The sequence below is a fragment of the Gemmatimonadota bacterium genome (assembly GCA_030747075.1).
GTDB lineage: Bacteria > ARS69 > ARS69 > ARS69 > ARS69 > ARS69.
Map to the genome: position 1 here is coordinate 1 of JASLLL010000019.1, position 48545 is coordinate 48545.

The 48545-nt window shown below is 65.9% G+C and carries 39 protein-coding genes and 3 tRNA genes; 14 read left to right on the forward strand and 28 right to left on the reverse strand.

Annotated elements, in window-relative coordinates:
• Positions 1 to 43: 43 nt before the first annotated feature.
• Both icd and hutH read right to left on the reverse strand, forming a co-directional pair.
• Positions 44 to 1300, reverse strand: coding sequence for an isocitrate dehydrogenase (NADP(+)) (icd, locus tag QF819_07280; GenBank protein MDP6802962.1), 1257 nt, complete (start codon positions 1298 to 1300; stop codon positions 44 to 46).
• Positions 1301 to 1361: 61 nt separating this feature from the next.
• Positions 1362 to 2867 (reverse strand): histidine ammonia-lyase, encoded by a 1506-nt coding sequence (gene hutH, locus QF819_07285; protein ID MDP6802963.1) that lies wholly within the window; start codon positions 2865 to 2867, stop codon positions 1362 to 1364.
• A 105-nt stretch (positions 2868 to 2972) separates the two neighbouring features.
• Between hutH and QF819_07290 the strand changes: the two genes are divergently transcribed.
• From QF819_07290 to QF819_07315, 6 genes are all read left to right on the forward strand, one after another.
• Entirely contained in the window at positions 2973 to 4592 is a 1620-nt protein-coding gene (locus QF819_07290; protein ID MDP6802964.1) for an amidohydrolase, read from the forward strand.
• Positions 4589 to 5065, forward strand: a complete 477-nt coding sequence (locus QF819_07295; GenBank protein ID MDP6802965.1) for a PTS sugar transporter subunit IIA — start codon at positions 4589 to 4591, stop codon at positions 5063 to 5065. The genes QF819_07290 and QF819_07295 overlap by 4 nt, the downstream gene beginning before the upstream one ends.
• The gene (gene rpiA / locus QF819_07300; GenBank protein ID MDP6802966.1) at positions 5062 to 5754 is read left to right on the forward strand and encodes a ribose-5-phosphate isomerase RpiA; all 693 of its coding nucleotides are present in this window, start codon (positions 5062 to 5064) and stop codon (positions 5752 to 5754) included. Before QF819_07295 ends, rpiA begins: the two co-directional genes overlap by 4 nt.
• 195 nt (positions 5755 to 5949) lie before the next feature.
• Positions 5950 to 6321, forward strand: a complete 372-nt coding sequence (locus tag QF819_07305) for a helix-turn-helix transcriptional regulator (GenBank protein ID MDP6802967.1) — start codon at positions 5950 to 5952, stop codon at positions 6319 to 6321.
• Positions 6322 to 6458: 137 nt separating this feature from the next.
• Complete coding sequence (locus tag QF819_07310) at positions 6459 to 7952, forward strand: HAD-IG family 5'-nucleotidase (GenBank protein MDP6802968.1); 1494 nt, start codon at positions 6459 to 6461, stop codon at positions 7950 to 7952.
• Between the two features lie 71 nt (positions 7953 to 8023).
• Positions 8024 to 9529, forward strand: coding sequence for an FAD-dependent thymidylate synthase (locus QF819_07315; protein ID MDP6802969.1), 1506 nt, complete (start codon positions 8024 to 8026; stop codon positions 9527 to 9529).
• Here the strand turns inward: QF819_07315 and QF819_07320 are convergent.
• From QF819_07320 to QF819_07365, 10 genes are all read right to left on the reverse strand, one after another.
• On the reverse strand, positions 9504 to 10532 hold the full coding sequence (locus QF819_07320; GenBank protein MDP6802970.1) for a hypothetical protein: 1029 nt from the start codon (positions 10530 to 10532) through the stop codon (positions 9504 to 9506). The two genes, QF819_07315 and QF819_07320, sit on opposite strands and share 26 nt — an antisense overlap.
• 2 nt (positions 10533 to 10534) lie before the next feature.
• Positions 10535 to 11812, reverse strand: coding sequence for a TRAP transporter large permease subunit (locus QF819_07325; protein ID MDP6802971.1), 1278 nt, complete (start codon positions 11810 to 11812; stop codon positions 10535 to 10537).
• Positions 11809 to 12459, reverse strand: a complete 651-nt coding sequence (locus tag QF819_07330; GenBank protein ID MDP6802972.1) for a TRAP transporter small permease subunit — start codon at positions 12457 to 12459, stop codon at positions 11809 to 11811. Before QF819_07330 ends, QF819_07325 begins: the two co-directional genes overlap by 4 nt.
• Positions 12459 to 13484, reverse strand: a complete 1026-nt coding sequence (gene dctP / locus QF819_07335) for a TRAP transporter substrate-binding protein DctP (protein ID MDP6802973.1) — start codon at positions 13482 to 13484, stop codon at positions 12459 to 12461. Before dctP ends, QF819_07330 begins: the two co-directional genes overlap by 1 nt.
• 12 nt (positions 13485 to 13496) lie before the next feature.
• A complete protein-coding gene (locus QF819_07340; GenBank protein ID MDP6802974.1) occupies positions 13497 to 14372 on the reverse strand; it encodes a TRAP transporter TatT component family protein in 876 nt (291 codons plus the stop codon).
• 98 nt (positions 14373 to 14470) lie between these two features.
• Complete coding sequence (locus QF819_07345; GenBank protein ID MDP6802975.1) at positions 14471 to 15904, reverse strand: FlgD immunoglobulin-like domain containing protein; 1434 nt, start codon at positions 15902 to 15904, stop codon at positions 14471 to 14473.
• 1044 nt (positions 15905 to 16948) lie between these two features.
• The gene (locus QF819_07350; GenBank protein MDP6802976.1) at positions 16949 to 18517 is read right to left on the reverse strand and encodes a FlgD immunoglobulin-like domain containing protein; all 1569 of its coding nucleotides are present in this window, start codon (positions 18515 to 18517) and stop codon (positions 16949 to 16951) included.
• Between the two features lie 288 nt (positions 18518 to 18805).
• Positions 18806 to 18883: transfer RNA gene (locus QF819_07355), tRNA-Glu, on the reverse strand.
• A gap of 135 nt (positions 18884 to 19018) precedes the next feature.
• Positions 19019 to 19633 carry a transcriptional repressor LexA gene (gene lexA / locus QF819_07360; protein MDP6802977.1) on the reverse strand — a complete coding sequence of 205 codons (615 nt, stop codon included), beginning with the start codon at positions 19631 to 19633 and terminating at the stop codon, positions 19019 to 19021.
• 25 nt (positions 19634 to 19658) lie between these two features.
• Positions 19659 to 20786 carry a hypothetical protein gene (locus QF819_07365; GenBank protein ID MDP6802978.1) on the reverse strand — a complete coding sequence of 376 codons (1128 nt, stop codon included), beginning with the start codon at positions 20784 to 20786 and terminating at the stop codon, positions 19659 to 19661.
• A 230-nt stretch (positions 20787 to 21016) separates the two neighbouring features.
• On the opposite strand from QF819_07365, the gene QF819_07370 reads away from it, so the two are divergent.
• Positions 21017 to 22747, forward strand: a complete 1731-nt coding sequence (locus tag QF819_07370) for a right-handed parallel beta-helix repeat-containing protein (protein MDP6802979.1) — start codon at positions 21017 to 21019, stop codon at positions 22745 to 22747.
• A gap of 129 nt (positions 22748 to 22876) precedes the next feature.
• The gene (locus QF819_07375; GenBank protein MDP6802980.1) at positions 22877 to 24016 is read left to right on the forward strand and encodes a carbohydrate porin; all 1140 of its coding nucleotides are present in this window, start codon (positions 22877 to 22879) and stop codon (positions 24014 to 24016) included.
• Positions 24017 to 24034: 18 nt separating this feature from the next.
• On the opposite strand, the gene QF819_07380 is transcribed toward QF819_07375, so the two are convergent.
• The 13 genes from QF819_07380 to QF819_07440 all read right to left on the reverse strand — a co-directional run bounded on the left by QF819_07380 (position 24035) and on the right by QF819_07440 (position 35961).
• Positions 24035 to 24110: transfer RNA gene (locus QF819_07380), tRNA-Lys, on the reverse strand.
• Positions 24111 to 24713: 603 nt separating this feature from the next.
• Positions 24714 to 25352: a transmembrane anchor protein gene (locus QF819_07385; protein MDP6802981.1), complete on the reverse strand. Its 639-nt coding sequence runs from the start codon at positions 25350 to 25352 to the stop codon at positions 24714 to 24716.
• Positions 25353 to 25365: 13 nt separating this feature from the next.
• On the reverse strand, positions 25366 to 26076 hold the full coding sequence (locus QF819_07390) for a HupE/UreJ family protein (protein ID MDP6802982.1): 711 nt from the start codon (positions 26074 to 26076) through the stop codon (positions 25366 to 25368).
• 169 nt (positions 26077 to 26245) lie between these two features.
• Positions 26246 to 27565: an adenylosuccinate synthase gene (locus QF819_07395; GenBank protein MDP6802983.1), complete on the reverse strand. Its 1320-nt coding sequence runs from the start codon at positions 27563 to 27565 to the stop codon at positions 26246 to 26248.
• A complete protein-coding gene (gene yihA, locus QF819_07400; GenBank protein ID MDP6802984.1) occupies positions 27565 to 28200 on the reverse strand; it encodes a ribosome biogenesis GTP-binding protein YihA/YsxC in 636 nt (211 codons plus the stop codon). The genes QF819_07395 and yihA overlap by 1 nt, the downstream gene beginning before the upstream one ends.
• 21 nt (positions 28201 to 28221) lie before the next feature.
• Positions 28222 to 28356 carry a hypothetical protein gene (locus QF819_07405; GenBank protein MDP6802985.1) on the reverse strand — a complete coding sequence of 45 codons (135 nt, stop codon included), beginning with the start codon at positions 28354 to 28356 and terminating at the stop codon, positions 28222 to 28224.
• Positions 28356 to 30977, reverse strand: coding sequence for an endopeptidase La (lon, locus tag QF819_07410; protein MDP6802986.1), 2622 nt, complete (start codon positions 30975 to 30977; stop codon positions 28356 to 28358). Before lon ends, QF819_07405 begins: the two co-directional genes overlap by 1 nt.
• Positions 30937 to 32190 (reverse strand): ATP-dependent Clp protease ATP-binding subunit ClpX, encoded by a 1254-nt coding sequence (clpX, locus tag QF819_07415; protein ID MDP6802987.1) that lies wholly within the window; start codon positions 32188 to 32190, stop codon positions 30937 to 30939. Before clpX ends, lon begins: the two co-directional genes overlap by 41 nt.
• A 32-nt stretch (positions 32191 to 32222) precedes the next feature.
• Positions 32223 to 32807: an ATP-dependent Clp endopeptidase proteolytic subunit ClpP gene (clpP, locus tag QF819_07420; protein ID MDP6802988.1), complete on the reverse strand. Its 585-nt coding sequence runs from the start codon at positions 32805 to 32807 to the stop codon at positions 32223 to 32225.
• Positions 32808 to 32854: 47 nt separating this feature from the next.
• Positions 32855 to 34165, reverse strand: a complete 1311-nt coding sequence (gene tig / locus QF819_07425) for a trigger factor (protein ID MDP6802989.1) — start codon at positions 34163 to 34165, stop codon at positions 32855 to 32857.
• Between the two features lie 18 nt (positions 34166 to 34183).
• Positions 34184 to 34265: transfer RNA gene (locus tag QF819_07430), tRNA-Leu, on the reverse strand.
• A 47-nt stretch (positions 34266 to 34312) separates the two neighbouring features.
• Positions 34313 to 35527, reverse strand: a complete 1215-nt coding sequence (locus QF819_07435) for an acetyl-CoA C-acetyltransferase (GenBank protein ID MDP6802990.1) — start codon at positions 35525 to 35527, stop codon at positions 34313 to 34315.
• A gap of 32 nt (positions 35528 to 35559) precedes the next feature.
• Positions 35560 to 35961, reverse strand: a complete 402-nt coding sequence (locus QF819_07440; GenBank protein ID MDP6802991.1) for a PaaI family thioesterase — start codon at positions 35959 to 35961, stop codon at positions 35560 to 35562.
• Positions 35962 to 36302: 341 nt separating this feature from the next.
• On the opposite strand from QF819_07440, the gene QF819_07445 reads away from it, so the two are divergent.
• From QF819_07445 to mce, 6 genes are read left to right on the forward strand one after another with little or no spacing between them, the layout of a single operon-like run.
• Positions 36303 to 37187, forward strand: a complete 885-nt coding sequence (locus tag QF819_07445; protein ID MDP6802992.1) for a fumarylacetoacetate hydrolase family protein — start codon at positions 36303 to 36305, stop codon at positions 37185 to 37187.
• Complete coding sequence (locus QF819_07450; GenBank protein MDP6802993.1) at positions 37184 to 38734, forward strand: acyl-CoA carboxylase subunit beta; 1551 nt, start codon at positions 37184 to 37186, stop codon at positions 38732 to 38734. Before QF819_07445 ends, QF819_07450 begins: the two co-directional genes overlap by 4 nt.
• Before the next feature lie 19 nt (positions 38735 to 38753).
• Positions 38754 to 40271, forward strand: coding sequence for an acetyl-CoA carboxylase biotin carboxylase subunit (locus tag QF819_07455; protein ID MDP6802994.1), 1518 nt, complete (start codon positions 38754 to 38756; stop codon positions 40269 to 40271).
• Positions 40268 to 40798 carry a biotin/lipoyl-containing protein gene (locus QF819_07460; protein ID MDP6802995.1) on the forward strand — a complete coding sequence of 177 codons (531 nt, stop codon included), beginning with the start codon at positions 40268 to 40270 and terminating at the stop codon, positions 40796 to 40798. Before QF819_07455 ends, QF819_07460 begins: the two co-directional genes overlap by 4 nt.
• A complete protein-coding gene (locus QF819_07465) occupies positions 40795 to 42390 on the forward strand; it encodes a methylmalonyl-CoA mutase family protein (protein MDP6802996.1) in 1596 nt (531 codons plus the stop codon). The genes QF819_07460 and QF819_07465 overlap by 4 nt, the downstream gene beginning before the upstream one ends.
• Positions 42387 to 42806 (forward strand): methylmalonyl-CoA epimerase, encoded by a 420-nt coding sequence (gene mce, locus QF819_07470; GenBank protein MDP6802997.1) that lies wholly within the window; start codon positions 42387 to 42389, stop codon positions 42804 to 42806. Before QF819_07465 ends, mce begins: the two co-directional genes overlap by 4 nt.
• A gap of 1 nt (position 42807) precedes the next feature.
• Here the strand turns inward: mce and QF819_07475 are convergent, their stop codons facing one another.
• The 3 genes from QF819_07475 to QF819_07485 all read right to left on the reverse strand — a co-directional run.
• A complete protein-coding gene (locus tag QF819_07475) occupies positions 42808 to 45933 on the reverse strand; it encodes an FG-GAP-like repeat-containing protein (protein ID MDP6802998.1) in 3126 nt (1041 codons plus the stop codon).
• A 255-nt stretch (positions 45934 to 46188) separates the two neighbouring features.
• Entirely contained in the window at positions 46189 to 47622 is a 1434-nt protein-coding gene (locus QF819_07480; GenBank protein ID MDP6802999.1) for a sigma-54 dependent transcriptional regulator, read from the reverse strand.
• Positions 47623 to 47785: 163 nt separating this feature from the next.
• Positions 47786 to 48545: hypothetical protein (locus QF819_07485; protein ID MDP6803000.1), on the reverse strand; the 760-nt coding region annotated here is incomplete at its 5' end.

Consider the following 48545-nt stretch of genomic DNA (forward strand, 5'->3'; position numbering starts at 1 on the left):
TTCAGGCAGACTCGCTCCGGCGCGAAGAGTTCCCCGTCCGTCGTCACGCGGGCAGGTTCTCCACAACGGCTTCCGCGAATCCGGAGGTGGACAACGGCTTCACATCGCCCATCAGCCTCGCCAGATCGTAAGTGACACGCTTCTGAAGAATGGTCTCCTCCAGCGCGGCCTCAATGGCGACCGACGCCTCTGACCATCCCAGGTAGTCGAGCATCATGACCCCCGAAAGCAGGAGCGAACCCGGGTTGACCTTGTCCTGATCCGCATACTTGGGTGCCGTTCCGTGCGTGGCCTCAAAGAGCCCGATGGAATCCCCGAGGTTGGCTCCGGGCGCCATCCCGAGTCCGCCCACCTGCGCGGCGCACGCATCAGAGAGGTAGTCCCCGTTCAGGTTCGGCATGGCCAGTACGGAATACTCGTCCGTGCGTGTCAGGATCTGCTGGAACATGCTGTCCGCAATCCGATCCTTCATGACGATACGACCGTCCGGCGCCGGGCCGTCCAGCGTGTCTTCGCGAACGGTCTCCCCGGCGAACTCCTCTTCCGCCAGTTCGTATCCCCAGTCGCGGAACGCGCCCTCGGTGAACTTCATGATGTTTCCCTTGTGGACGAGCGTCACGCTGGATCGGTCCCGGTCCAGCGCATGGCGAATGGCCTTCTTCACAAGACGCTTCGTTCCGAATGCGGAAATGGGCTTGATCCCGAGTCCTGATGCGTCTCGGATCTTCGCTCCCATTTCGTCCCGCAGGAAAGCCAGCACCTTCTCCGCTTCCGGCGTGCCGGATCGGTACTCGATGCCCGCGTACACATCCTCGGTGTTCTCCCGGAAGATCACGACATTCATCTTCTCCGGACTCACAACCGGACTCGGGACTCCCCGGAAGTAACGCACCGGACGAACGCACGCGTACAGATCGAGCACCTGACGCAGGGTCACATTCAAACTGCGAAACCCGCCGCCGACCGGCGTGGTCAGCGGTCCCTTGAGTGCGACGACGAAGTGCCGGATGGCCTCGAAGGTGTCCTCGGGAAGCCACTCGCCGTACTCCTCGTTGGCGCGCTCCCCGGCGTACACATCGAACCATGCAATCTTCCGGCGCCCCTCGTACGACTTTTCGACGGCCGCATCCAGGATGGTTCGCGTCGCACGCATGATGTCACGGCCGATTCCATCGCCTTCGATCACCGGGATCACGGGATGGTCCGGAACGATCAGCCCGTCCGGTCCAGCTGTGATGCGCTCTCCCTGCGGAGGGGTGATCCGGTCCAGCGCGGGGGCTCCCGCTTCGGTATTGTTCATCTCTTGATCCAGCCTTCCGGGGAGCCTCCTCCCCATGGTGGCGCCACCAGTGACGCCGATTTCACTCCAAAGTCCCCGTCACCGCCTCCACCGCGCCGAGGAGATCCCCGGCAAGGGCAAGGCGGGACGCGGCCCGCAGATCCGTCGCGGCGTGGCGATCTTCCTCCCAGAAGGGGACCGCCCCGCGCATGCACTTCCTCAAAGCTACTGTCGCGTCACCGAAGGACCCACCCCGGACGAGATCGACGGCCTGGCACGCGGCCATCGCCGCCGCACCCACGACGACGGCTGTGTTCTCCAGAATACCCCCGGCCTTGTGGACGGACACCCCGCCCATGCTGACATGATCCTCCTGGTCCGCGGACACCGGAATGGAATCCGCGCACGCAGGGTGGCACAGCACCTTGTTCTCGGAGACGAGAGAGGCCGCCGTGTAGTGAAGGATCATCAGCCCGGAATTCAGCCCTGTTGCCGGAGCGAGGAACGCGGGGAGCCCGGAGAGCGCCGGGTTCAACAGCCGGTTCATCTGCCGCTCTGCCAGGGAGGCGATCTCCGCGAGCGCAGTCCCGAAGTGGTCGAGCGCAAGCCCCAGACTCTCGCCATGGAAGTTCCCGGCGGCGATGATCTCCCGGGACTCCGCGAAGACGAGCGGGTTGTCGCTGGCGGCGTTCACCTCTACCGCCAGTCGTCGATCCAGGTCGTCGAATGCATCCGCCACGCCGCCCAGAATCTGCGGGACACAGCGGAGCGAATAGGCTTCCTGCACGCGCCCGCCGCTCTCGCCGCCGGTCCGGAGTGTCCGCAGATTGGCGGCCACGGCTCGCTGCCCCGGATACGGTCGCGCGTCGTGAACGCGTTCATCAAACGGCTCGGACGACGCGCCGAAGACCTCGAGAATCATGCCCGACACAGCCTGCGCCGTACGCAGGAGAATGCGCGCGTCGTGCAGGAGCAAGGTCCCGCGCCCCGCCATCACCTGGCAGCCATTGATGAGGCCCAGCCCCTCCTTGAAGGAGAGTGTCAGCGGCTCCAGCCCCGCCTCGCGGAGTCCCTCCACAGCCGGGAGGGTGCGCCCGTCGTGATCGACCTCCCCCTCGCCCTGAACCGCCAGCGCAACATGCGCCAGTGGCGCGAGATCTCCGCTGGCCCCCAGGGAACCCTTGGCCGGAACCACCGGGAGGACATCCTCGCGAAGCATTCCCTGAAGGAGCCGCACGAGTTCCGGACGCACGCCGGAGAGCCCCTTCGCAAAGAGGTTGATCTTCAGCAGAAGCACGGCGCGAACCTCGTCCGCCGCCAGCGCGGGACCGGTGCCCGCCGCATGGCTGCGAACGATATTCCGCTGAAGGTCTTCCAGCTTGTGTGCGTCGATCGCAACCTCGGCCAGGTGGCCGATTCCCGTGTTCACGCCGTAGATGATCTGACCGCTCGCGACACGCTCCTCCAGAAAAGCGCGCGCGCGCGCGACCGCGTCCATGGCGTCATCGGAAACGGAAGCGGGGGTGCGCTCCCGGGCGACGGACACGACATCCGCAAGCGTCAGATTCCTACCGTCGAGAGAAACCATCAATCGACCCCCCCCGGGGAGCGTTCAGGATGCGGCGAGCGATCTTCCCACAGCGGCCGGTCCGCGTCAACGCGCCCGCCGTTGCCCGGCGGAGGTCTCGCTGGTATGGTGCCGGGCATCCCCGATGAAGAGGAGTCGAGCATGAACCACACCGGTTTCGCGCTGTTGGGGGCGTGCATCATCCCGGACCCCGGCGACGGGAGCGACTCGGTGCTCATTCGCGGGGGGCGCATCGAAGCGGTGGGAAACGCCTGGGAGATCCGGCAGGCGGCGGGCGATCTCTTCACGCTGGAGGTCGGAGGGCGGCCGCTGTCCGCGGGCTTCCACGACGCCCACGCGCACTTCTTCCAGGCGGGGCTGGCGGGCGGGCGGCTGTCGCTGGAGTCCTGTCGAAGCCTCACCGAAACGCTGGACCTGCTTCAGGACGCGCTGGCTGCGGACAAGGGCCGCGGACCCTTTCTCGCCGAAGCGTGGGACTCCACCGATTGGCCGGATTCCCCCCCCGCCCGGAAGCACCTGGACGCCGTCACCAGCACCCGGCCTGTCATCCTGCGCCGAGTGTGCGGGCATATCGCGGTCGCCAACACGCCGGCTCTCGCGTTGCTTGCCCGGAAGTGGACCGGCGACGGAATCGACCCCGACAGCGGAATCTGCGTGGAAGGCCCGGCACTGGCGATGGACCAACTCTTCCCGCCCGGGAAAAGGGAACGACGACGCGCGTTCCAGGCCGCGGGAGACCAGTGTCTTCAGTGCGGCATCACGACCACGACCGACTTCCTGTCCCCCGACCTTCTGGAAATGTACCGACAGGAGATGGGCGAACGCCCGCTGCCGTTGCGAGTCCGCGCCTACCTCGTGGATCCGGATGCTCAGGCTCCGGACCCTCCGCATGAGAACGATCGCTTCCGTGTGGAGGGCATCAAGCTCTTCGCCGACGGCTCCATTGGTGGAGGAACGGCCGCGCTGGAGGCCGACTACGCCAATGCGAAGGGGGAACGAGGCGTCCTGCTGTTCACGGACGCGGAGCTTGCCGAAGCGGTTCGAGCCGGACACGATGCGGGTCGGCGCGTGGCCGTCCACGCCATCGGCGACCGCGCCATTCGACAGGTGCTCGACGCCTTCGCCGCGTTGAATCCGGAAGAGTCACGGGCGCTGGGGCATCGCATCGAGCATTTCGAGATGCCTTCGACCGAGGACATGAAGCGCCTGCGGGAGCTGGGCGTGCGCCCGTGCATGCAGCCGAACTTCGTCGGAGCGTGGGGCATGCCGGGCGGCCTCTACGAGCGCACCCTCGGATCGGCAAGATGGCGGCGCATGAATCCGCTCCGAAGTGTGGCCGACTCCGGCGCGGGGCTCTTCTTCGGGTCGGACGGCATGCCCACCTCCCCGCTTTTCGGGATCGCCTCCGCCGTCGGCCACCCGGTGGAATCGGAGCGTCTTTCTCCGGAGTCCGCCCTCCGCCACTACACGCTGGCTTGCGCGGAAGCCTCCGGCGATTCGATGCGCACCGGACAGATCCGCCCGGGCTTCGATGCGGATCTGGTGATTCCGGCTGTCTGGCCGGGAGACGAACCACCGGAAGAGAACGAATCACTTCTGACGATTCTCACGGGCCGGGTTGTCCACGCGGCCGGCCCCTTTCAACACTTGAGTACACAGGACTGCGACGGCAGCCTGCTGTCTTCGCCGGGCTGGCCCGGTCCCAACGGAGGAACCGCTTCGTGAAGCTCTCCGCATATCTCTCACCGGATGGCATGGCCATTCCGCTGACGAGCTCCGACAAGACTCGGGTGCTGGAGGAGCTGGTCTCGCTCCTGCCGTCCGCTCGCGACGACGCCACGCGCCGCGCACTTCTGGAGGCCGTCGTCGAGCGCGAGAACCGCATGTCCACCGGCATCGGCCAGGGCATTGCCATCCCCCACGGCAAGTCCGATCTCATCCCGACGATGGAGATCTCCTTCGGACTGGCTCCCGCCGGAGTCGCCTACGAAGCGCTGGACGGGGAACCGGTGCGCATCCTGTTCCTGCTCGTTTCCTCCCCCGGGCAAACCGGGCCACACATCCAGGCGCTGGCCCAGATTTCGCGCCTGCTCTCCTCCGATGTGCTGCGGGAGCGCCTCGCATCCGCCACGGAGCCCGCGGATGTCCTCGACATCCTTCGCATGGAAGAGGCCGTTCAGGAGGAGTCGGAATCATGACGCCGGATGCGCTCAAGCGGGCCGTGGGATACCGGGCCGCGGAACTCGTGGAGGACGGCATGGCCGTCGGCCTGGGGACCGGTTCCACCGCCCGCTATCTCGTAGAGCGACTCGGGGAACGCGTGGCAGGCGGGCTTTCGCTTCGGGCCGTCTCGACCTCGGACCGGACCTCCGCCCAGGCCGCCGAGGTGGGAGTCCCGCTGACCACGCTGGAGGAGTGCCCGGTTCTTGACCTGGCCATCGACGGCGCGGACGAGGTGGACCCCGACGGACAGCTCATCAAGGGACTCGGCGGGGCGCTCTATCGGGAGAAGCGCGTGGCGGTGGCCGCACGCCAGTTCGTGGTCATTGTGGACGAGTCCAAGCTGGTGCCCCGGCTGGGGGAAGCCTGCCCCGTCCCGGTCGAGACGCTTCCGGACGCCGTCCCTGCCGTGTCCGAGGCGCTCCGTCAGCTGGGAGCCAATCCGGTCCTCCGACCGGGAGCCGACGGCTCTGCGTGGATCACCGACAACGGCAACCCCATCCTCGACGCGCACTTCGCGGCGGTGGAGAATCCTGCCGGGATGGAGGCCGCGATCAACGCGCTGGATGGCGTTCTGGACAATGGCCTCTTCGCCGGTCTCACTTCCCGCGTCCTCGTGGGCTCCCCGAAGGGTGTCCGGGAATGGATTCCCCCGCTCGCACGCTGATCCCGCACAGGCGGCAAAAAGCGGATCCGGGAGTCCGAAAAGACGCGTGAAAGTCCGGGTTGATCGTTCCCGCACTAACTGCTTGCGATTCCGCCACTTGCACAGCGTTGGCAGGGTATTTAGACTTGAACTTCCCCTTCTCGACCCGTAGAATGGTGTCTGTGCGTTATCGTGTCTAGCCACCCGGAGTAACCCATGAGTGACATCGGGCAGAACATCCGGCTTCTCAGGCAACTCAAGGGCATCACGCAGACGGAGTTGGCCCACGGCGCGGGAGTCGCTCCGGCATACATCAGCCAGATTGAGTCGGACATTCGTGTTCCCAGTCTGAAGATTGCCCGCGGCATCGCCGAATCGCTGGGAACGACCGTGGGTGTCCTGCTGGGCGAGGATTCGGCCCACACGACGCTCCGGGGGCGCATCTCCAAGCTGGAGCAACTCCAGCTCCTCCAGCGCCTCGTTCTGGAACTGCAGGCGGAACTGGACGCTGAGGACGCTGTCGTGGAAGACGCCGGAGCTGCCGAAGACGCGGACGATTCCCCGGCACGCCGGGCTTCCGGCCCTTAGTCCGCGCGTCTCACCCGGCATCGGCGAACACCCCCATCGACCTCCCCGGCGTTTCGCGGTAGCCTCGGTCAATCAATCTGCACATCAAGCCGATGAGATGGAATAGCCACCCTCACTGCCCCTCACCCTCGAGCGACATGACTCAGAATCCAGGACCTCCCACGCCCGAACCACCTCCCCGCGCGAGGCCCGGCAGAGCCATCCCTTCCGGTGTCCCTCTCCGTCCCGTCCCCCGGGAGGCGAGGATCTTCGTCAACCGGAACCTCAAGATGGGGTCGCTCGGTGCCATCGGCTTCGATCTGGACCATACGCTCGCTCACTACCGGGTTCAGGAAGTGGACGAACTCGCGTTTCGCATCACCCAGAAGAAGCTGGTGGAGAAGCGTGGCTATCCGGAGGAAGTCCTGCGGATTCCCTACAACCCGCTCTTCGTCGTCCGGGGACTCGTGATCGATCGAAAGCGCGGCAACATCCTCAAGATGGACTATCACAACTATGTCACGCGCGCCTATCACGGCAGCCGCCTTCTCGACGAAGCCGATCGCAAACGAATCTACCGGATGCGGAGGCTTCGCCTGTCTTCGGATGCCTACATCTCGGTCGACACGCTGTTCCATATGCCCGAAGCCTATCTCTACCTGGCGCTCGTGGATCATTTCGAATCACGGGGAAGCACTCCGGACTTCGAAGCGATCTACGCCGATGTCCGCGCCATGATCGACGAAGCGCACGCCGACGGTTCCATCAAGCAGGAGATCCGCGCGGATCCCGCTCATTACATCGCGCCGGACCCGATGCTCGGGCGTGTTCTGGCCATGTTCCGCGACTCTTCACGGAAGGTGTTCCTTCTGACCAACTCCGAGGCCTACTACACCGATGTTCTGCTCTCGTTTCTGCTGGAATCAAACGGAGGCCCGTCCTGGAAGTCGTACTTTGATCTGGTCGTGGTCGATGCCTGCAAACCCGGCTACTTCCTGAATCGCGATACCCCCGGGCGTTTTCTGGAAGGCACCGGCGAACCGGGGAGCGTGTACTCGGGAGGAAATGTCGCCCACCTCGAGGAGCAACTCGGCTTCGCGGGAGACCGCATCCTCTACTGGGGGGACCACACCTACGGAGACATCCTGCGATCCAAGAAGAGTGTCGGCTGGCGCACGGCCATGATCATTCCCGAACTGGAGGCCGAGTTGGCCACCACCGACCGCATCTCCACCGATCTGCACCTTCTGAACGAAGCGCTGACCTCGCGCGACCGGCTGGACCGCGAAGAGAACCTGACGCTCCAGGCGTCCGAGCGGCTGGCCGCGATGGCGGAGCATTCGGCGGACAGCCCGGACGAGGTTCGCAAGGATCTCCTCTTGCGCCTCAAGCGAACCCGCGACCATCTGGCTGCCGTCCGCGCGGAGCGAGTGCGGCTCCATCGGGAGATCGCGCAGCGCGACGACGAGTGCCAGCGCGCCCACAACCCGTTCTGGGGAATGCTCTTCCGCGACGGAAACGAGATCACCCGATTCGGCCATCAGGTGCGGGACTTCGCCTGCATCTACACGAGCCGCGTCTCGAACCTCCTCAACTACCCGGCGGATTCCTACTTCCGCGCCCCGGTGAACCGCCTGCCGCACGAATGGTAACGCGCGGCCCGTTGACTTGACGCGCCTCTCCGCTCTACGCTGTCGCCTCACGCCAGCCTCGGGGACACGCTATGGAATCGATCGCAGGATCCGCTGAATCGTCCGCCCTCCGCGCCCATGTCAGTTCCACCACCGACGATGTCTACGCCATCACGAACCTCCCCGAGGAAGTGATCGCGGTGGTCTTCGCCTATGTCAGCCGCAGTCCGAAAAGTTTTCGGGACAACCTGCTCGCCGTCACCGAGGAGAAGGCGGGGCGTTTTCATGAGAAGTGGGTTCTGGACTACGGCCACGGATCGGTGGCCGAGCACGCCGCCGTGCATCTTGGGGTGGAGCGGATTTCGCGATACGCCAGTGCCGTGCTGGAAGCGTCGCGCCTGGTCTCCGTCACGGAGTACTCGCAGCGATATCAGCGACCCTCGCGCGGGGACTATGTCACGCCCCCCGGGCTGGAGGAAACCGGGCTGGCCAATCGCTTCCACCGGCTCCAGCACGACACCTTCGACTGCTATGAGCGACTCTTCGACGGTCTTCACGCGCACCTTCTTCGCAACGGGACGCGCCACGAGGGCGAAAGCGACGCGGCCTTTTCACGCCGGATGGAAAAGCTGGCCTTCGAGGACGCCCGGTACGCGCTGACGCTGGCGGTCCACACGAATCTCGGGCTGACGGCGAACGCGCGGACGCTGGAACAGATGGTGTCACGCCTCTTGTCGGAGGACAGTCCCGAATCGCGTGCGCTGGGTGAGTCGATGCGCGACGCGGCACGCACCGTCGCCCCCACGCTGTTGAAGTACGCCATGCCGAACGAGGCCCGGAAAGCGGCCGCCGCGCTGTGTCAGGATTTCGCTGCGCGCCTGGACTCTCCGGATGTCCCCGGGACGGACCCCGTGGCCGAACTGGCCGCATACACCGGAGAGAACACGCCGGACCCGGAAGGCTGGGCGCTGGAGCGTGTGCTCGAAGCCGCGCTGACGCCCTCGTGGCGCGGGACGCTCGGGGATCTCGCGGACGCGCTGACCACCCTTCCCCGCCGTGAAGCGTTCTCCGCTTACCGGGAACTCCTCACCTCAACGGGGCCGCATGATTCCACGCCGCGCGCGCTGGAGGAAGTCTCCTACGCGTTCCGGATCACGCTGTCGGAAGCGGCGTGGCACCAGTTCTTGCGTCACCGGATGATGTCGCTTCACGCGGCCGCCCCGGATACCACCGTCGGCATCACCGTCCCTCCCGCCGTTCAGGACGCCGGGCTCACCGACACGCTGCGCGCCGCCATCGAACCGGCGGAAGTGCTGCACCGCGAACTACAGGACCGCGACCCGCGTCTCGCGCCGTACGCGGTCACGAACGCCCATCACCGCCGCATTCGCGCGCGCCTGAACCTCCGGCAGTTCCACCACATCGCCAACCTGCGGCTGGACTCGTCCGCGCAGTGGGACATTCGGAATGTGGTCGTGAGAATGCGCGACTCCATTGCGGAAGTGCACCCGCGTCTCTGCGTCCATGCCCGTGCCCGGAAGGACGAGGCGCGCCGCGAGATGGAACCGGCCGCTACCAGTCCGGATAGCGCGAGATAATCGCGGCGGGGATGTCGCCTTCCCCGTCCCAGTTCGCAAACCGCATGGGGCCGGTGAACTCCAGCCAGTCGTAGGCGCGTTCGCGCAGATCATTCACGGCAGCCCGTGTCAACAGCGGGTCGGGGAAGTCGAACCTGCGGAGATCTCCGAAGCCGATGTCGGGGAGAAACCACGGAAGCTTCACTTTCAGTTCGGGGAAGTACATGGCCGAGCCGATGAGTCGACGGCCCTCCGGCGGCGGATCGATTCCGTTGGCAACGGAACTCCAGATCACCATGGCCGATGCCGTGTGAAGCCCGAACTTGCGGACATACTGCCCCCGGATGTCCTCCACCACTGACACCAGAACCGGGATGCCGTCCTCCATCACCTCGAACTGAAGGATGGAGCCGCCCGACACCTCTTCGTACACCACCACGACCTTCTCGTGCGAGAAGGTGTGCATCTCCACCATGGCCGCGCGAACATCGCGGCCATCGAGAAGAACATCCTCCGTCCAGCCACCCATGCGAAGTCCGCCGATGGTGATCTCCCGCACTTCGGGTCTGGAAAGATCGAATCGGAAGAGAAACGCGCCGGCCCCGGTCCGCGCTTCCTTCAGATTGAGAACGGGATAAGTGCCCGGGTTGCGGAACCGCGCGGAGAAGGCTTCGTGGAGATCGGCTTCGGAAGTGGTGTAGATGGCATCGGACTGGAGCGCCATCGCGCAGACCAGTGAGAAGGTCGACTCCGCATTGTAGAGGAGCGCGGCCAGCGCGTTCTTCCTCGACTTGCGGTGCCCCGGGGTTCCGTACCTTCCGCTCTGGTACGCTTCTTCGATCCGCCCCGCAAGGACCATGTTCCGATCCGAGATCCCGCTCCCGATCGAATCAATCGCCGCCGCGCCGAGATGCACGACCGGCAGGCCGTCGGGATTCGCCACGAGGTCATAAGGCGGCTCTCCCGCATCCGCGGGGAGTTGCATAGCCAGCGCGATCACGCATGCCCACTCGATGCGTCTCACCTTCATCCGCCTCCTCGAATCACGCTCAGAAGGAACAGGCTCAACTGAGGAACATAGGTGATCAGCGCCAGAGCGATCAACAGGATCCCGAGGAAGGGCAGGCTGGCGCGGTAGAGTTCCACGACGGACCTCCCGAAGCGATACGACGCGATGAAGAGGTTGAGTCCGATCGGCGGTGTGGAGTATCCGATCTCGAGGTTCGCCAGGAAGATGATCCCCAGATGCACAAGACTCACGCCATAGCCCTCCGCGACCGGAACGATGAGCGGCACGACGACGATGAGCGCGGAGAAGATGTCCATCAGGCTTCCGACGATCAGCAGGAAGAGATTGAGCGCGAGAAGGAACATGATGCGTGAGGTGAATGCGCCCTGCATCCACTCCAGAAGCCGCATGGGAACCTCGGCGTCGATCAGGTAGTTCGTCAGCCCGAAGGCCGCGGCCAGGATTGCGAGGATCCCGGCGACCAGCACCATGCTCTCGCCGGCCAGCGCGGGGAGGCGGCGCAGGGGGACATCGCGGTAGATGCCCGCCTCGACAACGATCGCATAGGCAGCGGTGAGGGTGGCGGCTTCGGTGACGGTGACGCGACCGGAGTAGATCCCGCCGAGCACCACAAACGGGAGCGGAATCTCCCACGCGGCTTCACGGAGAGCGCGGAGGGCGCGATCCCATCGGAAGGGGCTTCGCGTGACCTGTGCAACGCCCGCGCGGCGTGCGCCGTGGATCGCCAGCAGCGCGACAAGGAGCAACCCCGGCACCACTCCGGCGATGAACAGGTCATCGACCGCGACTCCCGCCACATACGCGTAGATGATCATCGGAAGGCTGGGAGGGAACAGGAGCCCCAGAGACCCCGAGGTCGTGAGCAGCCCGAGGGAGTAACGCTCCGGATAGCCGGACCTTGCCAGCGCCGGAAGAAGCAGCCCGCCGACCGCCACGATGGTGACTCCGCTGGCTCCCGTGAACGCGGTGAAGAGAGCGCAGGTCAGGAGAGCGACCACGGCCATGCCGCCGGGAAGCCAGCCCAGCCACTCCCGCGACAGCGCGACGAGCCGCCCGGACGCGCCTCCTTCGGCAAAGACCGCTCCCGCGAAGGTGAAGACGGGGATCGCGACGAGAAGCGGAGACCCCGCAAGCCGGAGCATCTCGATGACGACCGAGGAGAGTCCCACATCGATGGCGGTGAACGAGACCATCGCGATTCCGGACAGCACCAGAAAGAGCGGGAGTCCCAGCACCCCGGCGAGGAGAAGAAGCGCGACGAGAAGCCCGGTCACGAGCCCGCCTCCGCGTTCGCCTTCTCTCCCACCGATGGTGCCGTCGACGCTTCACCCGCCATCTCCTGAAACGCGAGGAAGAGGAACCGAAGCGCAAGCGGAAGGAAGGCCGCCGGGAAGAGCGCCACGACGACCCACGACGGAATGTCCAGGAAGAGGAGTTCGCTGAACAGGAGTTCATCGCCGAGGAGCGAGAGCGATGCGTGCGTGAGCGCGAGCGAGATCCACCCCGCGAGAAGCGCAATCCCCGTGCCGACTCCCCGGGCCGCGCGCGCGGAGAGGAGCCGGGTGGCGGCGTCGATCCGGATGTGACGCTTGCCTGCAACCGCGCGCACCATGCCGGAGAGCGCCATCAGAAGCAGAAGATGCCGCGTCAGCGGGTCGATCCAGAGAAACCCCGTCCCCAGAAGATTCCGCAGGACAATCTGAAGCGCGGAGAGCCCCAGGATGGCGAAGAGGGAACCCACGATCAGCCCCAGGAGCACATGATCGAGAAGTCGGCAGAGCACGGTGAACGGGCGGCCATGACGGACGAGAAACGCGAGGCCCGCCACGAGGAGCAGAACGGGGAACCCGCCGAGCAGGAAGGGCCCAATCTCGGGAAGATGGGACACCGCTTGCGCCAGAGCTTCCGCTGTGCCGCCCACTACTCTTCCGGCGCCGATGCGGCTTCGCGGTGAGCGAGAATCCGGGCGCGCACGCGTCCTAGAAGCTCCGCCGGGAAGAGGGAGGCGGTCCCGAGGTCGGCCGACCGGGCCCCGATGGCGAGGAACTCTTCCACGGCGTCTTCGTCCGCCTGGACCACGGTGATCCCCGCGGCACGGATGTCCTCGACCGCGCGACGGTTCTCGTCACGGGACGCGCTCTTCAGGCGAGTGAAAATGTCCGAGGCAATCCCTCGAATCTTCTCACGCGACTCCGCACTGATCTTCTCGAACTGTTTGCGCGTCACCACCACGGCGCCGATGGCGTGGCTGATCGGCGTGGCACTCATGGCCCCGACCCGCGTATGCCACTGCAGCACGACACACGCATACGGCGAGCAGTAGACGCCATCGATCAGACCCGTCTGGAGACTCGTGTAGACATCCGTGATCGGCAACGGCACCGGAGTGATCCCCGCCTCCCGGAAGAAAAGCTCGGGCAGCGGATCCCCCTCCCAGAGCCACATGCGCACATCGCGGAAGTCCGCGAGCCGCCGGACCGGTTCCCGGGTGAAGACATGGACGAAGCCCACCTCGGCCCACCCGAGAAGAACATAACCACGGCTCTCCACCAGGGCGGAGAACTCCTCGTCGAACGCGTCGTGCACGGCGTCCAGTTCCCCTTCGTCGGTGAAGAGGAACGGCGCTTCCAGCACGCGAAGCTCCGGCGCGATGACCCCCAGTCCGTTCCCGGTGAAGCCCCCGCCATGAAGCTGCCCGCTGCGCATCTTCCGCAGGACGAGCTTCTCGTCTCCCTGCACGCCGCCGGGGTAGAACCGGAATCCGGCCTCTTCGCCCGTGTCCTCGCGGACGCGGTCGTCGAGTTCGTGCATGAGGTTCATCCAGGTGGAACCCTCCGGCGCGAGCGTCGCGATCTTCATCGTGACGCGCGGCTTCGCGCTCGCGGGGCGCGGGGTTGCAAGAAGGCCCAGCGCGGCCAGAGTCATCAGCATGGTGCGGAGCCGCAAGCGGGCACCTCCCTAGTCGAAGATCTCGTCGGCAAGAGGGAGAAGGCGCGCGGCCTTTTCCCGGGCAACCGCATTCATCAGTTCCGCATCCGGAAGCTGCCCCGCGGGCGCATCCAGCACTTCGCGCAGGGACGACCGGTAGAGATCCCCGTCGAAGACCTGCATGCAGTAGGTTCGCGCATAGAACACCTGCGCCATGAGAAGGGTCCGGTCGCTTGCGGCGAATGCGAGTTCAAACTCCGCGAGCGAGGCTGCGGAATCTCCGCCGAGCATGGCGGGGCGCGCGCCGTGGAGGGAGCCCAGGAGAATGTGGGGCATCCCCCAGAACGCGTCGCCGTCGAGTTCGACCAGTCGCGTGACAAGCGGAAGCACCCGCGCAAGGTCGGCGGCGGCTCGCGGATCCGCCAGATTCAGCTGGATCCACGAACTCCAGTTGGCCGCGATCCACAGGAGCGCGGGGGCGTCCCCGGGATCGCAGGCGGCCAGCGCCTCCCGCAGCGACGGAAAGTCGCCGGACCGGATCGCCTGCTCACGATCCGGATCTCCGAACGCGCGCCACCCGAGTTCGATTCCCTGCCGGTAGAGAGTGGAGGCGCGGGCCGGGTCCTCGTCCTCGACGAATGCGTACGCATACGAAAAGGAGAGCATGGAAGCCAGTCGCGCCACTTCGCTCTGCTCGGGGTGGGATTCCAGAAGCCCTTGCAGAAGGAGAATGCTGGTGGGCAGGGCCTCGCGAACCAGCTGGGGATCCTGAGAGCGAAGCGCGGCCGTGGTGGTGTCGCGAAGGACGGGCGCCATGAGATCCACGGTGAGGCGCGTGGTGCTGCAACCCGTGACCGAAACCGCGACCCACGCGAGCGCGGCGATGGCCGCACGCTGCTTCTTCAAGACCGACTCCCCCCCCGCATTCGCGATTGCCGGAGTATCCGAACGGCCCGGCGGAACCGTCAAGCGGCGATCCGGCCCGGGGGAGGGCGAAAAGGGGTTCAGCGCACGCGCAGAACGGTCCGGGCCTCGCGGGTCCCGCCGGCTTCGATCCGCACGAGGTAGAGACCGGAAGCCGCACTCCGCCCCGATGGGTCCCTTCCATCCCAGTGAACAGTGGTCACTCCGGCGGGAAGGGTGCCGTTCACGAGACGCGCTACACGACGGCCGCTGACCGTGAGAATGTCCACGACGGCGACCGACGGGGCCGACAGATGCACGGGAATCGCGGTGGACCCGCGAAAAGGGTTCGGCCGCGCGGGAAGCAGAAGGACGGGGCCGGATGCGTTCGTTCCGGGCGGCGGGACGGCCGTCGCGCCGGTGAGAAGAGGTTTCAGGCCCATGAATCCCAGGTACGCGGTGACCCAGGCCTGATCGGACGAGTCGGGATCCGACGGCTGTCCCTGGATCCCGCCGTCGAGGTCGGTGGCGTCAAACGCGAGAAGGTAGTCCGTCAGACTCCGGTGGTTCATTCCGTGGGCGGGATCTCCGGTCGACTCCTCCAGGCGTTTCCACCCGAACGCGTACCAGCCCTGCCAGGCGTTCTCCCACGAACCCGGGTCCGCGAAGGTGTCCATGAACCCGGCGTTCGACGCCACCCAGGCCGCCTCTTCAGCGGGATACTCGTCGAAGTACGACTCGAGGAGCCCCCACATCACGGCGCCCCCGGACATGGCCCATTCCTCGCGCCCGAGAATGCCGGGGTCCGCGTCGACCCAGTTCTTCGCGCGCCGACCGCGCTTCCATCCGTTGGCCATCCAGAGTGAGTCGGACGCGGCCACCCCGTAGGCGCGCAGGTTCCCCGCACCCCAGGAGAGCACGGCCGGGTTCACGCGGTCGTGCATGTTCCCGGAACCGGTCACGCTCAGCGTGTTCGCCGACAGGTAGTTGGCGCAGCTGTCCACATACGCCTTGTGGGTGGTGTCCGCGAAGACGCGGGTGAACTCCATTCCCGCGCGGAGCGCCCAGCCGCAGTTGTAGTAGCGGTAGTAACCGTTCGCCGGAAGGGAGCTTCCCTCTTCCGAGTAGGCGGGGTGCCCGAGGACATAGGTCCATGACGCGTCGAGGTGCGGGAGGATGGACGCGTCTCCCGTCCGGTCGAAGTAGTGCGAGAACATCCAGATGGACTCGGAGGTGTTGTCGGTCTGGATGATGTGCAGGAGCGTCTCCCCTTCGCGGATCCCGCCGTACTCGGGGTCCAGGGGATCGGAGACCTGCATCGACGCGATGAACCAGACCGCGCGCGCGAAGGCATCGTCGTAGGAGGACGCGCGCGTCCCGGCGGGGGGCCGTGCGTCGGGGCGTTCCCCGGCGGGGAGACGGACCGCGCGCGCCACCGCGGCGTCGGTCTCCGTCCAGTAGGGCGTGGCCCACGCCCGGGCAGGCAGCAGGAGGGCGGGAAGGAGAAGGGCGGGAAGGAGGCGGCGCGTCAGCATGGCGAACTCCCGGTGGGGGTGCGACTGGGGCAGAACGAGATCATACCATGCGCGAGGCGTGGGGTTCACGCGCTGCGGGCGGGCGCGGCATACCGCGCCCCCGTTGAAACAGACCGGTGCTCACCCGGCACGCCGGGACCGCTGGCGGCTGGCTGCGCCGCCGCCCGTGCGCTCGGAACCGACGGTACCAGCCGGGTCTGTCCGTTGCTTGCAGGGGCAGGAGCGCGAGGAGGGAAGTTTGGCGTCCCCAACGGGCGTTACTTCGAACTCTCTTGGGTTGCTTCCAGACGTCGGCGGGCTGCGAGAAACGCTTCTGCTGGCCGCGTAGGGGGCGAGTTCGGCGAGCGGGACCCAAGCGGGATGAAGTTCGAACTCCGGACCCCAACGGGCGTTGGTTCGAACTCTGCTCGGAGGGGCGACCCCAACGGGATTCGAACTCTGCCCTACTCCTTATAGAAGCTGCCTTCACGCGGCCCTCAGTCGTCCAATGACCGCTGATCCGTCGGGCTACCATGATGACAAGAAGTCGGAATTGGGTGAAGCCAATCATCTCTCCAGTCTATCAGGCGCTCCGCAAGTCGTTCGGGCACAGCTCGATCGAGTTTTCGGACACTACGCGATTCAACACTCGGCGAACTTCGATTTGACAATGCTCAGCCGAAAGTTGGCCACCGAACGCAGGCAAAGCGACGTTTCCGGAAGAGACTAGCGGTCGTTCGAGCTCTTTGACCCTACGGGCACTCGGTCAAGTCCTGACCTAAAGGCCAGGAATGGCCATCCAAGCCCGCGACTACCTGAGCGCAGCCTGCCCACCGCCGCCCGGCCGGTTCCAGGGGGACGAGGAGCTGAGGTTGTCCAGATGCCGAAAGTCGGTGGTCTACGTCACCACTACGAGCCGCGAGCGGTGTGACATTGGGTTCTCCGAAGGGACAAGGCGATGCGCTCGCCGGCTCGTGATCCGCCTGACGTTCGGGAGCCGTCGGGATCCTGCCCGCGAGCCGAGGACGCTCCCGCATTCCCTGCGCGCCGTGCGCGTGGCTCCCCCTACCGCATCAGGATCAGCTTCTTCACCTCGCGGTCGCCACCGGCTCGGAGCTCGTAGAAATAGATCCCACTCGCCACCGGGCTCCCCGCCACATCCCGACCGTCCCACCGCTCCGTGTACGCTCCTGCCGAGCGAGCCCCTTGAACGAGCGTCCGCACCACTGCCCCGTTCACGTCGAGGATCCGGAGCGCCACATCGGACGTTTCGTGGAGATCGAAACGGATCGCGGTTTGAAGGTCGAACGGGTTCGGGACGTTCTGCGCTAGCCTGACCGTCTCGGGCCGCAGCGAGGCAAGGTCCCCGACTCCCGTTGGGACGCTCGTGCTCGTGGAAACGGAGAAGTAGCCCAGGCACCCGTAGTCCGTGTACCCGTCGCCGAGAGGGTTCCCCTTCCCAACCCCCGTGACGGATACGTAGTAATCGCCGGGCGCCAGATTCGCTTGAAGATCCGCGTGAAGGAAATCGACCGGGTTCGAACTCTGCAGGACTGCGCCCTGAGAATCATGCAGCTCCGCCAGAATGTCCAGGTTCGCTGCGGCGTTGACGATGCCGACGCCGTCGACGGGGACCTCGAGACCGTCCGGCTCGACGAGCAGCTGGACGTCGCCCGCGGCCGTCATCGTGAACGAGAAGAAGTCGACGTCGTCGTTTCGTTCGATGATCCCCTCGGCCGCGAGTTCGAGCGATCCGCTCCCGAGCGAGATCGGAGTGGCCCCGCCCGTCGTCGAGCCGTGATCGTCCGGCCGGTATCCGAAGCCGTTCTGCGTCGTGATGATGGCGAGATCGTCTTCTTGGTTGTTCGCCCCCGAGTACTCCCCAAGGCTCCACTGGCTGATGCCGTATCCCGCCCATCCCATGATGGGGCTCCAGTGCGTGTGCCCCGATCCGTGCCCCTGGTAGTATTCGCCGTCCCCTCCGCCTCCGTCGTGGCTCAGGCCGAGCGAGTGGCCGACCTCGTGGTTGACCGTGTCGGCGACCCAGTGGATGGAGTTGTCTCCCGTATAGGCTTGGCACTCGTAATCCGTATCCCAGGTGAAGGAACCGACGTACGCCCAGCCGTAATCCCAAGGCCCGGGGGCTACCACGCAGCGGATCCCCCAGTGCGTATCGCCGCCGCCCGTGTTGCGGAGCGCCTCGATCCCCGGGTCCTCTGTGGTGATGTCGACCTCGAAGGGCAGGAAGTCCTCCGCGACCACCTTCCAGATGAGCTGGATGCGAGTCAGCTCGGCGTCCGAGAAAGTCTCCGGGGCACCCTCGAAGTTGTAGGGCGGATATGGTCCCTCGAACCCGCCGTGTCCGTCGAAATCGATGTACACCACCTTCGACGCGCCTGGGCGGCTGTGCAACAGGAAGGTCTCAGAGAGCGGGAACAGGGCCTCCTCCGACCCTCGCGCCTCCCTCCCAGGGACGGGCTCCGCGCGGGGCGGGAAGTGGTCGATGATCTTGGTGCCTCGCTCGGTGGTGATGGACTCGGACCAGGAGGTGTTCTCCGCGAGGACGGAGGGTGCGGTGGCGAGTAAGCACGACAGTACGACCAGCCCAAGTCGCACGTGGATGGACCGCTTCATTGTGGCTCCTGGGTTCGAGTGCGCCGACTACGGGTGCCGCCTCCCGCAGCGCGTCTCGGCGACCGGGGCCGAACGGGCTCGGCAGGCATTACTCATATCCGGATGTTATCACAGACGGTGGGGCGAACGAGCCGCAACCTGAGACTCGCAATGGACCGCCATCTTGGGGCATTTCAGACTGGGGGGGGCCATTCGTCAGTGTCTTGAAGGAGAAACGAAAGCCCTGTTCGAGCGAGATCCAGTCCTGCGGCCGTGAGCGGGAGCACCTGGCACATCGGGAGTCTAGAATGGCGTCCCCAACGGGATTCGAACCCGTGCTGCCGCCGTGAAAGGGCGGTGTCCTGAACCTGGCTAGACGATGGGGACGCACACACTCCTTACAGGAACGCGGGAAGATAGCAGCGCCCCGCCTCTCCTGTCAACGAACGCGCTCCGGCGTATTCAGCCCCCCTGCCCTTCCGATGCGCGGACCCCCGCCCGCTGCGCCGACGCGCGACCGCCCTACAGGCGTCGGTAGATTCCCACCACCTTCCCCAGAATCTCGAACTCGTCCGACGCGCTCACGGGGATGGGGTCGTACGCCGCGTTGGCCGGTTCCAGCGTGGTCCCCTTGCGGGACCGGCGAAGCCTCTTCACGGTAGCCTCTTCTCCCAGCCGCGCGGCGATGATCTCTCCGCTGGCCGCTTGGCTCTGAGACCGCACCACCACCAGATCTCCGTCCAGGATTGCGGCCTCTTCCATGGAGTCTCCCTTCACGGTCAGGAGGAAGGTCTCCCCGGTTCCCAGAAGAGCCTCGTCCATGATGAAGTCCGCCTCTCGGTTCTCCACCGCCAGAATGGGACTTCCCGCCGCGATGCTCCCCACCAGCGGAACCGAACGCGCCGAGCGAAAATCCGGCCGGTCCAGAATGACAATCGCCCGGGACTTCCCCGGCTCCCGACGAATGACCTCCTTCCGCACCAGTGCGGCGAGATGGTCCTCCACTCCCTTGGTCGAGCGAATCCCAAAGCGTTCCCCGATCTCCCGGATCGTCGGGGGGACGCCCTCCATGTCGATGGTCTCCCGGAGGTAGTCCAGGATCTCGGCCTGTCTGGCCGTCAGCGACTTTCCGCCCATCGCGGTTCCTCCCTTCTCGGCGCGATCACCACGATCCGCCATTGAGCCCGAGTTCACTACCACCCCTGCCGGGATTCCTGACGCTGCGATGCGGCCAACCCGCCGTGCCCGCCCCACCGAGAACGCGGGCTCCCCAGCCCACACCGGAAAGAAGAGCCTTCCGAACGCGGGACACCGGGCCGCCCACGCGGGTTTCCCACTCCACGCGAAAGCGCCGACGACGCTCGATATCATCCAGGCCATTGAGCGCCCCGCTTCTCTCCAGCGTCCGCAGAGCCGAGCCTTCCAGAGGCAGTGCGCGGGCGCGGGACAGGAAGTTCTTCAGGCTGGTGTACTCCCCCCCCCGCTCTCGATCCAGAACGATCTGCCCGGCTGCCATGCGCCCGACAAACGGCGCGAGCCCCGGCCGCAGGGCGCGCCCCTCCGGAACCGCCAGAAGCGAACTGTGCAGGACGCACGGTCTTCGCACATTCACGCCCCATGACCGGCCCTTCAAGACCCACCGGGAGGCTTCCTCAGGGGAGGCGAACCCCCGGGTTTCCCGCGCCATCCACCAGGCCGGGCGGTCCAGCTGCCATGCCAGCGCGGCCCGCCAGCGATCTCGCACTTCCAGAGGGCCCTGCGTCGCTTTGCCGGAAGAGGCACGCTCCAGAAGATCCTCCCGACGCCCCGGGACCACATCCACGCTGGGGCGGGCATCCGGTGACAGCAGCACGGACGCGCGAATCCACGCCTCCGGGTTCGGCCACACGGAACTTCTCTCCAGGAGGCTCTCCAGAGGCGGCAGCAGCGCGAGGCAGGACTCCTCCACCCTGATCCAAGGGTTCCCCGCATCGGGTGAGAGGTCCGGGTCTGCCTCCAGCCAGGCCTCGACGCAGCGGGTTCTTCCCGGGGGGACTCGCAGAGTCAGCCCCCCGTGAGGCAGACGGCGCGCGCCTCCTGAAGCCGCCCCGGAGGTGCCCGGCGCCACCTCCGGGAGCGGCCACGACAGGAGATCCGAACTCCCGGCTTCCAGCGCGAAGCCCGCTCCACGAGCGCGCCTCCCCAGGCGCCCGACCGCGTCCACCCAGGCTGTTCCGAAGCAGGATTCCCAGCGACACCCGGCCCCCGGCGATGCCCCCGCCGTCTTTTCCGCAACCGCATCCTTCCGCATTCGCCCCTCCCTTTTCGGCCACACTACTGAACGCCCGTCTAGTAGTCCACCCATTTTTCATTCCCGCCGCTTGACGATTCCCGCCGAGCGGTCCATAGATGCTGAAACCGACGCAAGGTCCGGTCACAGGGGTGCTTGTCGGGGTTTCGGTCCTGTGCTAGGCTGCGCCGGTTCTCTCATGGGTATTCGCGGTTGCGCGTGCCCCCCACATGATCCGGAGGCCTCTTCGCATGAAGTGGATGCCAAGAATGGTCCTCCCGACCGCTCTCCTGCTGGTTGTCGCCCAGACGGCCCCGGGAGCGGTCCGGAGGGTTCCCGACGACCACACCACCATCGCCGCGGCACTGACCGCCTCGGCCTCTGGAGACAGCGTCCTCGTCGCCGAAGGCACCTATGCCGAGCACCTGAATCTCGTCGACGGGGTGGTGCTTCTGGGCGGGTGGGATCCCGGCTTCACGACGCAGGATCCGTCCGTTCACACGACGAATGTTCATGGCGGCGGAACCGGATCCCCCTTCACGGCCGATGCCACCATCGGCGCCGCAACGCTCGTCAGCGGCTTCCTCATTACCGGAGGGGGCGGCTTCCCCGGCGCGGGGGTCGTGATCGACGGCGGGTCTCCGACAATCCGCGGCAACGACATCTACGCGAATGGTTCCCCCGGAATCGCGGGCGGCGTACTGATTCGCTCGGGATCGACGGCGCGCATCGAAGGCAACCTGATTCGAATCAACACATCCACGAGCAGCGGTGGCGGGCTTCGTGTGGAAAGCTCCTCCCCCAGCATCGTCGGCAACACGATCCGCGGGAATGTCGCGACCGACGCCGGCGGCGGGATCTACTTCTTCGCTTCCTCCGCCATCTGCAGCACGAATGTGTTCCTCAACAACTCCTCCACGGATGGCGGTGGCGGCGGCGTCTACTTTCAGAACTGCCCGGACGGCATCACGGTCGCAGACTGCCTGTTCGAAGGGAACACCTCCACCTATGGAGGCGCGGCGCTCCTTCGCGATGAGTCGACCGTCTCGTTTTCAGACACGCACTTTGAACTCAACACCGCCATCAGCAACGGGGGCGCCATCTGCGCACTCTCGTTCACCACTCTCTCACTGGACCGATGCACCTTCGCGAACTGCACCGCCGGTTCGTACGGGGGCGGTGTCTACGCCCGCTTTGCCGAGGTCTCCTTCACGGGAACGGATCCCCTGGCCGCACTGCCCGACGCGGGGATGTCCGGCTGTCATGCGGGGACAGAAGGCGGTGGCATCTTCTTCTCCGACTGCGAGGGAGAGATCTCGCGGAGTGCCTTCTCCGAGTGCACGGCCGTGTCTCGCGGTGGTGGAATCGGCCTCTTCCGCTCGGCGGTGACCATCCTTGGCACGCTCGTCGCAGAGTGCGTGTCGGAAGACGGCGGCGGAATCGCGGTGACCAGTGACCGGGCCAACAACTCTCCCGTGACCCTAATCCAGCAGTGCACGATCTACGGATGCTCCGCCACCGGTTCACCCAGCAACAAGCACGGCGGCGGTGTCGTGCACATCGCCAACAATGGTGAGAAGGCCGCCGAACTGATCGCGACCATTGTCTGCCATACGCGTCAGGGAACCGCGATTCGGTGCAAGAAGTGGTCCGGGTCGGGCGCGGGAAAGCCGTCTTTCTCCTACACCATCTTCCATCAGGACAGTTCCAACCCCGAGACAACCGCGGTGGGTGGCAACCAGTGTCTGAGTGCACTCAGTGGACCGCAAAACCACGACGGAGATGATCCCCTTCTCTGCGGCCTGCCGTCCCCGGTGGACTTCAGCCTTCAGGATTGCAGCCCCGCCGTAATTGCCGGATCCACCGACCCCACAGGCGAGTGGCCGTTCATGGGTGTCGCAAAGACCACCTGCGCCTGCGAGACGGTCCAGTCCTCACTGGAGTCCATCTCCTGGGGCCGGGTCAAGTCGCTCTACCGGTAGCCAGCCCCCAGCCCTTGGATGACCGGGTCTCCCCGAAGGCGGACCGGAGCGACTGGTCGGTGGGTCCAGCATGGTGTACTGTGTTGAGGTGCCTGTACTCTTGCAAGCAATCTCACTCAGGAGAACCTCATGCGTGCCTTTTGCGCTCCTTTCGCTCAAGACGCCCTTTTTGCTCCGCGAGGTCTGCTTCTTCTGGCAGGCCTCCTGGCTCTCCCCGCTCTCGCCGAATCGGAACCGGGTCTTGGGAACCCCGGCACCTCGGCCGAGATCTCCTTTCGAGCAACCGCCCTCCTTCATGCCGCCGATGAACCCGCCGCGGCATCCTGGGAAGGCGCCTCCGCGTTCGACGCCATGGCGACCATTCCGTGGAAGCGCGGCTCCTGGACGGCGCTGCTGGAAACGGGCCGCGGCGCGGGTTACGGCGAGCACCTCCCGACCCTTTCCGGGCTCTACGACGACGCGGACGACGACCCCTCCATCCATGTGACGGAGTTCTATTTCGACGCTCCGGCCTCCGAGGGGCGAATCGGCTTCGAGGTCGGAAAGCTCGATCTCACCGCCCGGCTGGAAAGCCCGGCCTGCGGGCGCTGGGACGGGGCCGGGTTTCATTCGACCGGCTTTGTTCACTCGCTGGCTGTCGCCTACCCCGATCCCGGCCCCGGGGGCACTCTTCGCGTTCGTCCCACCGGTGCGACCACGCTCTCCCTCGGATGGGCTTCGGCCGACGCCTCGTGGGAGCGCCCCTTCTCCCGACCCTTCGTCTGGGCGCAACTGGAGTTCGCCCGGGCCCATGCCCGACGCCCCGGGACATGGGTGGTGCATGCGTGGAGGAACGGGTCCGACCACGAGAGGTTGGATTTACCGGGAACGACGACCGGGGCGGGCTGGGGCGCGGGCGTGTCCGGCATTCAGGAGGTGGGCGGGAATGCGGCGTTCTTCCTGCGAGCGGGCCTGCAGCGAGAGGAGATCTACGCGGTGGGCCAGTCGTTCAGCGGCGGGGTCATGCTCAGCGGGACCGCGTTCCGCCGGCCTCACGACGAGGCGGGCGTCGCCATCGGCGTCGCGAGACCGGGCGGACCGTTCGCGACGGCCGCGCATGCGGCGGGCCGCGTTCCCGCTGACGAACGGCATATCGAAGCCTACTACCGAGTGAACATCGGCGGCGGCTGGTCTCTCTCCCCGCATATGCACTGGATCACGAATCCCCAAGGGGAACGAAGCGGCGACGACGCCCGGGTCTTCGGCGTGCTGACCTCATGGGAAGGCTGAGGGAAACGCACAATGACCTGGTGAGCCGTGCAGGGATCGAACCTGCGACCCTCTGATTAAAAGTCAGATGCTCTACCGACTGAGCTAACGGCCCACCTGGCCTGGAGGCGTTCTAGAGCGTCGGCGCGGATTGGCTAATCATCCGTTAGTCATCCACCTCGTGCGCTCGCGCAGCATGCTACCACGAGGCCGCCAGATGAGCGACAGCCTGCGTCGCGAAGAGCGCACTCCCCGACCAGGGACTGTTCGCCGCGTTCACCAACATGGCGTCTTGCGGCTACGCGCTTGCCGCACGCGAAGCCCACGAGAGTGCTGAGAGTGACCCCCACTTCGGCCGCTGCATCTTGTCGGTCTAACTCAGCGCGCTGACGGCGACCAGAGCCAGGGCCAGGAACGCGAACTGAAGCGACACGGGAATCTCGCTTCAACCGGATAGGGCAATATCATCGGAGCCCGCTCAGCGTCTCCGGGGGTATCCGCCCCGCGGAACCGTCACGCCCCGAAAGGGGGGGCACATTCGATGACCGAAAGGGGGGGCACATTCGATGACCGGTAACACCACCACCGATGCCGACTCCTGAGCGCAAACATCGCAGCCACCGGCCCCCCGTGCCCTGGCTCCACACCATGCAGCATCCCGATGGAAACGCCGGTGGCGTACACCGCGGCAGTCCCCTGAAGCGGCATGATCGTCCCCCTAGAGCGTCCGCTTCAGCTCCGAATACTGGCCACGAGTGCGCAGCGTCAGCGACACGGTCTCTCGCGTCCGGTTCCGCCAGAACCACCCGTGGTGCCCGTCGAATGAAGCGGTCAGCGTACCCGCCCCGTCCTGCGCTCCGCGACCTTTCTCGTATGTGATCGACAGACCACCGCCGTCGCCGTGCGTGTTGAAGTTCAGCACTCCGTTCTCGGCCACCCATTGGTACTCTGCCTCTTCGCCAGCCTTCATCACCAGTTTGAGTTCGATCGCCTCGTCGGGGGCAATGAGAACGGCGGTCTCGTCCCGCCAGTCATTGCCGTTGGTGGCAACCGGGCTGGAGACTGCGACGGGAAGTGACCCCACTGTCGGCGTGCTCTCCTCCGCCGCGATCCCAATCGATACGGCTTCATTCGCGGCACCTTCCTCCGCCCGTGCCTCCTCCGCGAGTTGCATCTTGATCTGGCCCATACGCGTGAGTCCGAGGGCGTTTCCAACCCCGGTCGGGTCCACCCCGTATTCCGACGGCAGGACGAACCCGACCAGAATCACCGCGGCCACGCCGAGCGCGATCAGAGTGGAGCGCAGCAACCGGGCCGCAGAGGGCGGTTCATACCCAGGAGGTCCAACAGTATTCATCGTGAGCACTCGCTTATTGGAGGAAGAATCCTGTGAGCTGATAGCCGATCAGTACGAATCCAGATGACATCAACATTACATTGCCACCGTACGCCTGGCGAGCGAAGCCAGCTGTGCGTCGCCAATACGCCATCGCGATGAGAATCCCCGTTAGCCCCAGCAGCTGCCCGATCTCCACGCCGACATTGAACGAAAGAAGATTCGGAAGGAGCCCATCCGCCGCGAGCTCGTACTCGAGAATCTTCGTGGCCAAGCCCAGTCCATGAAACAGGCCGAACACCAGCGTGGCGATCTTTGTGTTCGGCTGGCGGCCGAACCAGCGCCGGAACGCCCCCATGTTGTCCAGGGCCTTGTAGACCACCGAGAATCCGATGATGGCGTCGATGAGATACGGGTTCACACCCCACCCGAAGAACACGCCTAGCAGCATCGTCGACGAGTGCCCGACCGCAAAGAGGCTTACATAGACCGAGATGTCCTTGAGGCGATACAAGAAGAAGATGACACCCACGAGAAAGAGCAGGTGATCGTACCCCGTGACCATGTGCTTTGCGCCGAGATACAAGAAGGACGCAATGTGCGGCCCGGAAATCTCCTGGATGTAGCCTTTGTCTCCCTGCGCAACGCCATGCGCGAAGGCTGAGCTGGCGGAAAGAGCCAGGGCCAGTGCTGCGCCGAGGGTTGCCGATAGGCGAGTGCGCCGTCTTCGATCTGCAGCGTGCATGGACCTGCCTGTGGGTAGAGGTGGTCCCACTTTCTTGGACGCCCGGCGGCCAAGCTAAGGTGGACTCCACCAGTTTCATTGTTATGCCCCGTACATGACGGTTTCGCAACTACTTCGGTTGATCTCCAGGACGGCGGGGCAAAAAGGACCTACTCAAAAGTCAGATGCTCTACCGACTGAGCGAACGGCCCACCGCAACTTCCGGAACTCCCTCCGGGCACTCCACCGTCTCCTCCCGGTCCGGGCCGACCGACACCGCGACGACCGCGCACCCCGACAACTCCTCCAGTCGACGCAGGTAGGACCGCGCCGCGTCCGGAAGTTCCTCGGGTGAGCGCGCGCCTCGAAGGCTCTCCGTCCACCCGGGATGCTCTTCGTATACCGGAGTCACCCCGCCCAGCGCAACGGCTGTATCCGGAAACTCCGTCGTCTCGCGTCCGTCGATCCGGTATGCCACGCAGATGCGAAGCGGGTCGATGCCGGTCAGCACATCCAGCTTCGTGACAACCTGCGCGGTCAGCCCGTTGAGGCGCGTGGAGTACCGGGCCGCGACCCCGTCAAACCACCCGCACCGCCGGGGGCGGCCGGTCGTGGAGCCGAACTCCGCGCCCGCGCTTCGCAACAGGTCCCCGGTCGGATCCTCCATGAGTTCGGTCGGGAATGGCCCGTTCCCGACTCTCGTCACATACGCCTTCGTCACTCCCCAGACCGCGTCCACGGAAGTCGGCGGGACTCCGCACCCCGTGCACGCCCCGCCCGACACCGAACTCGAGCTGGTCACGAACGGGTAGGTGCCGTGATCCAGATCCAGAAGCGTCCCCTGTGCGCCCTCCAGCAGCACCTCCTCCCCCGCCTCAATCCGCTCGCGGAGAAGGACGCCCGTATCCTCCACCATCCCCGCCATGGCGCGCGCCGATTCCAACGCCTCTTCCACGAGCGCGTCCGTATCCGCAAGCTCCTCCCCGGCCTCTTCCTGCATCGCGTGGATCCGCCGCATATCCGCACGCACCTTCGCCTCCACGCGTTCCGGCAGCGCCAGTTCCCCCGCACGCAGCCCCTCGCGCAGCACCTTGTCGCCGTACGCCGGGCCGATCCCCTTCCCCGTGGTGCCGATCGCCTCCGCGCCCCGCCGGTCCTCCGCAAGCCGATCCAGCAGCCGATGCGTCGGAAGAATCACATGCGCGCGCGGACTCACGAGAATGCGGTCCCGGCAGTCGATCCCATCCGCTTCCAGCGCGCGAATCTCCTCCATGAAGAGCACCGGGTCCACCACGACCCCATTCCCCAGAAGACAGAGGCACCGCTCATGGAGAACGCCGGACGGGACATGATGCAGAATCGTCTTCTTCCCGCCGATCACGACCGTGTGCCCGGCGTTGGGACCGCCTCCGTACCGGGCCATCACCGACGCGCGTCCGGCCAGCGCGTCGATCACCTTGCCCTTGCCTTCGTCGCCCCACTGCGTTCCTACCAGAATCCGGACGGCCATCAGTCTCTCTCCGCGTTTCGCGAACCGGTGCGGGCCTCACCGGACCAGTCCGCCAACCTGTCGTCAATCCACTTCCACACGGGTTTTCGCCCGACACGCGTCACACACGAGAACCCCTCCACCGAAAAGCCCGCCCCGGAGACTTCGTCACGCAACTTCCCCAGTGCGATCCCGGCGGCGCCGCGCTTCAGCTTGTCCATCTTGGTCCCCACGACCAGCGTCGGGATGTCCTGCGAAGCCAGCCAGCCCAGCATGTCGCGGTCCAAGGCGGTGGGATCATGGCGGAGATCCACCAGCTGCACCACCCCGACCAGTTGCTCGCGCGAGGCCAGGTAGTTCTCCACGAGACTTCCCCACTTACGGCGCATCGCCCCCGGGACGCGAGCATACCCGTAACCGGGGAGGTCCACGAGATGGAATCGGTCCTCCACATTGAAGTAGTTGATCTCACGGGTCTTCCCGGGCGTGGAACTGATCCGCGCCAGCGCCTTTCGGCGGAAGAGCGTATTCAGCAGCGACGACTTCCCCACATTGGAGCGTCCCGATACGGCGATCTCCGGAATCCGCGCCGCCGGAAGTCCGTCCAGCGCGACGACTCCCTTGAGGAAGGTCGCCTGCGGCGTCTTGCCGGCCATGCCCTCCCCCTTTCCCTCTTCTCAGCGAAGCACCGGAACGGACAATGGCCCGAAGAGCGAGGTGCTTCCCTGCGCCGGACCCGCCGCCTGCACGCGCGCTCCCCCGACGAAGACCCCTGCGGCGCAGTCCTTCCAGAAGCGACCGGTGGCAATCATCAGTGTGGGGCGTGCGGAAGCGAAGCGGAATCCTGCCCGCCGTCGGTAGCCGCAAGGAAGCGTTCCAGCATCGCCGAAGGCGCCAGCGCGTGCCGCAGCACATCATCCACATGATCGACGAAGATCACGCTCAGACCGCGGCGGGCCTCCGCGGGAATCTCGCCCCACTCGCGCTCGTTCTCGCGCGGCAGAATCAGCCGGGAATATCCGGCCAGCGACGCCGCCACCACCTTCTCGTTCAGCCCGCCGATCCGAAGCACGCTCCCCTGAAGAGTGATCTCCCCCGTCATCGCAACATCCCGGCGCGCCGGTATGCGGGTGAGAGCGCTGACAATCGCGGTCGTGATCCCGACGCCCGCGCTGGGACCGTCCTTCGGGATGGCTCCTTCCGGCATGTGCAGGTGGATGTCGAGGTTCGACGCAAAATCCGGGGACAGCCCCAGAAGCGGAGCCCGCGAACGCGCATACGAAAGCGCGGCCTTGGCCGACTCCTTCATCACCTCGCCCATCCTCCCTGTCAGCGACATCTTCCCGGCCCCGGGCAGCGCCATCGCTTCAATCGGGAGCACATCACCGCCGTACTCCGTCCACGCCAGCCCGGATGCAATCCCCACACGGTCCTCCTCCGCCACCTGCCGCTCCGAGAACTTCGGCGGACCGAGGAGCTTCTCCAGCACGCGGACGCTCACCTTCATACCCGTCGGCGTGCCGCGCACGCGCTCCGTCACGGCCTTCCGGCACAGCGCGGCCAGTTCCCGCTCCAGATTCCGCACGCCCGATTCCCGCGTGTACCGCGTGATCAACATATTCAGCGCGGGGTCGGTGATGCTGAGATCCGAGTCATCCAGACCGTGCTTCTCCACTTGCCTCGGGATCAGGAAGCCGCGCGCAATGCCCGCCTTCTCGTGCTTCAGGTAACCCGGAAGCCGCAGCACTTCCATCCGATCGATCAGCGCCGGAGGAATGGCGGGCAGCACATTCGCCGTCGTCACGAACATGACCTCCGACAGGTCGAAGTCCACATCCAGGTAGTGATCGTTGAACGCGCAGTTCTGCTCCGGGTCCAGCACTTCCAGCAGCGCCGCAGCGGGATCACCCCGAAAGTCCGCGCCAAGCTTGTCGACTTCATCCAGCAGGAAGACCGGGTTCCGCGTCCCCGCCCGCTTCATTCCCTGAATGATCCGGCCCGGCATCGATCCGATGTAGGTCCGGCGATGGCCTCGGATCTCCGACTCGTCCCGGACCCCCCCCAGCGACACACGCACGAACTTCCGTCCAATGGCCCGCGCCACCGACCTTCCGAGCGAGGTCTTCCCCACTCCGGGCGGCCCGACCAGGCACAGGATGGTGCCGCGCGGACGCTTCACCAGCTTCACCACGGCCAGATACTCCACGATGCGATCTTTGATCTTGTCCAACCCGTAGTGGTCCTCATCCAGAATCCGCCGCGCGCCATCAAGGTCAATCCGATCCCGTGACCGCTTCTTCCACGGCAGTCCGACCAGCGTTTCCACATAGCTGCGGATCACCGAAGCCTCGGGCGACATGGGGCTCATCCGCGAAAGGCGGTCGACTTCGTGCAGCGCCTTCTCCCTCGCCTCCTTCGGCATCCCCGCCTTCTCGACGCGTGCGCGCAGGGCCTGCCCGTCCATGTCGTCATCGCCGGTCGACTCTCCCAGCTCCTTGCGGATCGCCTTCAACTGCTCATGCAGATAGAACTCACGCTGCCCCTTGAAGACCTGGCTCTTCACTTCGCCTTCGATCTTCTTCTCGATCTTCAGGATCTCGATCTCTTCATGCAGCACACGCGCCAGATCCACCAGTCGATCGCGCAGCTTCTCCACCGACAGAAGTCGCTGGCGAATCGCCAGTCCCACCAGAAGGCTGCCCGAGACCATGTTCACCACGCGAACCGGGTCTTCCTCCGGGGCGATCGACGCTACCGCCTCGTCCGGGATGCGCGTATGGAGCTTCACATACTCCTTGAAGTGACTCATTGCGCTGCGGGCCAGCGCCTTGATCTCCGGGCGTCCGTCTTCCGGTTGTTCGAAGAGCCGGAGCCGAGCACGAAGGTACCCGTCGCGGCGCGTGATCTTCCCCACGGAGACACGACACGCCCCCTCGACCACCACTCGCAGCGTATTGTCCGGCAGGCGCAGCACCTGAAGCGCACGGACGACCACGCCGACATCGAAGAGATCCCGCGCGGCCGGTTCTTCTTCATGCGGATCCCGCTGCGAGACCACCACGAACGCCTTCTCACCGTCCATCGCGGCTTCCAGTGCGGCCACCGAGCCGGGACGCCCTACCAGAAGCGGCACGATCATTCCCGGGAACATGACGACATCGCGCAGCGGCAGAAGCGGGAGTTCCCGTGCGAAGGAGAAGTCCTCGTGATCCGCAAAGGGGAACGCGATGCGCGTCGGCGTCCGCTTCGCCGCGGGCTTCCGCTTGGCCGCGGGCTTGCGCTTGGCGGCAGGCTTCCGCTTGGCGGCAGGCTTCCGCTTGGCCGCGGGCTTCCGCTTGACGGCAGGCTTGCGCTTGGCGGCAGGCTTGCGCTTGGCAGCGGGCTTGCGCGCGCTAGGCTTTCTTTTTGCGGTGCTCTTCCGAGAGGACGACAATGGGGTCACTCCTTCCCAGCACGACATCGTCCGTGATCACACACTCCACGACACCTTCCGTGGAAGGGATCTCGTACATGATGTCGAGCATGGACGACTCCAGCACCGAGCGCAGTCCACGCGCCCCGGTGCCTCGCTTGTTTGCAATCCGGGCCACCGCCGCGAGTGCCTCGTCCGTGAAGGTGAGCTCGACCTTTTCGATCCGGAAGAGCTTTCGGTACTGTTTGCAGAGCGCGTTCCTGGGTACGGTGAGAATCTGAATGAGTTGCTCTTCCGAAAGCTGCTCCAGCGTACACGCGACCGGAAGGCGGCCGATGAGTTCCGGAATCAGGCCGTACTTCAGGAGATCTTCCGGCTCCAGCTTCTCGAAGATGTTCCCGTCGGCTTCGGCCACGCCGCTTTTCAGCTTGGACCCGAAGCCCATGATCTTGCGCCCCGTCCGGCGGCTGATAATACTCTCCAGCCCCGCAAACGCCCCGCCGCAGATGAACAGGATGTTCCGGGTATTGACCTCCAGGTACTTCTGTTGCGGATGCTTGCGGCCACCCTGCGGTGGAACATTGGCGACCGTACCTTCCAGCATCTTCAGGAGCGCCTGCTGCACGCCCTCGCCCGAGACATCCCGGGTGATGGAAGGGTTGTCCGCCTTGCGCGAAACCTTGTCGATCTCGTCGATGTAGATGATCCCGCGCTCGGCGTTCTTCACATTGAAGTCCGCGGCCTGAAGCAGTTTCACAAGGATGTTCTCGACATCCTCTCCGACATACCCGGCCTCGGTCAGCGTGGTGGCATCCACGATGGCGAAGGGCACTTTCAGGATTCGCGCGAGTGTCTCCGCGAGGAAGGTCTTCCCCGTACCGGTCGGGCCGACGAGGAGCACATTCGACTTGTCGAGTTCGGTGGGATCCTCATCCGACACGGCGTCGATCCGTTTGTAGTGGTTGTACACCGCAACCGCCAAGGCCTTCTTTGCTCCGTCCTGCCCGATGACATACTCGTCCAGACTGGACTTGATCTCCGACGGCTTGGGCAACTCCATGCGCTGCGTGGAAGTCTCGCGGCCGAGTTCTTCCTCGATGATGTCGTTGCAGAGCTTGATGCACTCGTTGCAGATGTACACCGACGGCCCGGAGACCAGCTTGGTCACCTCGTCCTGGCCGCGCCCGCAGAACGAGCACTTGATCGCGTGCGGTGTGTCCACCCGCTTCTTCATGCATCTCCCTCCGCGGTTTTCAGCACACCCGATCAGGCGCGCTGCTCGATGACCTCGTCGACAATGCCGTAATCCCGGGCCTCGACAGCGGACATGAAGTAATTCCGGTCCGTGTCCTTTTCGATCTCCTTGAGCTTCTTCCCCGTGTGCTTGACGAGGATGTCGTTCAGGCGACCCCGAAGTCCGAGGATCTCTCGTGCGTAAATCTCAATGTCCGACGCCTGGCCCTGGCTTCCGCCGAGCGGCTGGTGGATCATAATCCTGGAGTTGGGAAGCGCCGACCGCTTGCCGTCCGTCCCCGCGGCCAGAAGCAGCGCACCCATGCTGGCCGCGAGCCCCATACAGATCGTCACGACATCCGGCTTGATGTACTGCATCGTATCATAGATGGCCAGCCCGGAGGAAACCGACCCGCCGGGGCTGTTCACATACAGGAAAATGTCGCGCTCCGGATCCTCGGCCTCCAGAAACAACATCTGCGCGATGATCAGATTGGCGACATTGTCGTCCACCTGAGAACCCAGAAAGATGATCCGGTCCTTCAGCAGGCGCGAGAAGATATCGTAGGCGCGTTCCCCCCGCCCGTCCTGCTCCACAACCATTGGAACCAGAGGCATTGCCCATCCCCCTTCACAAAGAATCGAGCGCTCCGAGTGAAGCGCTCTTAAGCCTCCGGACGCGCCCCCACGGGCACCATCCGCTCGGTAATCTCGGCATTCTCAACCAGAAACGCAAGGACCTTTTTGTCGCGAAGATCCCGGTGGAACCGCTGCACGAAATCCGGGTCTCCGACCGCTTCCTTGAACTGCTCCGGCGTAAGTCCGCGGCTTTGCGCCATGGCCGACAGGCGTTCCCCCACCTCCTCGCGGGCAACCTCCAGATCCTCCTGGCGAGCCAGCAGTTCCAGCACGAATGTGCGCACCACTTCGCGTTCGGCCACGGATCTCTTCTCCGTGCGAAGCGCTTCCTCGTCGATCGCGGCAGGATCCTCTCCGCGCTGCTCCGACTCTGCGCGGGCACGCGACACGACCTCGGTCAGGAGGCCCTCCACGACACCGGCAGGCGGATCGAAGAGGTTCGCGTCGACCACCTGTTCCAACAGCACCATCTCCAGGCGCTCCGCGGCCACGCGCTTCGCCTGCGCCTCCAGTTCTTCGCGAACCTGAGCACGCAGTTCCTCCACCGTCGTCACATCCGTATGCTCCGCGGCAAGCGAATCGTCCAGTTCCGGAAAGCGCTTCTCCTGGACGCTGTTCACACGAATCCGGTACCGGGCCGTCTGTCCCGCAAGCACAGGATCCGAGTGGTCCGCGGCATAGGGCACCTCGGCCGTTGCCACCGCTCCGGCGCACACGCCGGTCACCGCCTCTTCAAACGACTCCATGACCTGTCCGGCGCCCAGTTCCAGTCTGTATCCCTTCACATTCCGGCCGGGAACGGGCCGGTCGTTTTCGTCCACTGCCTGATAGTCCAGAAAGAGAACATCACCCGCGATGCTCTCGCGGGTCACATCTTCCAGATCCGCACGGCTCTTGCGAAAGTCCTCCAGGACATCGTCGATGTGCGAGTCCGTGACCTCCGGCACTTCCTTCTCCACCTGAAGGCCCTTGTGCCCGGTGATCGCGATGTCCGGCCGACACTCGAACGCCACTTCAAAAGAGAACGGCTTGTCCTCTCCGTGCGAGAGATCGGCAAACTGCGGTTCCGTGACCGGGTCCAGATCCGTTTCCGTCAGCGCGTGACGGAACGCACGCGGGAGCAGGTCCTCCACGAACTCACGATCCAGTTCTTCCCGGAACGACTTCCGCACCAGGGACACCGGCACCTTCCCCTTGCGAAACCCGGGAACCTTCAGCTTGCGTCCCAGTTGACGCGCCACGGTCTCATACGCCTTCCCCGCTTCTTCGGCGGGGACTACCACCGACAGTGTGCGACGCCAGCCTTCGCCCTTTTCAACCTCGACCTTCACATTCACGCATTCACTCCTTTCGGATGCGAGAGGGGGGACTCGAACCCCCACGAGTTGCCTCACCGGGTCCTAAACCCGACGCGTCTACCAGTTCCGCCACCCTCGCAACCGAACCCGCCGAACGACGGGCCGACAGATGACTCCCCTGCTCCCTCAGGAGCCCGATTCGATCACCATGGCGATGCCCTGCCCGCCACCAATGCACGCGCTGGCCACTCCCACGCCCCCACCCCGGCGACGCAGTTCGTACGCGAGCGTCAGAAGAAGCCGCGTCCCGGTGGCCGCCAGCGGATGCCCCAGCGAAATGGCCCCGCCGTTCACATTCACCTTTGCGCGGTCCAGTTCCAGGTCGTGCTCCACCGCGAGATACTGCGCGGCGAAGGCCTCGTTGATCTCGAAGAGGTCCACATCCGCCAGCGACATCCCCGCATTCGAAAGCGCCAGGCGGATGGCCGGAACCGGTCCGATCCCCATGTACTCCGGCGGCACACCCACCGTCCCCCACGAACGAATGCGCGCAAGAGGCGAATGCCCGTCGGACCGCGCGGCCTCCTCTTCCTGGAGGACGAGCGCCGCCGCTCCATCCACGATCCCGCTGGCGTTGCCCGCGGTCACGGTGCCGTCCTTCCCGAAAGCGGGAGGCAGCGCGCCCAGTCCCTCCAGCGTGCTGTCCGGCTTCAGGTGATCGTCCGTGTCCACGGTGCGCGCCCGGCGACCCTTCCCGGTCTCCACCGGGACGATCTCCTCGGCATGAACCCCACGCTCACGCGCGGCCGCCCCGCGCTGCTGGCTCTCCAGCGAGAACTGGTCCTGCGCTTCCCGGGTGAGCTTCCGATCCGCCGCGATATTCTCCGCGGTGTTCGCCATGTACAGCCCACAGTAGGTGTCGAGCAGCGCGACCATGAGCAGATCCTCCAGCTTGCCCTGCCCCAGCCGGAACCCGGACCGCGCCCCGCGAATGACATGGGGCGCCTGACTCATGCTCTCCATGCCGCCGGCGAGGCACACCGTGGCCTCGTCATGCCCGATCGAGTGGACGGCGCTCACGACCGACTGAATCCCGGACCCGCACAACCGGTTGACCGTCAGCGCGGGCTTCTCCAGCGGAACTCCCGCCTTGAGCCCCACATGGCGCGCGCCGTAGATGGCATCGCCGGAGGTCTGGAGCGCGTTTCCGAAGAACACGGCATCGACCGCCTCCGGAGCGATCCCCGCCCGCTCGATGGCGCCCCGGGACGCCACCGCCCCCAAGTCCAGCGCAGTCACCGACTTCAACGCGCCTCCCGGACGGCCGTCTCCGGTCTTCCCGCCTTCGTATTCCGCCATCGGGGTTCGGGCCCCGTCCAGGATCACCACGCTCTTCGCCATTCGATCGACTCCCTTTCCGCTACCCGTGTCCGCTATTCCGCGGGCCGAATGCAGTCTGCCACGGCCTCCACCACGATCTGTCCGCCACGCAGAGCCTTCGCCTCCATACGAACGAGCCGCCCTCTCCGCGAAACTTCCCGCGCCTCAACCCGGAGCGCTTCTCCGATGGGGGCGGGTCTGCGAAACCTGACCTCCAGCGAAGCCGTCGCCGCGGATTCCCCGCGCGCCTTCAGGTACGCGATCATCGTCTCGTCGAGCAGCGCCGCGAGGATGCCCCCGTGGCACACACCCTCCCAGCCGGTGTGAATCCGGCGCGGAGTGAACTCCGTCTGAATCGTTCCGTCCGGGGCGGATTCGAACACCAGTTGAAGCCCCGCCTCATTCCCGGGGCCACACCCGAAGCAGTCCGGGCTGTTCGTCCACTTCCCGGTCACCCCGAACCTCTCCCGCGCATTTCCGGCACCCCACGCCCTGCCGATCCGATATTCCGCAGAGCATGAACCCGGTCACGCTATCCCGCGCACCCCGCCATGTCAAGAAGCCCCCCGTCACCCCCCCCCATCCGCCCCGGGTCCCGCAAACTGCGGGGTGGCGCGTCGCAGACCGGCAGGCTAATCTGCGTGCCCGAGACTGCATCGCCTCCTGCGGGAGGCCGTTTCCCGAACCGGCCCGAGGAACCGGAAGCTCTGGTCCCTCTCCTGCCGGGGAGTCCATTGTCCGGCTGGTCAGGATGTGCCCCGGCCACGGGAGCGCCCTGCCCGCAAGAGGAGCTTCCATGCGCATCGTCCGCTGGATTGCCGATGACCTCCCCGAACCGTGTTTCGGCCTGTGGATCGATGACATGATCGCCGATGCGGGCACCGCGGAGGACCTCGGGCTGCCCCCGGGTGCGGGCGCGGAGGCACTCTTCGCCAGGGGTGCCTCCGCGCTCATGGATCTGGAGGGGCGCGCCGTCACGCGCACCCGCCGCCCACGCTCCGAAGTTCGTCTTCTCGCCCCCATCGTCCGGCCGTCGAAGATCCTGGCTGTCGGCCTCAACTATTCCGGGCATGCCGAAGAGCAGGGGCTGGCCCCGCCGGAAGAACCCATGCTCTTCCTGAAGCCGCCGTCCTCCATCATCGGCCCGGAGGAGGACATCATCATCCCCCCCTTCGTGACGCACCCGGACCCGGAGGTGGAACTGGCCTTCGTCATCGGCCGGAGGGCGAAGGGCGTCCGGAAGGAGAGCGCCCTCCGGTTCGTGGCAGGCTACACGGTGCTCAACGACTTCTCCGCGCGAAAGCTCCAGAAGCGGGACGGCCAGTACGGACGCGCGAAGGGCATCGACACATTCACTCCGGTCGGGCCGTGCGTCGTCACCAAGGATGAACTCCGGGATCCGCAGAATCTCTCCATCCAGCTCTCGGTGGACGGAGAGGTGCGCCAGCAGGATCACACGGCAAACATGATCCACCCGGTCGCGGAGCTGGTGGCGTTCATCACCGCGGGCATCACGCTGGAACCGGGAGATGTGATCGCCACCGGGACGCCCGCCGGGGTCGGCGTTCACCGGAACCCCCGGGTATTCATCGAAAGCGGCCAACTCATCCGCTGCGAAATCGAGGGCATCGGCGCGCTGACCAATCGAGCCGTCCGCCAGGAAAACGGAGAGGACCGATGACATCGGACATCAGACTCGCGGAACTCGCGAAACGACGGGACGAAGCGTACCTCGCCGGCGGCGAAGACCGGATCGCAAAGACTCACGAAGCCGGGAAGCTCCTCGCCAGAGAGCGGATTGACCTCCTTCTCGACCGCCACTCCTTTGAGGAGCTCGGGTTCTTCGTCAAGCACCGCACCACCGACTTCGGCATGGGAAGCCGACGGATTCCCGGCGACGGCGTGGTCTCCGGCTTCGGCCGGATCGACGGGCGCACGGTGTTCGTCTTCGCGCAGGACTTCACCGTCTTCGGCGGCACCATGTCGGAAGCGAACGCGCGAAAGATCTGCCAGATCATGGACATGGCAATGGAGGCGGGCGCACCGGTCATCGGACTGAACGACTCCGGCGGCGCGCGCATTCAGGAGGGCGTGGCCAGCCTCGGCGGATACGCGGACATCTTCCTGCGGAACACGCTGGCCTCGGGGGTGGTGCCCCAGATCAGCGCGGTCCTCGGCCCGTGCGCGGGAGGGGCCGTGTACTCCCCCGCCATCACGGACTTCATCCTGATGGTGGACGGCACCAGCCACATGTTCATCACCGGCCCGGATGTCATCCAGGCAGTCACCAACGAAGAGGTCACCTTCGACGACCTCGGTGGATCCCTGCCGCACAGCACAAAGAGCGGCGTCGCCAGCCTGCGCTGCCCTTCGGAGAAGGACTGCCTGGCCGCCATCCGCCGCCTCTTCTCCTTTCTGCCTTCGAACAATACGGAGAACGCGCCGTTTCTCGAATCCGGGGATCCCGCGGATCGCACGGAGAGCTCGCTGGACTCACTGGTGCCCGACAACCCCAACAAGCCGTACAACATCAAAGACGCCATCCGCGCCGTCATCGACCACGGCGACTTCTTTGAAATCCAGCCGGAGTACGCCAGAAACATCGTCATCGGTCTCGCACGCCTCGGCGGGCACGCGGTGGGGGTCGTGGCCAACCAGCCGAATCATCTGGCAGGCGTGCTCGACATCGAGTCCTCGATCAAGGGCGCGCGCTTCGTCCGCACCTGCGATGCCTTCAACATTCCGCTCGTCACATTTGAGGATGTGCCGGGCTTCCTTCCCGGAACCGCGCAGGAGTGGGGCGGGATCATCAAGCATGGCGCCAAACTCCTCTACGCATACTGCGAAGCCACCGTGCCGAAGCTCACGGTCATCACCCGCAAGGCGTATGGCGGCGCCTACGATGTCATGTCCTCCAAGCACATTCGCGGTGATTACAACATCGCGTGGCCCACTGCGGAGCTGGCGGTGATGGGCGCGCAGGGGGCGGTGCGCGTGATCCACCGGAAGGAGATCCGCAACGCCAAAGATCCCGCAGCGGAAGAGAAACGCCTCGTTGACGAGTACAACGATAAGTTCGCCAATCCATACATCGCGGCGGAGTTGGGGTACATCGACAATGTGATCGAACCCTCCCGGACGCGTCCGCATCTCATCGCAGCGCTGGGAGCTCTGCAGAACAAGCAGCAGACTCTTCCGCCGAAGAAGCACGGAAACATCCCGCTCTAGCGCGAGAATGGAGGCCGCCATGCCATTCGGCAAGGTACTGATTGCGAACCGGGGCGAGATCGCCGTTCGTGTCATCCGCGCTCTTCGCGACATGGGAATCCAGTCGGTCGCCGTGCATTCCGAGGCGGACCGAACGGCGCTGCATGTACTGCTCGCCGATGAAGCCGTGTCCATCGGTCCGTCTCCGGCCGCGGAGAGCTACCTCGACATCGGCAAGGTCCTCAACGCGGCACGCACCACCGGTGCAGAGGCCATCCACCCCGGCTACGGCTTCCTTGCGGAGAATGCGGAGTTTGCGGCAGCTTGCGCAGATGCGGGAGTCGCGTTCATCGGGCCGCCGCCGGAAGCCATCACCGCCATGGGGGACAAGGCGGAAGCCAAGGACCGTGCGAAGAAGGCGGGAGTCCCCGTCGTTCCGGGCAGCGACGGTCCGGTCACGAACGAAGAAGCGAGCGGCGTCGCCTCCCAAGTCGGCTACCCGGTCCTCCTCAAGGCGGCGAAAGGCGGCGGCGGGAAGGGCATGCGCGCCGTCCACACGGAAGAGGAACTGGAAGCGGCGCTCCGCATGACTCGCGGCGAAGCGGAGTCCTCTTTCGGAAGCGGGGACATCCTTATCGAGAAGCTGATCGAACGCCCACGCCATGTGGAAGCCCAGATCATCGCGGACACCCACGGCCGGACCGTCTTCGTGGGAGAGCGTGAGTGCTCTCTCCAGCGCAGACACCAGAAGGTCATCGAGGAGGCCCCCAGCCCCAGTCTGGGCGACGAACGGCGGCGGGACTTCGGCGAAGTCGCGGTGCGTGCGGCGGAGGCCGCGGGGTATGTGAACGCGGGAACGGTGGAGTTCCTGCTCGCACCCGACGGCTCCTACTACTTCCTGGAGATGAATACGCGTCTCCAGGTGGAGCATCCCGTCACGGAAGAGACGACCGGCGTCGATCTCGTGAAGGAACAGGTGCGCGTTGCCGCGGGAGAACCGCTCTCCATCGCGGACAAGATCGCGCCACGCGGACACGCCATCGAGTGCCGCATCTACGCCGAGGATCCGGCGCGCGGCTTCCTGCCTTCCGTCGGGACCATCGAGTTCATGCGGCTTCCCTCCGGGCCCGGCGTCCGCAACGATGGCGGGGTCTATCCGGGCTTTGAAGTTCCCATTTTCTACGATCCCATGCTTGCCAAGCTCATCACGCACGGCGCCACCCGCGAAGAAGCCCGCGTGCGGATGCTGCGGGCACTGATCGAATACCGCATGGAAGGCCCGATCACCAACATTCCCTATCTCCGCTGGATTCTCGAGCATCCGGACTTCCGCGAGAACCGCGTCAACACGAACTGGCTGGAAGCTCATCAGGAAGAGTACCAGCCCGCGGGCATCGGGTTCGGACGGCGAGAGGATGTCGCGGTGATCGCCGCCGCCATCTTCGCGCATCGTGCGCAAGGAGAGACGCGCCCCGCCGCAGGTTCGGCAGGCGGCGACGGCGGGCTTCCACCGTGGGTCCGCATCGGACGCGCGCGCGCACTGGGAGGCCGGTCATGAGCAACTCCGGCATTCGCTACTTCGTGGACTACAAGGGGAAGGAACGCGTCGTCGATCTCGAGGAGAAGGACGGCGTGCTGGTGCTTCACCTCGACGGGGAGCCGGTCGATGCGGATCTGCGCGTGATTTCCGCACCTTCGCTCCACTCGCTCCTCCTCGACGGGCACAGCCGCGAGATGGTGCTCTCCCGCGAGGGCGACGAGATCACCGTGTCTCTCGACGGAGAACGCATCGTGCTTCGCGTGCAGGACGAAGTCGGCCGCGCACTGGCGGCGTTCACCGAAGGCACGGGCTCCGGCGCGCTGGATGTACTGGCCCCGATGCCGGGAGTGGTTGTGGAGGTGCTGGTGAAGCCCGGCGAAACAGTCACCACCGGGCAGCCCGTCCTGGTACTGGAAGCCATGAAGATGCAGAACGAACTCACTTCCGAAAGCGACGGGGTCGTGGATGTGGTGCATGTCGCCGCCGGGGATACTGTGGAAAGCGGAGCCGTGCTCGTCTCCATCCAGCCCGGGGAGGAGTCGTGAGCAACGCGGAGGAGCGGAAGCGAGGCTTCGCCACTCCCTCCGGCATCGAGATCCCGGCCGTCTGGCCCGCGGACGACGCCGCTGCGTCAGACGGCTCCGCCCCCGGGGACTTCCCCTACACGCGTGGTGTCCGCCCCGGTATGTACCGCGGCCGCCTCTGGACCATGCGCCAGTATTCGGGCTTCGGCACCAGCGCGGAGACCAACCGGCGCTTCCGGCTCTTGCTGGAAAGCGGCGGGACGGGGCTCTCGGTCGCGTTCGATCTTCCCACGCAGATGGGATACGACTCCGACGACCCGCTTGCTCGCGGAGAAGTCGGCCGCACCGGCGTTGCCATCGACACCGTGGCGGACCTCGACACGCTCCTTGACGGAATCCCGCTCGATCGCGTGTCCATCTCCATGACGATCAACTCCACCGCGGCGGTGCTTCTCGGAATGCTGGTGGTGCTCGCCGAGAGGCGCGGCGTGGATCCCGCGCTGCTCACCGGCACTGTCCAAAACGACATCCTGAAAGAGTATATCGCCCGAGGAACCTACATCTTTCCGCCGCGCCCGTCGCTTCGGCTCACTTCCGACATCTTTCGGTTCTGCAGTCAGCGCATGCCGAAGTGGAACACCATTTCCATTTCCGGCTACCACATCCGCGAGGCCGGTTCCACCGCGGTGCAGGAAGTCGCCTTCACGCTGGCCAACGCCCGGGAATATGTCACGGCCGGACTCGCCGCGGGGCTGGCCGTGGACGAGTTCGCACCGCGCCTCTCGTTCTTCTTCAATGTGCACAATCACTTCTTCGAGGAGATCGCCAAGTTCCGCGCTGCCCGAAGACTGTGGGCCGGCATGATGCGCGACGAGTTCGGCGCGCGGAACCCCCGCTCCATGATGCTCCGCTTCCATACGCAAACCGCCGGGTCCACGCTGGCGGCGCAGCAGCCGCTGAACAATGTGCCGCGGGTCACCCTTCAGGCCCTGGCCGCCGTCCTCGGGGGCACGCAGAGCCTGCACACCAACTCCTTTGACGAGGCGCTCGCACTGCCGTCCGAGGAGTCCGCACGCCTCGCACTCCGCACACAACAGGTGATCGCCGAGGAAAGCGGTGTCGCGGACGCGGTGGACCCGCTGGGCGGCAGTACGCTCGTGGAGGGACTGACCACGCAGATCGAAACGCGCGCGGTGGAATACCTGGCGCGGATCGACAAGATGGGCGGGGCGCTCGCCGCCATCGAGGCAGGGTTCCAGCAGCGGGAGATCGAGGAAGCCGCCTATCGCCACCAGATGGCGGTGGAGTCCGGAGATGCGCGCGTCGTCGGGGTCAATGTCCACGAGGAATCCGATCTCGGGAACGCGCCCGCTCTCTTCGAGGTGGATCCCGGAGCGGAGAGTGCGCAGTGCCGTGCGCTTCAGGCCCGGAAGGCCGCGCGGGACCCGGTGGCCGTGGAGGAGGCGCTTCGGGCCGTGAAAGATGCGGCATCCGGTGAAGGTCCCGTGGTGGAGTCGATCGTGGAGGCGGTGCGTGTCGAAGCCGGTCTCGGAGAAATCTGCCACGCGCTCCGCGATGTATGGGGAGTGTACCGGCCGGGGAGCGGGTCATGACAAAGCGCGAAGGACGGTACCGCGGAATCGACCATGTCGGGATTGCCGTGGAGGACCTGGATGCGGCTCGGGATGTCTTCGAACGACTCCTCGGCATGACGGTTGTCGAAGAGGAAGAGGTGGCGGATCAGGGAGTCCGCGTCGTGAAACTGGACGCGGGCGGCGGAGAACTGGAACTCCTCGGCGCGACGCGAGACGACAGCCCGGTCGCGAAGCACCTGACCCGACGCGGGCCCGGGCTGCATCATGTGACGGTTCGCGTGGAAGACCTCTCGCGGACGCTGCGCGAACTGGAAGACGCCGGGGTGGAACTCATCGACCGGGAACCCCGCGATGGCGCGGGCGGTTCGCGAATCGCGTTTCTGCATCCGCGCTCGTGTGCGGGCGTGCTCGTGGAACTGATCGAGCGGGCGTAGCCTACCGCAACCGCACGAGTCGCTTCGTTTCCGCGTGCCCGCCCGCCTCATACCGCACGAAGTAAATGCCCGCGGCCGTCATGCCTCCCCCGTCGGTGCGGCCGTCCCAGACAACCCCGTGCCGACCCGCCTCCTTCCGCTCTTGCGCCACCGTTCGCACCATGCGCCCGGCGACATCGTACACGCGCAGGGAGACCACCCCGGCAAGGGGGAGGTCGTACCGGAGCGTCACGCTTCCCGAGAAGGGATTCGGACTTCCGGGAAGAAGCGCGGCCCGCGATGGAAGCAGAATGCCGCTCTCCGCGTCCGTCGCGTCGGTCTCAACGATCGAGATCCACTGGTCCGCGACGAATGCGCCGAGGGTCTGCAGCGTCCCGTCCGGCCAGCGCACCTCCAGCGTATCCACGACCGTCGCGCTCCCCAGCCCGAACTCCAGCGCCAGCGACTCCTGCGAGAGATAGCCGGATCCACCGGAGACCTGGCGAATCCGGGACACGCCGCCCGAGACCACCCGCACCCGCGCGCCGATCGCACTGGCGTTGGAAGAAGTCCCGTGAAGCGTCACATGGATCCAGTGGTTCGTTCCCGACGCGAAGTTCTGCAACAGAACATCCGCGCTCCCCGAGTTCGCGACGAAGAGATCCAGGTCGCCATCTCCGTCCGCGTCCCCCCAGGCCGCTCCCCGGGCATTGCCGGATCCCGCCAGATCCCCGGTAGCCACATTCACGAAAGCTCCCGCGCCCTCGTTTCGGAACAGGCGATCCGCGCTCCCCGAGTTCCCGACGAAAAGGTCCATGTCGCCGTCGCTGTCGTAGTCCGCGGCGGCCACGCCGTACGCCGAACCCGCATCGTCCAGAGGAGGGGAGGTCGTATCCGTGAAGGCCCCGAAACCGTCGTTCGTCAGGAGGACATTGGCCGCGCCCGTGTTGGCGACATACAGATCAAAGTCCGCGTCATTGTCGAAGTCCGCGAAGAGCGCTCCGTAACTCCCGGCCGCCCCGGCCAGCTCCGGGGTGGTGATGTCCACAAAGACACCGCCCCCGTCATTCCGATAGAGCCGGTTCGGCCCCAGATTCGCGAGATACAGATCCGGATCGCCGTCGTCGTCGATGTCCGCCCAGGTGGCCTGCGTCCCGAAACCCGAGTCATCGAGTGGAGAGACCGTGGCGTCGGCAAACCCCGCTCCCGTGTTCCGAAGGAGCAGGTTGGGCGCCATCTCGTTCACCACATAGAGATCCACCCATCCGTCGCGGTCGTAGTCCGCCCAAGCCGCGCTCGCACCCGCGCCCGCGTCTCCCTCAGGCCCGGCGGTGGCCTCCGCATAGACCCCTCCGTCGTTTCGGAAGAGATGGTTCGCCCCGCCTCGTACCGTGACATAGAGGTCCGGGTCGCCATCGTTGTCGTAGTCCGCGCGGACTGCGGCCCCGCTGTTCTCCCCAAGACCCTCCAGTCCGGCAGGCGTCGCGTCCGACAAGTCTCCCCAACCGTCATTGGCCAGAAGGCGGTTCGCGCTCAGCGTCTCCGTCACGAAGAGATCCAGGTCCCCGTCCGCATCGTCGTCACCCCAGGTGACACCCTGCCCGCTGCCGGTGGAAGCCGCCACGCCATGGGCCACATTCACGAACCCCGCACCCGCGGGTGACACCATCGTGAATGCGGGGCTTGCCGCGGAGTGGGTCCCCGCCGCATTGGCCAGCGATACGCGAACCCTGGCGGCTCCCGCCGTGTCCGGCAGCGTCCACAAGTGCGCGGGCTCGGCGGGGACGGGCGCATCCGCCGACACCGGTGACCAGGACGCTCCCCCGTCCAGCGACAGGTCCACGGCATAGGTGGTCGCCAGTCCGCCGGAGTTCGTCCAGATGATCTCATGCGTGGAACCCGCGGCCCAGACTTCCCCTCCCGAGGGCACCGTCACCGCCGCGACCGGCGCACCGGTGATGGTGAAGTCCGCATCGCTCGCATCTTCCGCCATGCCCGCGTCGTTCTCCGTCCGAACCCGGATCCTCCCGGCTGCCGTTGCCGAGGCCGGCAAGGTCCAGTCATGGGAACCCGCCGAAGCGGCCGCTCCGGACAGCACGATGACGGTCGACCAGCTGACCCCGGAGTCGGTGGAAAGGGAGACTGTCGTGTTCGTCTCCGGGCAGGACGCATTGGTCCAGGTGATCGCCTGCACCGATCCCGCGGGCCAGACCTCTCCCCCGTTCGGCACGGTGACCGACGGCGCGGGCGCTGCGGCCGGGAGAATGCTGAAGTCCGCATCCGTCGTGTCCGCGTCGGTTCCGCCACAACTCTCCAGCACCACCCGAACCCGGCCGGAAGCGGTCGGCGCGTCGGGAACATACCAGGACACGGAGCCACCCCCCGACGAGGTGCCGCTCTCAACCGGCGCCCAGGTGCCCCCCCCGTCTGTGGAGAACTCCACATCGTAGAGCGTTGGGATGCCCGTTCCCTCCGACCAGGAGATCGTCTGCGTGGAAAGGGCGCACCAGGCCTCCCCGCCGTTGGGGGTCAGAAGGGTCGCCGCCGGGACCACGCCCGACGGGTTCGTCGTGCAGGGGTACAGGTGCCACAGCCCCGCCTGATCGCCGTCACTCAGGTGATCGCGCTGTCCGATCAACGACTGCCACGCCACATTCGGTGGCAGCACATCGATCGTCGTGAGGAAACCGGGGTTCGTACTGAAGTCGTACTGGCCGTAATGCATCACTGAGTCGAAATCGTAGACCCCGTAGGTGGTCGACCCCGACTGAATGAAGAAGTTCCCCGACGCGCCCGCCTCGATGTTCCCCCAGTTGATCTGGACATAAGTGTCGCGATCGGTGCGCTGCTGCTCATGCCACACACCCAGCGCGTGCATGATCTCGTGGCAGATGATGAGCGGGTAGTTCCAGTTGTAGATGCTGATATCCTGCGCGCCGCCCTGCCGCCCGACATACGACCAGTTGCCTCCGTACTCGCCGAAGTGCAGATAGGCGGATTCCGTCGTGCGCGGGATGAAGAGCACCGCCGCGACCGCTTCCAGTCTGTCCATGGCCTGCCGGGTCTGACTCTGTTCCCCCGACGAGATCCCCGCGTCGAAATCATACGGCACCACGCCGTCCGGCCAGAGATTGGATGCGTGGCCCATGCGGGGCACCCCGCCGGGGTACCGGACTTCGCAGGCAGTCGGGGGACGGTCGGCCCAGGGTGGTTCGACTGCGGATTCCCCCCGGGGGGGCGCGGCGGAGGCGGCCAACGACAGCGTGAGTTGCCCGCAAAGAGCAAAGACTGCGACAAAAGTCCGGGTAGAAATGCGAGCCATGGCGTTTCTCTCAAGATGCGAAGCTGCGAAGGGGGCCGCTGCGTGCATTGTCCCACGAAACGCCGGAGAGAGGCAAGCGGGTCAGCCCTTCCGCTTCCTCCGGCTCATCCCATGGCGGGAGAGCATTCGGCTGAAGCTCTGGCGCGGGATGTCGGCGAGGCGCGCGGCCTCCTTCACGACCCCGTGCGATCGGTGCAGCGCATGTTCCAGGTACCGGCGCTGGAATGCATCCTGCACATGGCCGGAAGCCTCATGGTACGAAAGTCCCATCCACCCGTCCGGCAGGGTGAAGTCCGCACACCCGAGCGCCGCCCCCTGCCGCTCATCCAGCGCGAGGCTCACCACGGACGCTTCCACCTTGTGGCCTTCTCCCCGGCAGATCAGCTCAATCACGAGGTTCTCCAGCTCGCGCACATTGTTCTCGCGGTACTCCCACTCGCTCAGCTTGCGGATGGCGCCCGGCGTGAAACCCCTCGCCCAGTCCCCGAGCCAACCCCGATGCCGCAGGAGGAAGTGCTCCGCCAAGATCGGCACATCGTCCAGACGCTCCCGCAGCGGCGGCACCACGATCTCCACTTGCCTCAGCCGGAAGTGCAGATCTCTCCGAAAGGCCCCGCGCTCGCAGAGATCCCTCAGGTCTTCCTGCGTCACCGAGATCACCCGGAAGTCCGACCGGCGCACCTTCCGCGCATCCCCGCCGATCCTGCGAAAAGTCTTCTCCTGAAGCACCCGCAGGAGGGCCACCTGCGCGTCGTTCGGAAGTTCGGCGATTTCGTCCAGCATGAGCGTCCCGCCGTCGGCCGCCTCCACATGTCCGATGCGCTCCGAGTCTCCGTTCGTGAAGGACCCCTTCTCGTGCCCGAAGAGTTCGTCCATGAGAAGCGTCTCCGGAAGCCCAGGGATCAGCAGATCGACGAAGTTCCCGTCGCGGCGCGCGGAGAGCGCGTGAACCTGTCGCGCCACCAGTTCCTTCCCCGACCCCGACTCGCCCCGCACGACGACATTCACCGGAGCCGCCGCGATCCGGGCGATCTTCTCCCGCAGCACCATCATGGCGGCCGACTCCCCGACCATCGCCTCCACGCACTCCGGAACCGGCGCCGGGGACGGCAGCGGCTCCGAACGCCTGGATTCACGAGCCGCCTTCAGCAGTCCCTTCACGCTCTCGGGGATCTCCTCCGCCCAGCCGTCCGCCTTCGACAGGTAGTCGTTCGCGCCGCAGCCCAGCGCCCGGACAACCGCCCTCGGATCCGCCTCCCGGCTCAACACGACGCACGGCACGCAGCGGTCCATCTTCCGGATGGCTTTCAGCACTTCCAGACCGCTCCGGTCGGGCAGGCGCACTTCCATCACCACCAGATCCGGGGCCGTCTCCCCGAAGACCTCCAGGCCCTCCTCCCCCGACGACGCCTCATGCAGCGTCCGCCCGGCCCCCAGCAGTCGGCGAAGATGCCGACGAGTGCTCTCCTCCGGTTCGATCAGGAGGATGTCCGTTCCATTCCCCGCCTGAGTCATCGTCCCCTCGCTATGTCGGGCCGCTGGTCAATGACGGCGACCCCCGCACACCCGCGGGCCGCCCATCTGTTCCTCTGTCGCACCAGACACATCAATGTTTACGCCGAAACACCGCGATTTCACATTCTCTCACGCTCCGCCAGAATGTCTCACGGCGGGGCCGCTATCCGCCTGAAGCCTCCGCCACCCGGAACCTACGGCTCAGAGGAGGCCCTGCGGGATCTTCCGCCTCGACCGACAACTCATACTCTCCCGGGGAAAGGACGGCCGTCGGCACCATCACGGCAATCGCCGCGCGCGCAAGATCGATGAGGCTTGCGGCCGACCCCGCATGCGCCCACACCTCCCGGGCCGTGGAATCCTCTGCCCGGAGAATCCTCACGCAAACACGGTGATCCGACTCCAGATCGGCCCAGTCAGGGTCCGTCGCCTGCACAAGAATGGGCTGCAGCGCCTGACCGGCCCGGATCCGGACGGTTGGAATCGTTCCCTCCGCGGAACGGACCGGCGCCGCCAGGAACAGGACCGACACGCCGCCCCCCTGTGGGGAGGGCGGCCGGTTCCCCATCCGCCAGAGTCCCAGCACCGCCGGGACCAGCAGTACCAGAGCCAACGCCCTCCACGCGGGACCCGGCGTGCCCCATACGCCTCCGGAGGGCAGGAGTGCACGCACGCGCTCCCCCAGACGGAATAGCGGCGAGCGAACCCTTGCGATCGCCTCCCGGGCCACAGTCAGCTCTGCCCGACAGCACGGGCAGCCCGCGAGATGCCGCTCCAGTGCCTGTGTCGCCTGCTCTTCGGGCGAGTGCCCGGAGACGGCCAGCGCCGCCAGAGCCTCCGCCGACGCGTGAGAGTCCCCGCCCCCCCCCCCCCCCCAACCAGCCGCCCCCCCGCCACGCCCCACAACCCACCCCCCCACCCCC

Coding starts and splice junctions, on each gene's coding strand:
- QF819_07480 (MDP6802999.1), bottom strand. CDS start 47,622: ATGACTCAGGCGGGGAATGGAACGGACATCCTCCTGATCGAACCGGAG.
- rpiA (MDP6802966.1), top strand. CDS start 5,062: ATGACGCCGGATGCGCTCAAGCGGGCCGTGGGATACCGGGCCGCGGAA.
- QF819_07345 (MDP6802975.1), bottom strand. CDS start 15,904: ATGCTGACGCGCCGCCTCCTTCCCGCCCTTCTCCTTCCCGCCCTCCTG.
- QF819_07475 (MDP6802998.1), bottom strand. CDS start 45,933: ATGGGCCACGCATCCAATCTCTGGCCGGACGGCGTGGTGCCGTATGAT.
- QF819_07375 (MDP6802980.1), top strand. CDS start 22,877: ATGCGTGCCTTTTGCGCTCCTTTCGCTCAAGACGCCCTTTTTGCTCCG.
- clpP (MDP6802988.1), bottom strand. CDS start 32,807: ATGCCTCTGGTTCCAATGGTTGTGGAGCAGGACGGGCGGGGGGAACGC.
- QF819_07350 (MDP6802976.1), bottom strand. CDS start 18,517: ATGAAGCGGTCCATCCACGTGCGACTTGGGCTGGTCGTACTGTCGTGC.
- lexA (MDP6802977.1), bottom strand. CDS start 19,633: ATGGGCGGAAAGTCGCTGACGGCCAGACAGGCCGAGATCCTGGACTAC.
- QF819_07390 (MDP6802982.1), bottom strand. CDS start 26,076: ATGCACGCTGCAGATCGAAGACGGCGCACTCGCCTATCGGCAACCCTC.
- QF819_07455 (MDP6802994.1), top strand. CDS start 38,754: ATGCCATTCGGCAAGGTACTGATTGCGAACCGGGGCGAGATCGCCGTT.
- QF819_07460 (MDP6802995.1), top strand. CDS start 40,268: ATGAGCAACTCCGGCATTCGCTACTTCGTGGACTACAAGGGGAAGGAA.
- hutH (MDP6802963.1), bottom strand. CDS start 2,867: ATGGTTTCTCTCGACGGTAGGAATCTGACGCTTGCGGATGTCGTGTCC.
- QF819_07315 (MDP6802969.1), top strand. CDS start 8,024: ATGGAATCGATCGCAGGATCCGCTGAATCGTCCGCCCTCCGCGCCCAT.
- mce (MDP6802997.1), top strand. CDS start 42,387: ATGACAAAGCGCGAAGGACGGTACCGCGGAATCGACCATGTCGGGATT.
- QF819_07450 (MDP6802993.1), top strand. CDS start 37,184: ATGACATCGGACATCAGACTCGCGGAACTCGCGAAACGACGGGACGAA.
- QF819_07305 (MDP6802967.1), top strand. CDS start 5,950: ATGAGTGACATCGGGCAGAACATCCGGCTTCTCAGGCAACTCAAGGGC.
- QF819_07370 (MDP6802979.1), top strand. CDS start 21,017: ATGAAGTGGATGCCAAGAATGGTCCTCCCGACCGCTCTCCTGCTGGTT.
- icd (MDP6802962.1), bottom strand. CDS start 1,300: ATGAACAATACCGAAGCGGGAGCCCCCGCGCTGGACCGGATCACCCCT.
- QF819_07290 (MDP6802964.1), top strand. CDS start 2,973: ATGGTGCCGGGCATCCCCGATGAAGAGGAGTCGAGCATGAACCACACC.
- QF819_07435 (MDP6802990.1), bottom strand. CDS start 35,527: ATGGCGAAGAGCGTGGTGATCCTGGACGGGGCCCGAACCCCGATGGCG.
- clpX (MDP6802987.1), bottom strand. CDS start 32,190: ATGAAGAAGCGGGTGGACACACCGCACGCGATCAAGTGCTCGTTCTGC.
- QF819_07365 (MDP6802978.1), bottom strand. CDS start 20,786: ATGCGGAAGGATGCGGTTGCGGAAAAGACGGCGGGGGCATCGCCGGGG.
- QF819_07395 (MDP6802983.1), bottom strand. CDS start 27,565: ATGGCCGTCCGGATTCTGGTAGGAACGCAGTGGGGCGACGAAGGCAAG.
- QF819_07445 (MDP6802992.1), top strand. CDS start 36,303: ATGCGCATCGTCCGCTGGATTGCCGATGACCTCCCCGAACCGTGTTTC.
- yihA (MDP6802984.1), bottom strand. CDS start 28,200: ATGGCCGGCAAGACGCCGCAGGCGACCTTCCTCAAGGGAGTCGTCGCG.
- QF819_07310 (MDP6802968.1), top strand. CDS start 6,459: ATGACTCAGAATCCAGGACCTCCCACGCCCGAACCACCTCCCCGCGCG.
- QF819_07385 (MDP6802981.1), bottom strand. CDS start 25,352: ATGAATACTGTTGGACCTCCTGGGTATGAACCGCCCTCTGCGGCCCGG.
- QF819_07405 (MDP6802985.1), bottom strand. CDS start 28,356: ATGATTGCCACCGGTCGCTTCTGGAAGGACTGCGCCGCAGGGGTCTTC.